The 55,859-nt window shown below is 71.9% G+C and carries 54 protein-coding genes (1 of these 54 running past the window's edge); 28 read left to right on the top strand and 26 right to left on the bottom strand.

Annotated features, from left to right (window positions below; translation table 11 throughout):
- Positions 1-2,000, top strand: the 3' portion of a protein-coding gene (locus ACWDLG_RS25315) for a hypothetical protein (RefSeq protein WP_449924064.1). Its footprint begins 10 nt before the window's first position; the window shows 2,000 of its 2,010 coding nt (coding positions 11-2,010); the start codon falls outside the window, past its left edge; its stop codon occupies positions 1,998-2,000.
- Between the two features lie 69 nt (positions 2,001-2,069).
- Here the strand turns inward: ACWDLG_RS25315 and ACWDLG_RS25310 are convergent, their stop codons facing one another.
- Positions 2,070-4,043 carry a hypothetical protein gene (locus ACWDLG_RS25310; RefSeq protein ID WP_449924061.1) on the bottom strand — a complete coding sequence of 658 codons (1,974 nt, stop codon included), beginning with the start codon at positions 4,041-4,043 and terminating at the stop codon, positions 2,070-2,072.
- 81 nt (positions 4,044-4,124) lie between these two features.
- Entirely contained in the window at positions 4,125-4,640 is a 516-nt protein-coding gene (locus tag ACWDLG_RS25305) for a uridine kinase family protein (protein ID WP_449924058.1), read from the bottom strand.
- A gap of 119 nt (positions 4,641-4,759) precedes the next feature.
- On the opposite strand from ACWDLG_RS25305, the gene ACWDLG_RS25300 reads away from it, so the two are divergent.
- Together ACWDLG_RS25300 and ACWDLG_RS25295 are read left to right on the top strand one after the other, a co-directional pair.
- Positions 4,760-5,917 carry a CaiB/BaiF CoA transferase family protein gene (locus ACWDLG_RS25300; protein WP_449924055.1) on the top strand — a complete coding sequence of 386 codons (1,158 nt, stop codon included), beginning with the start codon at positions 4,760-4,762 and terminating at the stop codon, positions 5,915-5,917.
- Positions 5,918-5,960: 43 nt separating this feature from the next.
- Complete coding sequence (locus ACWDLG_RS25295) at positions 5,961-7,451, top strand: carboxyl transferase domain-containing protein (RefSeq protein WP_354907489.1); 1,491 nt, start codon at positions 5,961-5,963, stop codon at positions 7,449-7,451.
- Here the strand turns inward: ACWDLG_RS25295 and ACWDLG_RS25290 are convergent.
- The 8 genes from ACWDLG_RS25290 to ACWDLG_RS25255 form a co-directional block, all read right to left on the bottom strand.
- Complete coding sequence (locus tag ACWDLG_RS25290) at positions 7,448-9,292, bottom strand: hypothetical protein (RefSeq protein WP_449924052.1); 1,845 nt, start codon at positions 9,290-9,292, stop codon at positions 7,448-7,450. The two genes, ACWDLG_RS25295 and ACWDLG_RS25290, sit on opposite strands and share 4 nt — an antisense overlap.
- Complete coding sequence (locus ACWDLG_RS25285; RefSeq protein ID WP_449924050.1) at positions 9,289-9,759, bottom strand: sigma-70 family RNA polymerase sigma factor; 471 nt, start codon at positions 9,757-9,759, stop codon at positions 9,289-9,291. Before ACWDLG_RS25285 ends, ACWDLG_RS25290 begins: the two co-directional genes overlap by 4 nt.
- A gap of 14 nt (positions 9,760-9,773) precedes the next feature.
- The gene (locus tag ACWDLG_RS25280; protein ID WP_449924048.1) at positions 9,774-10,241 is read right to left on the bottom strand and encodes a hypothetical protein; all 468 of its coding nucleotides are present in this window, start codon (positions 10,239-10,241) and stop codon (positions 9,774-9,776) included.
- 40 nt (positions 10,242-10,281) lie between these two features.
- A complete protein-coding gene (locus tag ACWDLG_RS25275) occupies positions 10,282-10,677 on the bottom strand; it encodes a hypothetical protein (RefSeq protein ID WP_354907485.1) in 396 nt (131 codons plus the stop codon).
- Positions 10,674-11,126: a hypothetical protein gene (locus ACWDLG_RS25270; RefSeq protein WP_449924044.1), complete on the bottom strand. Its 453-nt coding sequence runs from the start codon at positions 11,124-11,126 to the stop codon at positions 10,674-10,676. The genes ACWDLG_RS25275 and ACWDLG_RS25270 overlap by 4 nt, the downstream gene beginning before the upstream one ends.
- A gap of 65 nt (positions 11,127-11,191) precedes the next feature.
- Positions 11,192-11,986 carry a carbon-nitrogen hydrolase family protein gene (locus ACWDLG_RS25265; protein ID WP_449924041.1) on the bottom strand — a complete coding sequence of 265 codons (795 nt, stop codon included), beginning with the start codon at positions 11,984-11,986 and terminating at the stop codon, positions 11,192-11,194.
- A gap of 9 nt (positions 11,987-11,995) precedes the next feature.
- Complete coding sequence (locus ACWDLG_RS25260; protein WP_449924038.1) at positions 11,996-12,472, bottom strand: hypothetical protein; 477 nt, start codon at positions 12,470-12,472, stop codon at positions 11,996-11,998.
- Positions 12,469-14,103, bottom strand: a complete 1,635-nt coding sequence (locus tag ACWDLG_RS25255) for a RyR domain-containing protein (RefSeq protein WP_449924035.1) — start codon at positions 14,101-14,103, stop codon at positions 12,469-12,471. The genes ACWDLG_RS25260 and ACWDLG_RS25255 overlap by 4 nt, the downstream gene beginning before the upstream one ends.
- Positions 14,104-14,165: 62 nt before the next feature.
- Between ACWDLG_RS25255 and ACWDLG_RS25250 the strand changes: the two genes are divergently transcribed.
- On the top strand, positions 14,166-16,100 hold the full coding sequence (locus tag ACWDLG_RS25250; RefSeq protein ID WP_449924032.1) for a hypothetical protein: 1,935 nt from the start codon (positions 14,166-14,168) through the stop codon (positions 16,098-16,100).
- Here the strand turns inward: ACWDLG_RS25250 and ACWDLG_RS25245 are convergent.
- Both ACWDLG_RS25245 and ACWDLG_RS25240 read right to left on the bottom strand, forming a co-directional pair.
- Positions 16,036-17,244, bottom strand: a complete 1,209-nt coding sequence (locus tag ACWDLG_RS25245) for a M20 metallopeptidase family protein (protein WP_449924030.1) — start codon at positions 17,242-17,244, stop codon at positions 16,036-16,038. The two genes, ACWDLG_RS25250 and ACWDLG_RS25245, sit on opposite strands and share 65 nt — an antisense overlap.
- Positions 17,241-18,086 (bottom strand): DUF418 domain-containing protein, encoded by an 846-nt coding sequence (locus ACWDLG_RS25240; protein ID WP_449924027.1) that lies wholly within the window; start codon positions 18,084-18,086, stop codon positions 17,241-17,243. The genes ACWDLG_RS25245 and ACWDLG_RS25240 overlap by 4 nt, the downstream gene beginning before the upstream one ends.
- Before the next feature lie 145 nt (positions 18,087-18,231).
- On the opposite strand from ACWDLG_RS25240, the gene ACWDLG_RS25235 reads away from it, so the two are divergent.
- A complete protein-coding gene (locus ACWDLG_RS25235; RefSeq protein ID WP_449924024.1) occupies positions 18,232-19,398 on the top strand; it encodes a pyridoxal phosphate-dependent aminotransferase in 1,167 nt (388 codons plus the stop codon).
- Positions 19,399-19,404: 6 nt separating this feature from the next.
- On the opposite strand, the gene ACWDLG_RS25230 is transcribed toward ACWDLG_RS25235, so the two are convergent.
- Positions 19,405-20,349 (bottom strand): LysR substrate-binding domain-containing protein, encoded by a 945-nt coding sequence (locus ACWDLG_RS25230; RefSeq protein ID WP_449924021.1) that lies wholly within the window; start codon positions 20,347-20,349, stop codon positions 19,405-19,407.
- 95 nt (positions 20,350-20,444) lie between these two features.
- Between ACWDLG_RS25230 and ACWDLG_RS25225 the strand changes: the two genes are divergently transcribed.
- On the top strand, positions 20,445-20,996 hold the full coding sequence (locus ACWDLG_RS25225; RefSeq protein ID WP_354907475.1) for a peroxiredoxin: 552 nt from the start codon (positions 20,445-20,447) through the stop codon (positions 20,994-20,996).
- A complete protein-coding gene (locus ACWDLG_RS25220) occupies positions 20,993-21,529 on the top strand; it encodes a carboxymuconolactone decarboxylase family protein (protein ID WP_449924018.1) in 537 nt (178 codons plus the stop codon). The genes ACWDLG_RS25225 and ACWDLG_RS25220 overlap by 4 nt, the downstream gene beginning before the upstream one ends.
- A gap of 62 nt (positions 21,530-21,591) precedes the next feature.
- On the opposite strand, the gene ACWDLG_RS25215 is transcribed toward ACWDLG_RS25220, so the two are convergent.
- The gene (locus ACWDLG_RS25215) at positions 21,592-22,239 is read right to left on the bottom strand and encodes an alpha/beta fold hydrolase (protein WP_449924015.1); all 648 of its coding nucleotides are present in this window, start codon (positions 22,237-22,239) and stop codon (positions 21,592-21,594) included.
- Positions 22,240-22,381: 142 nt separating this feature from the next.
- On the opposite strand from ACWDLG_RS25215, the gene ACWDLG_RS25210 reads away from it, so the two are divergent.
- Complete coding sequence (locus ACWDLG_RS25210) at positions 22,382-23,281, top strand: carbamate kinase (RefSeq protein WP_449924013.1); 900 nt, start codon at positions 22,382-22,384, stop codon at positions 23,279-23,281.
- On the top strand, positions 23,282-24,373 hold the full coding sequence (locus ACWDLG_RS25205) for a barbiturase (protein ID WP_354907471.1): 1,092 nt from the start codon (positions 23,282-23,284) through the stop codon (positions 24,371-24,373).
- A 59-nt stretch (positions 24,374-24,432) separates the two neighbouring features.
- Here ACWDLG_RS25205 and ACWDLG_RS25200 read toward each other — a convergent pair whose 3' ends face one another.
- Together ACWDLG_RS25200 and ACWDLG_RS25195 are read right to left on the bottom strand one after the other, a co-directional pair.
- A complete protein-coding gene (locus tag ACWDLG_RS25200) occupies positions 24,433-24,867 on the bottom strand; it encodes an RpiB/LacA/LacB family sugar-phosphate isomerase (protein WP_449924010.1) in 435 nt (144 codons plus the stop codon).
- A gap of 3 nt (positions 24,868-24,870) precedes the next feature.
- The gene (locus ACWDLG_RS25195; protein ID WP_354907469.1) at positions 24,871-25,734 is read right to left on the bottom strand and encodes an NAD(+)/NADH kinase; all 864 of its coding nucleotides are present in this window, start codon (positions 25,732-25,734) and stop codon (positions 24,871-24,873) included.
- 76 nt (positions 25,735-25,810) lie between these two features.
- Here ACWDLG_RS25195 and ACWDLG_RS25190 point away from each other — a divergent pair, with 76 nt between their 5' ends.
- The 8 genes from ACWDLG_RS25190 (at position 25,811) to ACWDLG_RS25155 (ending at position 31,591) form a co-directional block, all read left to right on the top strand.
- On the top strand, positions 25,811-26,356 hold the full coding sequence (locus tag ACWDLG_RS25190; RefSeq protein ID WP_449924006.1) for an SseB family protein: 546 nt from the start codon (positions 25,811-25,813) through the stop codon (positions 26,354-26,356).
- Positions 26,357-26,529: 173 nt separating this feature from the next.
- Positions 26,530-27,162: a prepilin peptidase gene (locus ACWDLG_RS25185; RefSeq protein ID WP_449924003.1), complete on the top strand. Its 633-nt coding sequence runs from the start codon at positions 26,530-26,532 to the stop codon at positions 27,160-27,162.
- A 43-nt stretch (positions 27,163-27,205) separates the two neighbouring features.
- Complete coding sequence (gene aroC, locus ACWDLG_RS25180; RefSeq protein ID WP_449924000.1) at positions 27,206-28,387, top strand: chorismate synthase; 1,182 nt, start codon at positions 27,206-27,208, stop codon at positions 28,385-28,387.
- Positions 28,384-28,884, top strand: coding sequence for a shikimate kinase (locus ACWDLG_RS25175; protein WP_449923997.1), 501 nt, complete (start codon positions 28,384-28,386; stop codon positions 28,882-28,884). The genes aroC and ACWDLG_RS25175 overlap by 4 nt, the downstream gene beginning before the upstream one ends.
- Positions 28,881-29,951: a 3-dehydroquinate synthase gene (gene aroB / locus ACWDLG_RS25170; RefSeq protein ID WP_449923994.1), complete on the top strand. Its 1,071-nt coding sequence runs from the start codon at positions 28,881-28,883 to the stop codon at positions 29,949-29,951. Before ACWDLG_RS25175 ends, aroB begins: the two co-directional genes overlap by 4 nt.
- A complete protein-coding gene (gene aroQ / locus ACWDLG_RS25165; protein WP_449923992.1) occupies positions 29,948-30,376 on the top strand; it encodes a type II 3-dehydroquinate dehydratase in 429 nt (142 codons plus the stop codon). The genes aroB and aroQ overlap by 4 nt, the downstream gene beginning before the upstream one ends.
- Entirely contained in the window at positions 30,373-31,137 is a 765-nt protein-coding gene (locus tag ACWDLG_RS25160; protein WP_449923989.1) for an SGNH/GDSL hydrolase family protein, read from the top strand. The genes aroQ and ACWDLG_RS25160 overlap by 4 nt, the downstream gene beginning before the upstream one ends.
- A 154-nt stretch (positions 31,138-31,291) precedes the next feature.
- Positions 31,292-31,591 carry a hypothetical protein gene (locus tag ACWDLG_RS25155; RefSeq protein ID WP_449923986.1) on the top strand — a complete coding sequence of 100 codons (300 nt, stop codon included), beginning with the start codon at positions 31,292-31,294 and terminating at the stop codon, positions 31,589-31,591.
- A 7-nt stretch (positions 31,592-31,598) separates the two neighbouring features.
- Here the strand turns inward: ACWDLG_RS25155 and ACWDLG_RS25150 are convergent, their stop codons facing one another.
- A complete protein-coding gene (locus tag ACWDLG_RS25150; RefSeq protein WP_449924914.1) occupies positions 31,599-32,492 on the bottom strand; it encodes an NADP-dependent oxidoreductase in 894 nt (297 codons plus the stop codon).
- Between the two features lie 70 nt (positions 32,493-32,562).
- Between ACWDLG_RS25150 and ACWDLG_RS25145 the strand changes: the two genes are divergently transcribed.
- The 4 genes from ACWDLG_RS25145 (at position 32,563) to ACWDLG_RS25130 (ending at position 36,208) form a co-directional block, all read left to right on the top strand.
- Entirely contained in the window at positions 32,563-33,168 is a 606-nt protein-coding gene (locus ACWDLG_RS25145; RefSeq protein ID WP_449923983.1) for a TetR/AcrR family transcriptional regulator, read from the top strand.
- A 534-nt stretch (positions 33,169-33,702) separates the two neighbouring features.
- Positions 33,703-34,278: an NADPH-dependent FMN reductase gene (locus tag ACWDLG_RS25140; protein WP_449923980.1), complete on the top strand. Its 576-nt coding sequence runs from the start codon at positions 33,703-33,705 to the stop codon at positions 34,276-34,278.
- Between the two features lie 24 nt (positions 34,279-34,302).
- Complete coding sequence (locus tag ACWDLG_RS25135; RefSeq protein ID WP_449923977.1) at positions 34,303-35,283, top strand: ATP-binding cassette domain-containing protein; 981 nt, start codon at positions 34,303-34,305, stop codon at positions 35,281-35,283.
- Between the two features lie 79 nt (positions 35,284-35,362).
- Positions 35,363-36,208 carry an ABC transporter permease gene (locus ACWDLG_RS25130; RefSeq protein ID WP_354907456.1) on the top strand — a complete coding sequence of 282 codons (846 nt, stop codon included), beginning with the start codon at positions 35,363-35,365 and terminating at the stop codon, positions 36,206-36,208.
- 516 nt (positions 36,209-36,724) lie between these two features.
- On the opposite strand, the gene ACWDLG_RS25125 is transcribed toward ACWDLG_RS25130, so the two are convergent.
- The 3 genes from ACWDLG_RS25125 to ACWDLG_RS25115 form a co-directional block, all read right to left on the bottom strand.
- Complete coding sequence (locus tag ACWDLG_RS25125) at positions 36,725-37,240, bottom strand: GNAT family N-acetyltransferase (RefSeq protein WP_449923973.1); 516 nt, start codon at positions 37,238-37,240, stop codon at positions 36,725-36,727.
- A 422-nt stretch (positions 37,241-37,662) separates the two neighbouring features.
- Complete coding sequence (locus tag ACWDLG_RS25120) at positions 37,663-38,304, bottom strand: hypothetical protein (protein WP_449923970.1); 642 nt, start codon at positions 38,302-38,304, stop codon at positions 37,663-37,665.
- 91 nt (positions 38,305-38,395) lie between these two features.
- Complete coding sequence (locus tag ACWDLG_RS25115; protein WP_449923967.1) at positions 38,396-41,998, bottom strand: AAA family ATPase; 3,603 nt, start codon at positions 41,996-41,998, stop codon at positions 38,396-38,398.
- A gap of 22 nt (positions 41,999-42,020) precedes the next feature.
- On the opposite strand from ACWDLG_RS25115, the gene ACWDLG_RS25110 reads away from it, so the two are divergent.
- The gene (locus tag ACWDLG_RS25110) at positions 42,021-42,929 is read left to right on the top strand and encodes an MOSC domain-containing protein (RefSeq protein WP_449923964.1); all 909 of its coding nucleotides are present in this window, start codon (positions 42,021-42,023) and stop codon (positions 42,927-42,929) included.
- Positions 42,930-43,080: 151 nt separating this feature from the next.
- Here ACWDLG_RS25110 and ACWDLG_RS25105 read toward each other — a convergent pair whose 3' ends face one another.
- On the bottom strand, positions 43,081-45,042 hold the full coding sequence (locus tag ACWDLG_RS25105; RefSeq protein WP_354907452.1) for an ATP-dependent DNA helicase: 1,962 nt from the start codon (positions 45,040-45,042) through the stop codon (positions 43,081-43,083).
- Between the two features lie 755 nt (positions 45,043-45,797).
- Here ACWDLG_RS25105 and ACWDLG_RS25100 point away from each other — a divergent pair.
- Positions 45,798-46,991, top strand: coding sequence for a hypothetical protein (locus tag ACWDLG_RS25100; RefSeq protein WP_449923961.1), 1,194 nt, complete (start codon positions 45,798-45,800; stop codon positions 46,989-46,991).
- A 99-nt stretch (positions 46,992-47,090) separates the two neighbouring features.
- Positions 47,091-48,659 carry a Na+/H+ antiporter gene (locus ACWDLG_RS25095; protein ID WP_449923959.1) on the top strand — a complete coding sequence of 523 codons (1,569 nt, stop codon included), beginning with the start codon at positions 47,091-47,093 and terminating at the stop codon, positions 48,657-48,659.
- Here ACWDLG_RS25095 and ACWDLG_RS25090 read toward each other — a convergent pair.
- Positions 48,656-48,913: a ubiquitin carboxyl-terminal hydrolase 14 gene (locus tag ACWDLG_RS25090; protein ID WP_449923956.1), complete on the bottom strand. Its 258-nt coding sequence runs from the start codon at positions 48,911-48,913 to the stop codon at positions 48,656-48,658. The genes ACWDLG_RS25095 and ACWDLG_RS25090 overlap by 4 nt on opposite strands.
- 207 nt (positions 48,914-49,120) lie before the next feature.
- Between ACWDLG_RS25090 and ACWDLG_RS25085 the strand changes: the two genes are divergently transcribed.
- Positions 49,121-49,507 carry a hypothetical protein gene (locus ACWDLG_RS25085; RefSeq protein WP_449923954.1) on the top strand — a complete coding sequence of 129 codons (387 nt, stop codon included), beginning with the start codon at positions 49,121-49,123 and terminating at the stop codon, positions 49,505-49,507.
- Here ACWDLG_RS25085 and ACWDLG_RS25080 read toward each other — a convergent pair.
- Positions 49,504-50,412, bottom strand: coding sequence for a DUF3500 domain-containing protein (locus tag ACWDLG_RS25080; protein ID WP_449923951.1), 909 nt, complete (start codon positions 50,410-50,412; stop codon positions 49,504-49,506). The two genes, ACWDLG_RS25085 and ACWDLG_RS25080, sit on opposite strands and share 4 nt — an antisense overlap.
- Positions 50,413-50,473: 61 nt before the next feature.
- On the opposite strand from ACWDLG_RS25080, the gene ACWDLG_RS25075 reads away from it, so the two are divergent.
- From ACWDLG_RS25075 to ACWDLG_RS25065, 3 genes are all read left to right on the top strand, one after another.
- The gene (locus ACWDLG_RS25075) at positions 50,474-50,806 is read left to right on the top strand and encodes a YidH family protein (RefSeq protein ID WP_354907446.1); all 333 of its coding nucleotides are present in this window, start codon (positions 50,474-50,476) and stop codon (positions 50,804-50,806) included.
- 2 nt (positions 50,807-50,808) lie between these two features.
- Positions 50,809-51,150, top strand: coding sequence for a DUF202 domain-containing protein (locus tag ACWDLG_RS25070; RefSeq protein WP_449923948.1), 342 nt, complete (start codon positions 50,809-50,811; stop codon positions 51,148-51,150).
- Positions 51,151-51,301: 151 nt separating this feature from the next.
- Complete coding sequence (locus ACWDLG_RS25065) at positions 51,302-51,613, top strand: hypothetical protein (protein WP_449923946.1); 312 nt, start codon at positions 51,302-51,304, stop codon at positions 51,611-51,613.
- 49 nt (positions 51,614-51,662) lie between these two features.
- Here the strand turns inward: ACWDLG_RS25065 and ACWDLG_RS25060 are convergent, their stop codons facing one another.
- From ACWDLG_RS25060 to ACWDLG_RS25050, 3 genes are read right to left on the bottom strand one after another with little or no spacing between them, the layout of a single operon-like run.
- Complete coding sequence (locus ACWDLG_RS25060) at positions 51,663-53,483, bottom strand: ABC transporter ATP-binding protein (protein WP_449923943.1); 1,821 nt, start codon at positions 53,481-53,483, stop codon at positions 51,663-51,665.
- Positions 53,480-55,246 (bottom strand): ABC transporter ATP-binding protein, encoded by a 1,767-nt coding sequence (locus ACWDLG_RS25055; protein WP_449923941.1) that lies wholly within the window; start codon positions 55,244-55,246, stop codon positions 53,480-53,482. The genes ACWDLG_RS25060 and ACWDLG_RS25055 overlap by 4 nt, the downstream gene beginning before the upstream one ends.
- Before the next feature lie 23 nt (positions 55,247-55,269).
- The gene (locus ACWDLG_RS25050) at positions 55,270-55,728 is read right to left on the bottom strand and encodes an anthrone oxygenase family protein (RefSeq protein WP_449923939.1); all 459 of its coding nucleotides are present in this window, start codon (positions 55,726-55,728) and stop codon (positions 55,270-55,272) included.
- Between the last annotated feature and the right edge of the window lie 131 nt (positions 55,729-55,859).

Genomic DNA, 55,859 nt, shown 5'->3' with positions numbered 1-55,859 from the left:
TCCATAAACTGGTCGCCGCGGGACTGGCGCTGACCACCGCGCTGAGCGCCGCCCCGGCCGGCGCGGACGATCGCGTTCAGGACCTGGGCGTCCCGCTCCAGGACGTCCTGCTCATCGGCGGCACCGTCGCCCCCGGGCCCGGCGGCGGGACCGTGCTCTGGGGCGCCTCCTCCGGCGCGCCCGCCCACCTCAACGCCGTCGACCCCGCCACCGGCGCGGAGGTCGCCCGCCTCGACCTGCCGGGCGCGGCGGGCTCGTGGGCGGTCGACGCCACCCCCGACGGCAGCCTCTACGTCGGCACGTACGGCGACGGCCGGCTCTACCGCTGGACCGAGCGGGGCGGCGTGAAGGACCTCGGCCGCCCGGTGCCCGCCGACGACTTCGTCTGGTCGGTGGCCGCCGGCGAGGGCGCGACCGTCTACGGCGGCACCTCTCCCGGCGGGCGGCTGTTCGGCTACGACCCCGCCACCGGCTTCCGCGACTACGGCAAGCTGTCGGCCGCCCACGCCTACGTCCGCAGCGTCTCCTACGCCGGCGGGAAGATCTACGCCGGCACCGAGGCGCCCGCCGCCGTCTTCGAGGTCGACGCCGCCACCGGGGCGCCCACCCGGCTGCCCACCCCGCCCGGGCTCGACCCGGCGGGCAGGTGGGCCTACGACGTCAACGTCGCCGGCGGATATCTCTACGTCCGCTACGGCGGCGCCGGCCCCGGCCCCCTGCACGTCTGGGACATCGCCGCCAGGACCTGGACCGACGCGCTCGACCAGGCCCACGGCCTCGACGTGTCCCCTCCCGACGGCGAAGGCCGGATCTACTTTGTAAAGGCGGGCGAGCTGGTCCGCTACGATCCCCGCACGAAGACCCTCACGCCGACCGGCATGCCGTTCCTCGGCAGGGTCGCCAACACCCGCGGCATCGGCTGGGCGGAGCTCGGCCTGCCCGACTACCCGGGCAAGAGCGTGGTCGGCCTGCTGTGGCGCGGCCTGATGTTCCGCTACAACCCGCAGACCGGCGCGCGCTCGTTCGTACAGACCGGCGTGCGCGGCGAGCCGATCGACATCACCGCGATCTCCGAGGGCCCCGACGGCCGCGTCTACACCGGCGGGTTCCTCAACGGCGGCTTCGCCGCGCTCGACCCCGTGACGGGGCGGCGGGAGGAGTTCCACACCTTCTCGCAGAGCGAGGACATGACCACGCACGCCGGCAAGCTGTACGTCGGCGCCTACCCCGAGGCCAGGGTCTATTCCTACGACCCGAGGCTGCCGTGGAACAGCACCGAGTACTCCCCGAGCCCCGAGCCGGGACCCGCGCCCAACCCCGCCAGGCTCTTCGACTTCGCCGCCGACAAGCAGATCCGCCCGCGCGCCATGGTCTCGGCCGGCCGCTACCTCGCCGTCGGCACCATGCCCGACCTCGGCCACCTCGGCGGCGTGCTGGCCATCTGGGACCCGGTCGAGGGCAGGCTGAAGCACGCCCGGCGCAACGTGATCACCGACCAGTCGATCGTCTCGCTGGCCTACCGCGACGGCGTCGTCTACGGCGGCACCTCCATCTACGGCGGCCAGTCGGCGACCCCGCCGACCCAGCCCGAGGCCAGGCTGTTCGCCTGGTCGGTGGCCGACGACAGGCTGCTGTGGCAGATCACGCCCGCGCCCGGCAAGCCGGCCATCCCCGCGCTGACCTTCGACGACCGCGGCAGGCTGTGGGGCATCGCGGGCGGCACCGTGTTCGGCGTGGACACCGCCGAGCGCAAGGTCGTCAAGACCGTCACCCTGTCCGGCAGCAGGAGCGCCGGCGGGCAGCTCGCCTTCAACCCCGCCGACCGGCTGCTGTACGGCGCGCACGCCGGGGCCGAGGTGTTCTGGCTGGACCCGCGCACGCGGGCGCACGACGTGCTGAAGCAGGGCGCCGTGCACCAGCTGGCCGTCCACCGGTCGGGCGAGGTGTACTTCGCCGAGGGGTCGCGGCTGTTCAGGCTCAAGGCGCAGCGGGACCGCTGACGCTCGCACCCCGGACGCGCCGACGCCTCCTCTCCGGTCACGCTGGAGAGGAGGCGTCGGCGCAGGAGGTCAGCAGAGGCGGTAGGTGTAGAAGTTCTCGTTCCTGGACAGGTACATGTGCCCGTCCGGTCCCTTCAGCAGGATCGAGATGGGCCGCGTGATGAGCGTCAGCCCCATCGTCGCCCGGTCGATCTTGTACACCTTGCCCTGGACCTTGCCGTAGAGCTTGCCGTCCGAGCCGAGCTCGATGTTGGTGTCGAGCCAGACCTGGGTGGCGGTGGACCACGGGTAGGTCTGGTGCTTGGTGACGCGCAGGGTCCGGCCGGTGGCCGGGTCGAGCTCGTACAGCGCGTCGGGGCTCAGCCCCCACAGCTTGCCCTCGTCGTCGAAGGTGATCGAGCCGAGCGCCAGGTCGCCGGCGACGGGCTTGGTCCGCCACTTGAGCGTGTCGGTCGCCATGTCGTAGGCGAAGGCCACGGCCGCGTCGTCCTGCGGGGTGCTGATGCCGCCGAAGGCGCTGGTGGCGCCGTAGATGACGCCGTCGCGGTAGGCCAGGCCGATGATGCTGTGGCCGGGGATGAGGTTACGCTTGACGATCGTCTCGCCGGTCGCGGGGTCGAGGAGGCCGAGGGCGCCGCCGACGGTGCCGACCTTGGGGACGGTGCCGAAGGCCAGCCGGTCGCCGGCCGAGATCATCGCGAACGGCCGGTCCTGCTCCTGGTCGGCCAGGTTGAGCAGGAGCCTGGGCTCGCTGCCCGTCCACTCGTAGATCCGGGCCCACGGGTAGACGCCCAGGTAGAGCTTGCCCTTGTGGGTGACCATGCCTTCGCTCTGCCCGACGTTGGGCCAGAACCGGGTCTCGCCGGTGGCGGGGTCGAAGGCGGCCAGGCCACCGGTGAAGAAGCCGCCGCCGTAGACGCGGCCGTCGGGGCCGACGCCCATCGAGCGGATGCTGACCGGCTGGCCCGTGAGGGTGCCGTCGAGCAGCCGGCCCTGGCCGGTCTTGCGGTCGAAGTGCCAGATACGGCCGGTCGAGCCGGTGCCGACCAGGGTGTGGCCGACCCAGCCGAGCGGCCTGGCCGCGCCGCCGCCGAAGTCCGTGAAACCGGTCTTGGTGATCTTCTCGGTGTCGAGGTCGTAGGTGACCAGCTCGTCGCCCTGGAAGACGTAGAGCCGGTTGCCGTGCCTGCCGCCGCCGACGGTCAGGCTGTCGACGTCCTCGACGACGTCCTTCCAGGCGCGGCGTTCGAGGTCGTAGACGCCCATGGGGTTGCCGTTGGTGGAGGTGGCGAACCTGACCAGCAGGTAGCGGCCGGCCACGTCGATGTCGTAGGCGTAGCCGTGGCCCTCGATGGGCGGCTCGATGACCTCCTTGGTCACCCCGTCGCCGCCGACGACCGCGACCTTCATGCTCTGCGCGCCGACGCCCGCGTAGATCGTGCCGTCCTCGGCGACGGCCAGGTCCCTGACGAACTGCTCGCCGGGGACGGGGCTGCCGAGGTCGGTGATCTGCCCGCCGGCGGTGTCGTAGCGGACGAGCTTGCCGTGCGGGGAGGTTCCGCCGTAGACGGAGGCGCCGTCGGGGCTGGCGGCGACGGTCCACACGAAGGTCTCGGTGGGCGCGGCGATGCCCAGCTCGGTCACCTTGTCGGTGGCCGGCTCGTAGCGGAACAGCCTGCCCATGGCGCCCGGGGCGGCGTTGTAGCCGCCGACGTAGACGGAGTGGTCGGGGGCGACCGTGACCGCCCAGGAGCCGAGCGCGAGCGGCAGCGGGCGTTCGGCGACGAGCGTGCCGTCCTTGGCGTTCCTGATGCCGAGGATGGCGGGGCCCGAGGCGCTGGAGGTGACGGAGTAGACGCGGGGGCCGTCGGGATGGGAGGCGTCCATGGCGGTGCCCGCGGTGGTGGCGCCGGTCAGGGGGAGTGCGCCCAGGTTCTTGAACCCGCACCCGCTCGGGGGTGCCACGGATTCGGCCTGGACCGGAGATGCGGTGGGAAGGGCAAGGAGGAGGGCCATCGCCAGCGCCCGCCAAGATACGGTCATGGCCGTAATTTTGCAGGTTCGCTTGCCCCAACGGAAGGGACCAGGCGGAGGGCCGTGGCCGCGGGGGCGTCGAGCCGGGAACTAGGAGAGGTCGAGGACGGCGTCGGCGCGCCGCCTGGTGCCGTCCTCGGCGAACCACCGTTCCTCGGCCGCGAACCACTCCACCCACCGCTGTTCGAGGCCGGGACCGTCGCGCTTCAACACCCTGGCCATGCGCACCTCCCGCGGCGCCTCCACCCACACCGTGAAGGACACCGGAGCGCCGCGGCGGGCCGTACCGACGCCCTCGATGACCAGCACGGGCGCGGCGGGCACGATCACCTCCTCGGCGTGGACGCCGCGGACCCAGTCGTAGCGGCGGAAGGAGCCCGGCCGTCCCTCGCTCAGCGGGCGCAGCACCCGCTCCTCCAGCGCGGCGAACCACGGCCCGGGCCCCTCCTCCCACGGCACGGGGAAGTCGTCGCTGTGCACCACCTGCGCACCGAGGGCGGGCCCCAGCCGGTCGGCGAACGTCGTCTTGCCCGAGCCGGCCGGTCCGTCGACCGCGACGACACGGGTGCGACCGCAGGACGGCGGCCTTGCCATGATGCGTCTCACCAGGTGATCCATCCGACCGATCCTGCCATGGTGGAACAGGGACCTGACTGTCGAGCGCTGCCTCTCGCCTGCGAGGCTGGTAAGGCCGTAAGCTCGGCGACCACCACTGGAGGTTGATCTTGCGCGGACTCCTCGGCGACATCGTCGTCCTCGATCTGTCGCGGGCCCTGGCGGGCCCGCACGCCGCCCAGATGCTCGGTGACCTCGGCGCCAAGGTGATCAAGGTCGAGCATCCCCGGGGCGGCGACGAGTCACGCGGCTGGGGGCCGCCCTTCGTCGGCCCCGAGCACGACATCTCCACCTACTTCCTGTCCGCCAACCGCAACAAGCAGTCCATCGCGGTCGACCTGAAGTCGGAGGAGGGCAGGCGGCTCATCGAGCGCCTGGTACGGCACAGCGACGTGCTGATCGAGAACTTCCGCACCGGAGTGCTCGACCGCCTCGGCTTCCCCGTCGAGCGCCTGCACGAGCTCAACCCCCGCCTGGTGGTGCTGTCCATCACCGGCTTCGGCCACGACGGCCCCGAAGGCGGCAGGCCAGGCTACGACCAGATCGCCCAGGGCGAGGCCGGCCTGATGTCGCTGACCGGGCCCTCGCCGGACGAGCCGTACCGGGTGGGCGCCTCCATCGCCGACCTGCTGGCGGGCATCCACGGCGCCTACGGCGTCGTCGCCGCCCTCTACGCGCGCGAGCGCACCGGCAGGGGCGAGGTGGTGCGCACCTCGCTGCTGGCCGCGGTGACCGGCGTGCACGCCTACCACGGCACCGCCTGGACGGTCGGCGGCCAGGTGCCCGTCGCGGGCGGCAACCACCACGCCTCCATCGCCCCCTACGGCGCCTTCCACTGCGCCGACGGGATGCTGCAGATCGCCGTCGCCAACGACGTGCAGTGGCGCAAGGTGGCCGCCTTGCTGGACATCGACCCCGATGACGCGAAGTATGCGACGAACAGGCAGAGGTTCGCGCACAGGGATGAGCTGATCGTCGAGATGGAGAAGGCCCTGGCCCGTCACGACCGGGCGCACTGGCTGGCCGCGCTCGCCGAGCTCGGCGTGCCCGCGGGCGCCATCCGCACGCTGGACGAGGTCTACGCGTGGGACCAGACCCGCTCCCAGGGGCTGGTCGTCGAGGTGGACCATCCCGTGCTGGGCCGCATCGAGCTGCCGGGGCCGCCGCTGCGTTTCGACGGCGCCGAGCCGGTCGAGCACACCGCGCCGCCGGCGCTCGATCAGGACGGCGAGAACGTACTTTCCTGGTTGGCGGAACGGGAACGGTGACCGGCGCGTCAATTCTGCAGCACTCGACGACAGCAGGGGAGCAGTGGTGAGCCGGCCGGACGCGCGCACTCTCATCGAGACGGTCCTGGACAAGGGATCGTGGAAGTCATGGGACACGCCGCCCGCCGACCCCTCACAGCCGGGCTCCTCCTATGCCGAAGAGCTGGCCGCCGCCCGCGCGAAGAGCGGCTACGACGAGTCGGTGATCACCGGTGAGGGGTTCCTCGGCGGGCACCGGGTGGCCGTCATGGCCTGCGAGTTCTCGTTCATGGCCGGCTCGATCGGCGTGGCGGCGGCCGAGCGGCTGGTGCTGGCGGTCGAGCGGGCCACCAGGGAGGGGCTGCCGCTGCTGGCCTCGCCCGCCTCCGGCGGCACCCGCATGCAGGAGGGCGCGCTCGCCTTCACCCAGATGATCAAGATCGCGGCGGCGGTGCAGCGGCACCGCGACGCGGGCCTGCCGTACATCGTCTACCTGCGGCATCCGACCACCGGTGGCGTCTTCGCCAGCTGGGGCTCGCTCGGGCACGTGACGGCGGCCGAGCCGGGGGCGCTCATCGGGTTCCTCGGCCCGCGCGTGTTCGAGTCGCTGCACGGCTACGCCTTCCCCGAGGGCGTCCAGGTGGCCGAGAACCTGTTCACGCACGGCCTGGTGGACGCGGTCGTCTCGGCCGAGGACGCCCGCGCCATGGCCATCAGCGCGCTGACCGTGCTGACGGCCGGCAGGAGCGGGCTCGAGGCCGGGGCCGCCCCCGAGGAGGACCTGCGTCCGGTGGAGGCGTGGGAGGCCATCACCCGCTCGCGCCGCGACGACCGGCCGGGCATCCGCACGCTGCTGAAGCTCGCCGCCACCGACGTCACCCCGCTGAACGGCACCGGCGAGGGCGAGGCCGATCCGGGGCTGCTGCTGGCCCTGGCCAGGTTCGGCACGGCGCCGGCCGTCGTGCTCGGCCAGGACCGGCGCACGCAGCGGGCGACGGGACCGTTCGGGCCCGCCGGGCTGCGCGTGGCCAGGCGCGGCATGCGACTGGCCGCCGAGCTCGGCCTGCCCCTGGTCACCGTGATCGACACGGCGGGCGCCGCCCTGTCGAAGTCGGCAGAGGAGGGCGGCCTGGCCGCCGAGATCGCCCGCTCGCTGGCCGACCTGGTCATGCTCGACGCGCCGACGGTCTGCCTGCTGCTCGGTGAGGGGGCGGGCGGCGGTGCGCTGGCCCTGCTGCCCGCCGACAGGGTGCTGGCCGCCCAGCACGCCTGGCTGTCGCCGCTGCCGCCCGAGGGCGCCTCGGCCATCCTCTACCGCAGCGTCGACTTCGCCCCCGAGATCGCCCAGGCGCAGGGCGTGCGCGCCACCGACCTGCGCCGCGACGGGATCGTGGACCGCGTCATCCCCGAGCGGCCCGACGCCGCCTACGAGCCGCAGGCCTTCTGCGAGCGGGTGGCGCGGGCGCTGGAGTACGAGATCGCGCGGTTGCTGGCGACGCCGAAGGCGGACAGGTTGCCTGCCCGCCTGGCGCGTTACCGCTCGCTCGGGATCTAGCGCCGCCAGATCTCCTTGCCTGCCTGGTCGTAGCCGACCACGTGCACGTCCAGGTTGTCCTTCGTCGTGCGGGCGGAGAACAGGGTGAAACCGAGACCCCAGGGGTCGGACCGCAGCGTCGCGGTCAGGCGGGCGCCGTCCGGGTAGACGAGCTCGACCTTGGCCGTCGTCTTGACCGTCCATCCGGCGAGGACGTTCTGGCCGTGGCTGTAGGTGGCGTCCTCGATCCTTTGCGGTTCGACGGCGAAGCGCCCCCCGGCCCCCCAGATGATCATGCAGCCGTTCTGGTGGGTGATGCTCGCGCCGCCCTCCAGGACGGCGGCCGGGCCGACGGGCGGGGAGACCGTGCACGCGTCGGGCGCGTCGCCGCCGACCGAGGCCACCGTGTTTCCCCTGGCGTCGCTCAGCACGAACTGCTCGCTGCCGCCGGGGTAGGGGACGGCCCAGATCTTCAGCGGCGCGCCGGCGGGCGCGTACATGGTGCCGCGAACACCGGACTTCACCGCCTCGACCTGGGCGGCCTCGGATCCGGCCACCCCGATCGCGCTCTTGCCGAGGTCGAGCAGGCGGCGGGCGTCACCCGGCCCGACCGGCTCGAAGGCGTCGCACGTGGTCTTGGTCCCCGGGGTGGAGCGGCACAGGCCGTCCCAGGTCCTGCCGTCGGCGAGCGTCACCTTGCTGAACCACACCTTCGCCTCGCCGATGGTGACCACCTCGCCGATCGGCGGGTGCGGGTCCCAGGCGGGCTTGTCGGCGGGATGGTCGTCGCGCCACAGCTGCCTGCCCGCCGCGTCGTAGCCCACCAGGGTGAAGCCTTCGAGGTAGAGGTCGCCGGTGACGGCCCGCTCACCCGCGAACAGGCTCACCCCCACCTTCCACGGGTCCGGCTTCACCGCCGCCGTCAGCGCCTTGCCGTCCTTGCGGACCAGCTCCACCTTCGCGGTGCCCCGGCGGGCGATGCCGAACCAGTGGCCGCTGTTGACCCGCAGCTGGACCGCCATGGGCTTGCCGCCCAGGTCGTCGAGCGTCAGGTTGTCGACCCTGACCAGGTGGAGCCCCACCTCGCGGCCCTCCAGGGTCCAGATGAGATTGCGGTCGGGGGTGTCGTAGGGCCGCACGCTGAGGTCGCCGAGCTTCACGGCGGCGCCCGCGGGCTTGCCCTGCGCGGACTCGGGGAGCATCGTGATGCCCCGCAGCCGCTGGGAGAGGACGCGGCCGCCGGCGTCGGCGAACTCGTAGGAGGTGACCTGATCCGTGCTGGGGTAGGCGACCGTCCAGATCTTCATCGGGGCCCCCGAGGGCTGGTGGAGGGTGCCGGTGAAACGGGCCCCCTTCGCGGTGACCGCCGTCACCGTCGCCACCTCCTGGCGCGCGCCACCGTAGTCGAGGATGGTCTCACGCAGCGGCACGGACTGGGTCGTCCCCTCGAACCAGCCGGCGTTCCGCAACGCCTTGGCGCCGGCGTTCTCGCCGCACATGCTCGAGGAGGCGCTCCCCGCGTACTGCACGTCCCGGCAGAGCGCGAGCAGGCCCGCGTCGTTCTTGCCGTACCACAGGCGCATCGGGCGGTCCTCGGTCGGGTTGTCGATGACGAGCGCCTCGCCCACCGGCTTCGGGTCCTTCGGCGGGCCCATGGTCGTCTGCCTGTCCTGGCCCCCGTTGAGCAGGAAAGGCACGAGCAGGGCCACCAGCGCGACCGGCAGGGCGGCCAGCAGGACCGGCCAGACCCACCGGCCCCGCCGGGCCCGCCGCTGCACCTCGATCCAGGCCGTCGGGCCGGCCTCGAAGGTCATGGCGCGGGCGTCGAGCGCGGCACGCAGCCGCTCTTCCAGGTCGTTCACAGCTTCCCCCTCAGTGCCGCCAGGCCCCGGCTGGCGTGTGTCTTGACCGAACCGGGCGACACGCCCATGGCGTCGGCGATCTCTCGCTCGGACAGGTCGAGCCAGTAGCGCAGGATCAGCGCCTCCCGCTGGCGGCGCGGCAGCGTGTCGAGGGCGGCCAGCAGTTCCCAGTGCTCCTCGGCCACGATGACGGCGTGCTCGCTGCTGCGGGCCGGCTCGGGGGGTTCGGGACGGCGCAGCCGGCTGAGGCGCAGGTGCCGCAGCCGGTTACGGGTCAGGTTGCAGACGGTCGCGCGCAGGTATCCGAGTGCCGCCGCGTCGTCGCGCAGGCGGCGGCCGTGCAGCCTGGCGAACGCCTCCTGGGCGATGTCCTCGGGGTCGTCGGCGCCCAGCAGTCCCGCCAGCCGTACCAGGGACTGGTACTGCGCGGCGAACAGCTCCGCGAAGGTGGGGGCCGCGGGCGCCATGGTGGGTGTTTCCATCACGTACCAGAGACACCCGCCGTGGCGACCGGTTGACCGGAGGAGTCGAGGAAATCGAAACCGCGTACCCGCGCGCCGGGGACGGTCACCGTCCAGATGGAAAGCGGCGCCCCCGCGGGCCGGTGGACGGTGCCGCTGACCGTGGCGCCTTCCACGGTGCGCGCGCGCACGCCGGCCACGCCGGGCCGGGCGGCGCCGTAGTAGAGGTCGCCCTCGCGGTCCTCCGCCCACGCCGGCTCCGGCCGGTCGGACACGTCGTGGCCGCAGGAGCGGGGCCCGCACAGCCGCAGGTCGCCGTCCTCGTCGGTGGTGCGGGCGAACCACAGCCGCACCGGCGGGTCCGAGACGGTCAGCACCTGGCCGACCGGCGCCTTGCCCTGCATGACCCGCTGGTAGATCTCCGACGTCTCCGGAGCCTCGCCGCACCCCACCAGGACGAAGGGCACGAGGGCGCATAACCATCGCATGCCAGGAGAGACGCTCGACCGGGCGACCGGTTGACCGGGGTCAGCCGACCGGCAGGCGTTCCACCCTGATCGAGAAGACCTCCTCGCGGGGCACGACCACCTCATAGGCCCCATGGTCGACCATCCAGTAGCCGAGCGCCTCCGCTTTCATGCCACTGTGGCCGGTGTAGGCGATGTGGAGGCCGTCGTCGTCCTCGTCGAGGACCACGCACGGCTCGCCGCCGAACGCGCCGACCGTGCGCACGAGCACCAGCCACTCCAGCTCGGAGCGGTCCACGGTGCGCCGCCAGTAGCCGGAGGCCGCCTCGAAGCCGTCCAGCTCCTCCTCGCTGAACAGCACGACCTCGTCGCTGTCGGGCCCGATCGCCGCCGGGTGGGTGCGGCCCCGGTGGCGGGCGACGAAACCCGACGCCACGGGCACGATCTCGTCGCTCATGACGACGGCCGCCAGGTGAGCCCGTCGTAGGCGGCGAACGGCCGCTCGCCCGCGCCGGTGACGTGCACGATCTCCGCTCCCGCCGGGATGGGCATGGGCGTGGTGTGGAACTGGGGCACCACGTGCTCGCGCGAGGTGGTGAACCCGTTGCCCGCGAACGGCGGCGCGTCGCTCCAGTCGCCGCCCATGTGCGGCCCGTACGGCACCGCGTAGGTGTCCACGTCGCGCGCGTACCACCGCATCAGGTAAAGCTCGGGCACGTGGGCGCTCAGCTCCGATCCCTCGAAGGACAGGTCGAGCCCCAGGAATAACGCCCGGGGCGTGGTCAGCCGCACGCAGTCCTGCACGCGGTAGACGTAGCCGGAGATGACCGTGCGCTTGCCCGAGAGGTAGGGCACGAGCAGCCGGGGCGGCACCACCTTCTGCATCTGCGTCCTACGCTCGTTCACGACACCACTTTACGATCTCTTGGCCGTCACGATCCAAGAACCCCGCCAATCGCGGCGGCCCCTGGTCAGGGCAGCCGGCCCACACCCAGCACCCGGTGCTCGAGGCACGGCAGCGTGGCGCGGGCGGAGGCGGTCAGCTCGGCGTCGAGCTCGACCACCTGCACGCCCGGTGCGCTACCCAGATCGGCGCGCACCACGCCCAGCGGGTCGACCAGCATGCTGCGCCCGACGCCGAACCCGTCGCTCGCCTCGGCGGGATTGGGCGCCTGGTCGACGGCGGCGGTCCACATCGTGTTCTCCAGCGCCCTCGCCCGCACGAGCGTGATCCAGTGGTCCTCCTTGAGGGGGCCCGAGCTCCAGGCCGCGATGACGGCGAACATGTCGGCGCCCCTGTCGACCAGCGCCCTGGCCAGCTCGGGGAAGCGCAGGTCGTAGCAGGTGATGAGCCCGATGCGCAGCCCGGCCAGCTCGACCACCGTGGGCTCGGAGCCGGGGGCCACCAGCTCCGACTCGCGCGAGCCGAAGGAGTCGAACAGGTGGATCTTCCGGTAGGTGGCCCTGACGGCGCCCGAGGCGTCGATCGCGACCGCGGTGTTGTGGACGCGGCCCTCTCCCGGCTCGAAGACGCCGGCGATCACCGCGACGCCGTGGTCGCGGGCCGCCTCGGCCAGGCCGGTCACGAAGGGGCCGTCCAGCGGCTCGGCCAGCTCGGCGATGCGCCTGCCGTACCTGGTCAGGGTGGCCTCGGGGAAGATCGCGAGGTCGGCGCCCTCGGCCCTGGCGATGGCCTCGGTGGCCCGCTTGAGGTTGGTGGCGGGGTCGGGGGAGACGGGCAGCTGGCAGAGGGCGATTCTGGTCACGTCTCGAGACTATGCCCGGCTGGAACCCGGCGGCCAGATCACCCGCACCGGCATCCCGGCCTGTCTGGCCATGGCCACCACGTCGGCGGTGCCGCCCGGGCCGCGCGGCGCGGTGCCGTCCCATACGGCGACCAGCTCGTCGGCCTCGGACAGCATGGCCTGCGCCGCGGCCAGGTAGGCGGGCACCCCCGCCTCCTCGAAGGGCAGTTCGAGGACGTGGGTGGCCTTGCCGAGCAGCATGTCGTAGGTGTGGCGGGCGTCGGCGGGCAGGCTCTCCCGGTAAAGGCGGGCGGGCAGGACGGCGTGCAGTTCGCCGCCCGCCGCGATGGTCTCGGCCGCGAAGATCTGGTCGGACCCTTCCGCCAGGCACGACACGCCGACCAGGCCGGGGCCCGCGCTCGCCAGCTCGTCACGCAGGGCCTGGCCGACCAGCTCGACCGTGTGCGGCGTGAGCTCGCGGTGTCCCGTCACGGCGAACCTCGTCATCGCGTCCTCACCACCTGGAAGCCCGCCAGGGCCAGGATGCCCGGCAGGTTCCTGATCGTGTCGCGGTCCTTTTCCTTCGCCGATGCTGACAAAGTGGACCAGTCTCCTATATCGGGATGTGTCTTGTTCTCATCATCCCGCAAGGGGCCGTGGGACCAACCGCGGGTCACCATCATGCGTACCCAGCGCACGTGCTCCATCTCCGCCAGGAGCTCGATCTCCTCCTCGGCGAAGGCGAAGCCGAGGTCCGGGTCGACGCGCGGGCCGAGCGCGCACCCGACCTCCTTCAGCTTCCTGCCGATGTCCTCGGCCAGCAGCCGGTTGGACTCCCGCTTGTCCTCCTCGAGCTCCTCCCACGGCACCAGCGAGGAGTTGACCGCGAACCTGCCGCCCCTGCCGCGCTGGTCGGCCAGGTAGTGGCTGTGCGTCGCCTTGGCCAGGGTCTCCACCAGGTCCTCGGCGATCAGCCGCGGGTCGCCCGCCGCGTCGGTCACCGGGAAGACCCTGAGCGCGCCGTCCAGGCCCTCCAGCAGCGTGGAGTCGAAGGCCGCCGCGTGGTCGACGCGGACGACCAGCGAGCCGGGGCCGCCGCCCCACAGCCGCAGCGACGTGAGCGCGACCTTCAGCGCGAGGTCCTGGTCGGGGTAGCAGACGTAGACGCGGCGCGAGGCGTGCGGCAGCACCTCGGGCAGGCTCACCTGCTCCGGCTCCAGGTCGATCGCCTCGAGGTCGCAGGCGGTCAGCAGCAGGTCGTGCCGGGCGCACAGGGCCGCCGTCGCGCCGGTCGCGTCCGCGTCGACGACGGTGACCGGCAGCGGCCCGGCCTCCCGCGCCCGCGGGCGCCAGTGCCTGGCCAGCTCCAGCAGCAGCGTCCGGCCGAACGTGCCGAGGCCGATGACCATGACCGGGTCCGGTGTGGTGATCGGGTCGTTGTCCAGCAGCACGCGGGCCGCGAGCGTGTCGGGGTTGAAGAAGTCCAGGTGCAGTCCCGTCGGCCGGGTGAGCCCGAGCCGCCGGGCGCGCAGCGCGGCGCACATGTCGGGGTCGGAGATGAGCCCGTAGGCGGCCAGCGGGCGGGCCTTCGGCCGCGGCAGGGCGTGCGCGGCCAGCGCGATCGCGGTGTTGGTCGCGCTGTCGGCCTCGCAGGCGTACAGGACGGCGGCGCGTTCGATGCCCGCCGCGCGCAGCACGGCGGGATCGCGCGGGTCGCCCTCCACGTGCAGCACCCCGCGGTCGGCGTGGGGCGTGGGGGAGATCCGCACCACGCCGCGGCTGGCCGCGCGCAGGCGCGTGGTCAGCACGCCCGCGATCGGCCCGGTGCCGCAGATGACCGCGTGGCCGCGCGAGCCGCGGGCGCGCAGGCGGCGGATCTCGGTGGAGAACAGCAGCAGCAGACCGGCGACCAGGGCGTAGATCGTCGCGGCGGGGGCGGTGAAGCGGGCCACCTCCAGCGCCCATCCCAGCGGCTTGTGATCGACGTCGAACGGAGCCGGATCGAGGACGAACAGCTGCAGCGAGTAATAGACCAGATCGAAGGCCGAGGCCCCGGGCTCGAGATACGCGGCGAATCCCACCAGGCCGAGAACGAAAGACGCGAGCACCAGTACGGCGAATGACAGCCGCAAAGCCATTACGTCACGATATTTTGTGTCGCCTTTGAAAGTCCAGTTGCTCGTCGTGTATTCATGTCTGCATGGACCCCGTCAATGCGTTTCTCGCCTGGTCCACCGAGGCTGAGGGCTCCGAGTCGGTCATCAGGGCGGTCCAGTCGGTGAAGAGCCAGCTGGCCGAACGTCATTTCGACGTCTACGACTGGAGCGAGCAACCCCATAGCCGCAACATCGGCATCGAGATCCAGGAGCAGATCCGCAGGTCGGACATTCTCATCCTGGAAGGAAGTACGGTTCGCCCCAATTTGGCATTTGAAGTCGGTTTTGCGCGAGCGTTGGATTTGCCTGTCGTCGTCATCAAGCAGGAGGGCACCAGCGAGCTGCCCGAAGACTTCGGCGCGCCGCGATACCTCAACTATCCGAGTGCCAGCAACGACGCCGGGTTCAGCAAATTCGAGACCGATTTCGGCAGGTTGCTCGACCGTCTGGAGCTGGAGTCGCTCAGCCCCGGCCACCGGGCGCTGCGCCGCAAGCTGACCCAGCTGCACGGCGGCCTGCAGTCGGTGCTCAGCAACCACGACAGCGACCACCCGCAGCTGCACCTGCGCAGCGGCTGGCTGGAGGCGCTCGCCTCCGAGGTGCGCAACTCCGGCCCGTCCAACCTCGTCACCGACGCCGACTACTACTCCCACTGCTTCGCCGAGCTGCGCGACTGGAACGACGGCCCGATCAGGGCCATCGCCGACCTGACCGACAACACCGAGACCTTCTGGCAGACCGACCTCGAGCACCCCGAGCTGATGAGCTCCCAGGTCACCGAGCGGATCTTCCTCATCGACTGGAAGCTGTTCTTCCAGGGCGAGGCGGAGCTTTCACGGCACATGTCCATGTGGCGCGACCACATCGGCAGCCTGGCCGACAGCAGCTACGAGATCTACGTGGCCGCCGTCGACGACGTGGGGCTCGGCGTGCGCCACCCCTTCGGCGACACCGCCGTCGGCGCCCACCTGCTGCTGCTCAACCCCGACTGCATCGGCGGCTACCGGAGCAGGCTCGACAGCGACTTCGGCGAGCGGCGCATGCTCCACATCGAGCGCGACCGCCACCGTTTCAACCTGGCCAACCGCTACTACGACGCGGTCAAGGCGCGGGCGGTGCGGTTCGACCCCAACCACGACTTCCACACCCTCAAGCGCGAGTGGCTGCGCAAGCTGGAGATCGGCAGGTGGGACGAGCACTGGACGCTGCGCACCGAGCACCGCTCCCCGGCCTACTTCGACCGCTACGACCAGCACATCCGCACCTGGATCCCGATGTACGACGACCTGATCCAGGACTGCTCGGCCACCGTCGCCAGCGAGATCCTGCGCATCTTCCAGGAGATCGACATGTCGGTCTCGGTCCTGGAGATCGGGTACGGCACCGGCAGCCTCACCTCCGCGATCGTCCCGTGGATCCGCACCCTGTGCGAGCCGTTCGAGCAGCTCGGCCAGCTCTACCCGGTCGACCGGTACCGCGCGATGGACCGCGCAGTGCAGATGCGCAAGCTCGCCCACAAGAAGATCGGCGACGACCTGAACCGCTGGGTGCGCCTGCTCAACAAGACCGCGTGGGACGACGTCGAGGACAACATCACCTACAACGTCATCTTCGGCTCGCTCGTCACCCACTTCCTGTTCGGCCAGAACCCCACCGACGAGTCGATCGACTCCTTCTTCGCCGAGTGCGCCAGGCGCCTCGAACCCGGCGGCAGCCTGGTCTTCTCCGACTGCTTCGCCCCCGACGACGACCACGAGCGCACGTCGGCGGTGGCCGCCTGGCGGACCTGGATGATCGACAACGGTCTCTCGGAGGACTACGCGGAGGCCTACCTGGCCGGCAACCAGGACATGGTCAACGCCGTGTCCGTGCCCCGCGTCGCGGCGGGCGCCGAGCGTCACGGCCTGCGCCTGGTCAAGGAGAAGCTGGTCGGCTCCACGCAGATGTTCCGCCTGCTGGTGTTCCGCTCCGCGCGCTGAGCGCCGCGGCGTAGGCCAGCGCCTGCGCCCGCGCGCAGGCGCCCACGGCCTCGTCGGGCGGCAGGAACCGCGGATCGTGCAGGCCGGCGTGGACGAACCCGGGCGCGCCGCCCAGCCCGACGAAGGCCATCAGCGTCGGCCACGCGGTGCCGTAGTGGGCGAAGTCGTCGCCGCCGCACGAGTGCCAGGCCGGGGCCGGCGCGAACCCGGCCGTCGCCGCCCCGCGCCTGGCCGCCTCGGCCAGCGCGGGGTCGTTGACCAGCGGCGGCTCGCTCTTGGTGACGGTCAGCCTCGCGGCGCACCCGTGGGCGGCGGCCACGTGCTCGGCGCACTCCCTGACGGCCGACAGCAGCGCGCGCTGGTCGGCGGTGTCCAGCGCGCGGAGCGTGACCAGCGCGTGGCCGGCGCCGGGGATCACGTTCTCCGCGGTGCCCGCGTGGACGGCCCCCACGGTGAGCGTGGCGCCGTGGACCGGGTCGATCCGCCGCCCCACCAGCCCGTGCAGCGCCACCACCAGGTGCGAGAGCGCCAGCACCGGGTCTCTCGTGCGGTGCGGGTAGGCGGCGTGCCCGCCGAGCCCCTCGACGTCGATCCTGATCGCGTCGGCCGCCGCGTTGACCGTGCCGGGGTCGGCGCCTATCGTGCCCCACGGCAGGTCGGGGTGGACGTGCACGGCGACCACCGACTCCACCCTCTCCGCCGCCAGCTCGCCCTCGCGCAGCAGCGCCACGGCGCCCGACGGGTGCCGCTCCTCGCACGGCTGGAAGACGGCCACCAGCGGCGCGGGCAGTTCCGTCCTGCTCGCCGCCCGCACCAGCGCGACCAGCGCGGCCAGGTGCACGTCGTGGCCGCAGGCGTGCATGTGCCCGTTGGCCGAGGCGAAGGCCGCGCCGGTCAGCTCGGCCAGCGGCAGCCCGTCGAGCTCGGCGCGGACGCCGATCGCGGGCTCGCCCTCCGGCCCCACCCTGACGATCATCCCGGTGCCCGCCACGACCCGGTGGGGCAGCGGCAGGTGCTCGGCGATGACGCCGCAGGTCTCCACCTCCGCGCCCCCCGGTTCGGGTACGGCATGCAGCCGGTGACGCAGGCGGATCGCGTCAGGCAACTCGTCGTCCAGCAGGCGAAGGAGAGCGCTCAGCGTCACGAACGGAGTATGAGCCGGTTCGGCACCGGTTTCCACCAGGTGAGCATCCGCCACATCCATTCGAGCGGACCGTATCTGAACACCGACAGCCACCACCAGCTGAACAGCAGCTGCGCGAGCACCGTCACGCCCGCCACGGCGAGCACCGGCCAGCGCATCGGGGCGGTCAGCACGATGACCACAGTGCCCGAGACGTAGTTGGTCAGCGCCATCCTGCCCATCGGCTCCAGCCAGCGTGGCCGCAGGAACAGCACGAGCGTGGAGTAGGCGGCGGCGCCCGCGAGCGCCGCCGTCACGTAGACCCACCACTCGTCGGTCCGCAGGTAGAGCGAGCCGAGCGCCGCCGAGACGACCGCCGACACGCCGAACCCCGGCAGCAGCCATCCGCGGCCCGGCCGCAGGTCCATCAGCGCCATGCCGATCAGGAACAGCCCGGGGATGATCAGGATGCCGCCGCCCACCCACACGCCCCACGCGGTGGCCGCCACCCCGAGCACCAGGACGGGCCAGCCGCCCGACAGGAACGAGGCCGGCAGCAGCACGCCGATGCCGAACAGCGCGTAGTCGGTCAGCACCTCACCCTCGTACCAGGTGTGCTGGACCAGCCCGAACACCAGCAGCCACAGCAGCCTGCGCAGCAGCACCCACCGTCCGGCGCCGCGCAGCACCAGCGCGAAGCTGACGCCGAACAGCAGCGAGAAGATCGGGTAGAAGCGGCCCTGGAGGAACGTCTCGACCCACCACTCGCTGTCCGGCGCCTGGGCGTGCTGCCAGGTGTTGACCAGCATGATGCCGCACACCGCGAAGCCGCGGAGCGCGTCGAGCTCTCTGATGCGCGTCACAGGAACCAGGACCACCACCATACGGGGAAACCGGCCGCGATCACGGGGGCGGGATGTTCGGAAGTGTACGAGCCTCGGGGCGGACACGCGCGGTCGATCGAGGGCGACCCGGGTGATCACGCCTCGAGACCAATAGTGTGGTCTCGTGAGCGATCCCCTTGTTTCCCGCATGCGACGGTTCGGCACCACGATCTTCGCCGAGATGAGCGCGCTGGCCGTACGGACCGGGGCGATCAACCTGGGGCAGGGATTCCCCGACACCGACGGCCCGCCCGCGATGCTCGACCGCGCGGTGGAGGCGATCAGGTCGGGTGCCAACCAGTACCCGCCGGGTCCGGGCCTGCCCGAGCTGCGGCAGGCGGTGGCCGAGCACCGGCGGCGGCACTACGACCTGGCCTACGATCCCGACGGCGAGGTGCTGGTCACCGTGGGCGCCACCGAGGCGATCGCCGCCGCCGTGCTGGCGCTGTGCGAGCCGGGCGACGAGGTCATCGCCTTCGAGCCCTACTACGACTCCTACGCCGCGTCCATCGCGCTGGCCGGGGCCCGGCTGGTCGCCGTCACCCTGCGCCCGGTGGCGGGGCGCTTCACCTTCGACCCGGACGAGCTGCGCGCCGCCGTGACGCCGCGCACCAGGGCGATCCTGGTCAACTCACCGCACAATCCGACGGGCACCGTGTTCGATCGCGAGGAGCTGGCGGTCATCGCCGAGCTGTGCGCCGAACGCGACCTGCTGGCGATCACCGACGAGGTGTACGAGCACCTGACCTTCGACGGCGTCGAGCACGTGCCCATGGCCACGCTGCCCGGCATGCGCGAGCGCACCGTGATGATCTCCTCGGCGGGCAAGACGTTCTCGGTGACCGGGTGGAAGACCGGCTGGGTGTGCGCGCCGCCCGAGCTGGTGCGGGCCGTCCAGACCGTCAAGCAGTTCCTGACCTTCACCGCCAACGGGCCCTGGCAGCTCGCCGTGGCCCACGGCCTGCGCGAGGAGCTCGACTGGGTCGCCGGGCTGCGCGCCGGCCTGGAGGGCAAGCGTGACCGGCTGCTGAGCGGGCTGGCGGCGGCCGGGTTCGAGGTGCTCAGACCGGCCGGCACCTACTTCGTGCAGACCGACATCAGGCCGCTCGGCTTCACCGACGGCCTGGAGCTGACCAGGCGGCTGCCCGAGCTGGCGGGGGTGGTGGCGATCCCCACCCAGGTCTTCTACGACCACCCCGACCGGGGCCGCCACTTCGTCAGGTTCGCCTTCTGCAAGAAGGACGAGGTCATCGACGAGGCGGTGACCAGGCTCAAGCGGCTCGGCGGGTAGGGGCGGTCAGGAGATCACCTTCACCGGCAGCTTGCGCTGCCTGACCGCGCCGCGCACCGCCTTGGCCAGCTGCGCGTACTCCGCGGCCCTGGCCGAGCTCGCCCGGTAGGCCATGCCGATCGTCCTGCCGGGCGCCGGAGGGGCGAACCTGCGCAGCGCCAGCCGTACCCGCTTGCCGGTCTCCACCGGCACCGCCGACTCCGGCAGCAGGGTCACCCCGAGGCCGCCCGCCACCAGCTGGACCAGGGTCGGCAGGCTGGTGGCGTAGGTGGTCGCGGTGGCCCGCGCGCCTACCTCCCTGCACACGTCGATCGCCTGCTCGCGCAGGCAGTGGCCCTGGTTGAGCAGCACGATGTCGAGCCCCTTCAGCGCCGACCTGCGCAGCGGCCCCTCCTCGGCGGCCAGCGGATGGCCCTCCGGTACGGCCAGCAGGAAGTCCTCGTCGTAGAGCGGCTCCTCCACCAGCCCGCTCGTCTCGGTCGGCAGCGCCAGCAGCACCAGGTCGAGCCTGCCCTCCCGGACCTCCTCGACGATCGTCTCGGTCTTGGCCTCGTGGACGGTCAGCTTCAGCAGCGGGAAGCGCTTGGCGAACATCGGCAGCAGGGCGGGCAGCACGTACGGTGCGACCGTCGGGATCACGCCCAGGTGCGCGGGACCGCTGAACGGCTCGCGGTTCCTGGCCACCTCCCCGACCAGGTCGTCGACCGCGGCCAGCACCCGCGTCGCGTGCACCGCCACCCGCTCGCCGGCCGGGGTCAGCAGCACCTTGCGGGTGGTCCGCTCCAGCAGCTGGGTGTCGAGGATCTCCTCCAGCGCGGACACCGACCCCGACAGCGCGGGCTGGCTCATCCTGAGCGCGGTGGCGGCCTCCCGGAAGTGCAGATGGTCGGCCACGGCAAGGAACGCCCGCAGCTGAGCGAGGGTGGGTATGGGCTCACTGATAGGAATCACCTCTCAGATTGGTCCGACTGCTCGATTTCTCGGATCAATGCTAGATGCGGCAACCTGGAGGCACTGACAACGACGTCCTGCAAGGAGACATAGACGTGCTCACCGTTGGTGACAAGTTCCCCGAGTACGAGCTCACCGCCTGCGTCGACCTCGACCCCGAGAAGGCGTTCGCGGAGATCAACCACAAGACCTACGAGGGCAAGTGGCGCGTGGTGTTCTTCTGGCCCAAGGACTTCACCTTCGTGTGCCCCACCGAGATCGCCGAGTTCGGCCGGCTCAACGAGGACTTCGCCGACCGCGACGCCCAGGTGCTCGGCGTCTCCGTCGACTCGGAGTTCGTCCACCACGCCTGGCGCAAGGACCACGAGGACCTGCGCGACCTGCCCTTCCCGATGCTGAGCGACATCAAGCGCGAGCTGTCGTCGGCGCTCGGCGTCCTCGGCGAGGACGGCGTCGCCCAGCGCGCCACCTTCATCGTCGACCCCAACAACGAGATCCAGTTCTCGATGGTGACCGCGGGCTCGGTCGGCCGCAACGTCAAGGAGGTCCTGCGGGTCCTCGACGCCCTGCAGTCCGACGAGCTGTGCCCCTGTAACTGGAACAAGGGCGACAAGGGCCTCGACGCCAAGGCGCTGCTCGGCGCATGAGTATCGACAACCTGAAGTCGGCGCTGCCCGACTACGCCAAGGACACCAAGCTCAACCTGGGCTCGGTCACGACGACGTCGTCGCTGACCGACCAGCAGCTGTGGGGCGCGGTCCTGGCGTGCGCGCTGGCCACCAGGTCCGCGCGGGTCATCGCCGAGGTCGCCGAGGAGGCGTCGGCCATCCTGTCGGCCGAGGCGTTCAAGGCGGCCAAGGCCGCCGCCTCGATCATGGCGATGAACAACGTCTACTACCGCGCCACCCACCTGATCGGCGACGAGCAGTACAGCACCATGCCGGCCAAGCTGCGCATGACCGTCATCGGCAACCCCGGCGTCGACAAGGTCGACTTCGAGCTGTGGTGCCTGGCGGTCTCCGCGGTCAACGGCTGCGGGCGCTGCCTGGAGTCGCACGAGCAGGTGCTGCGCGGCTCGGGCATGCCGCGCGAGCAGATCCAGGAGGCGCTGCGGATCGCCGCCGTCGTCAACGCGACGGCCGCGACCCTGGAGGCCGAGGCCGCCCTCGTGACGGTCTGACCCGCCTGGACGAAGGGCGTCCCCCATTCCGGGGGGCGCCCTTCGTGCTGTCCTGAGGCCGGTCAGCTGTCCAGGAACTCCTCCACGGCCGCCGCGAACTCCCCGGGCGCCGCCGAGTGGATCAGGTGCCCCACGTCGATGGTGACGAGCTTGGCGCCCGGGATGAGGCCGGCCAGCGGCGTGGCGTCGACATGGCTGGACGGCCCGCCCGACAGCACCAGCGTGGGAGCGGTGATGCGGGCCAGCCCCTCGGCCCACGCCGGGTCGGGCGAGACGAACTGGCGCTCGGTCTCGACCATCATGGGGGAGTCGTCCTCCAGCGGCGGCCGGTCCAGCGGCAGCGGCGCCGGCGGGTCCTCCAGCACCAGGACCGAGACCAGGTCGGGGTACCTCATGGCCAGGTGGTAGGCGACCGCGCCGCCCAGCGAGTGCCCGATCAGCGCCGCCCGCTCCACGCCGAGCATCCTGAGCAGCGCCGCCACGTCCTCGGCCATCTCGGGCAGCGCGTAGCCGTCCGGCCGCTCGCTGGCGCCGTGGCCGCGCAGGTCGGGCGCGATCACGTGGAAGCGCTCGGCGAAGCGGCGGGTGTGCGGGTTCCAGTGGTTGTGGTCGGCGGTACGGCCGTGCAGCAGGACCAGGGCGGGCGCGGCCGGATCGCCTTCCTCCCGGTAGGCGAGCTCGACGCCGTTGACGTGTGCGGTGCGAATCACGTCCGTGAGGCTACCTTCGTGAGAAACGACCGTGAGGCGGCGCCTCCGGTCCTCCTGCCGGGCGCGTCCGCCATGCCACCCGCCCCATCATGGGCAAAGGTTGCCAATGAACGCCCTCCCCGGCGTGGGTAGCGTCGCGACCGTGGGTGAACGGGTACTCGTCGCGCTCGGCGGCAACGCCATGACCGGCCCGGACGGCAGCGCCGCGCCGGGCGAGCAGCGGGCCGCGGTCGAGGCGGCCATGCTCCAGGTCAGGGCGCTCATCGACGCGGGACACCAGGTGGTGCTGACCCACGGCAACGGCCCGCAGGTCGGCAACCTGCTGCTGAAGAACCAGCTGGCCGCCTCCGTCGTGCCGCCCGTGCCGCTCGACTGGTGCGGCGCCCAGACCCAGGCCACCATCGGCACGCTCATCATGAACGCGCTCGGCGGCCGCAGCGCCACCGTCGTCACCCGCACCCTGGTCGACGCGCGCGACCCCGCCTTCGAGGAGCCGGTCAAACCGATCGGGCGCTATTTCAGCGAGGCGGAGGCGCGCAGGTTCGAGAAGCTCGGCCAGAGCTGGCGGCGCTTCGAGCGCGGCTGGCGGCGCGTGGTCGCCTCGCCCGAGCCGCTGGAGATCCTCGACGCGGGCGCCGCGATCGCGCTGATCGCCGCGGGGTTCACCGTCGTGGCCGCCGGCGGCGGGGGAGTGCCCGTCGTGCGGCAGGCCGACGGGCGGCTGACCGGCGTGGAGGCCGTCGTCGACAAGGATCTGGCGGCCGCGCTGCTGGCGCGTGCCGTACAGGCCGAGGTGCTGATCATCGCGACCGACGTGCCGAACGCCGTCGTCGGGTACGGCGGGCCTGACCCGCGGCCCGTCGGCCGGATCTCCGCCGGCGAGCTGCGTGTCCTGCACGCCGCCGGGCACTTCGCCGGAGGGAGCATGGGACCGAAGGTGGAGGCGGCCCTGCGTTTCGTCGCAGGCGGGGGCAGGCAGGCCGTGATCACCTCCTTGGAGCACATCGCGAACGCCGATGTCGGTACGAGAGTGGAGAGATAGATGCCGGAACCGATCGAAGTGCGCAAGGTCGCCATCGAGAGCGTGACCGACGCCTCAGGGCTGGAGAAGCTCATCGACGACGGGGTCATCGAGGCGCACAGGGTGCTCGCGGTGATCGGCAAGACCGAGGGCAACGGCGGCGTGAACGACTACACCCGCATCCTGGCCGACACGGCCTTCCGCGAGGTGCTGGCCAGGAAGGGGCATCCCGCGCCCGAGAGCGTGCCGCTGGTCTGGTCGGGCGGCACCGACGGGGTGCTGAGCCCGCACGCCACCATCTTCGCCACCACCGCGAACGCGCCCGCCACCGACGAGCCCAGGGTGTCGGTCGGCGTCGCGATGAGCGAGGTCATCCTGCCGGAGGACATCGGCCGCCCGGCCATGGTGGAGAAGGTCGCCGCGGGCGTGCGCGAGGCCATGAAGGTGGCCGGCATCGACGACCCGCGCGACGTCCACTACGTCCAGACCAAGACGCCGCTGCTCACGCTGGCCACCATCACCGACGCCAAGAACCGCGGCAAGGACACCGCCATCGAGGAGACGGGGCCGTCCATGGACCTGTCGAACTCCACCACCGCGCTCGGCATCGCCGTCGCGCTCGGCGAGATCGAGATGCCCGGCGCCGACCAGATCCACCGCGACCTTTCGCTCTACAGCAGCGTCGCCTCCTGCTCCAGCGGCGTCGAGCTGGACCGGGCGCAGATCGTCGTCGTCGGCAACGTGCGCGGGATCGGCGGCCGCTACCGCATCGGGCACAGCGTCATGAAGGACGCCCTCGACGCCGACGGCATCTGGGCGGCCATCCGCGACTCCGGCATCCCGCTGCCCGAGCGGCCGCACCCCTCCGACCTGGGCGGCCGTCTCGTCAACGTGTTCATGAAGTGCGAGGCCGACCCGTCGGGCCGGGTGCGCGGGCGGCGCAACATCATGCTCGACGACTCCGACGTGCACTGGCACCGCCAGATCAAGGCCACGGTCGGCGGCGTCGCCGCCTCGGTCACCGGCGATCCGGCGGTGTTCGTCTCCGTCGCCGCCGTCCACCAGGGACCCTCGGGCGGCGGCCCGGTCGCCGCGATCGCCGACCTGTCCTGACCCCGTACGGCGCGGCGGCCGACGCCCTCCACCACCGGCAGGGCGCGGTGGCCGCGCCGCTATCGCGCCTCGAGGTGCTCGACGTTGGCCCTGTCGGCGGGATCGGCGCTGGGCTCGCCCGCGAACCACGCGTCGAGGATCTCCGCCAGCAGCGGCTCGGAGACCGCGCGCAGGCTCAGCGCCAGCACGTTGGCGTCGTTCCACCTGCGCGCGCCGTCGGCGGTGTAGGCGTCGGCGCACAGCGCAGCCCGCACCCCGCGCACCTTGTTGGCCGCGATCGAGGCGCCGGTGCCCGTCCAGCAGCACACCACCGCCTGGTCGGCCCTTCCCTCGGCCACGTCGCGCGCCGCCGCCTCGCTGGCCCACGCCCAGTCGTCACGCTCGGCGGGGTCGAGCGCCCCGTGGGCGATCACCTCGTGGCCCCGCTCGCGCAGCTCCCGCACCAGCTTCGCGGCCACTCCGTCGAGGCTGTCGGCCGCCACCGCGATCCGCATGGCTCAGTCCACTTCCGCGCTGCCGTTGACCCGGAGCTTACGGCGGGCGCGCTCGTAGAAGGTCGTCGTGCCCAGCCGTACCACCCGGGCGGCGCCCGAGACGGCGGTCGCGGTCACGCGGTCGCCGGGGGACAGCCGGCCCATCACCATGCCGTCGACCTCCACGGCCAGCGTGCCGCTGGAGGGCAGCAGCTCCAGGGTGACCCGCTCGTTGGCCGACAGCATCACCGCCCTGTTGAACGTCGAGTGCGCCGCGGCGGGCACCACGAGGAACCCTTCGACCAGCGGCGAGACGATCGGCCCTCCCGCCGAGAAGCTGTAGGCGGTCGAGCCGGTCGAGGTGGCGAGGATGACCGCGTCGGCCGCGTAGCGCACGAACGGGTGCCCCTGCACGGCGACGGCGACCGCGGCGATCCCGTCGCCAGGCACCCGCACCAGCGCGATGTCGTTGAAGGCGGTGACCTCGTGCCCGTCGGTCAGCGTCGTCCGCACCGCCATGCGCGGCTCCACCGTGTAGCGGTGCTCGTCGATGGCCGACAGCGCCTCGGGCAGCTCGTCGACGTCGATCTCGGCGAGGAAGCCGAGCTTGCCGAGGTTCACGCCGAGGACGGGCGTCTCCAGGCCCGCGATCAGCCGCATCGTGCGCAGCATCGTGCCGTCGCCGCCCAGGCTGACCAGCAGGTCGGCGCGCTTGCACAGCTCCTCGGGTTCGACCGCGATCGCGCTGCAGTGGATGCGGTCCACCTCGTCGGGCAGGCCGAGCACCGTGACGCCCCTGGAGACCGCCCACGAGATGATCGTCTGGATCGCCGTCTCGGAGTCACGCCTGGGGTGCAGGACCAGGCCAACCGTTCCGATCATGCCCATGTGCTTCACTGTACGCGGCGCCGCCCGGTGACCGTCCACCGCGACCACACGTGATGCGCCGGTAGTCTGGTCGTTTGTGCCGAGCATTCCGCAACCCCTGGTGCCCAGCGACGACGGCGGCGCCGACGCCTCCGTCGCCGCCGCGCTGACCGCCTTCTCCTCCGGCACGGCCGACGCCACCGCCGTCCTGTCGGCCCTCAGCGGCACCAGGCTGCTGGTGCCCGTCGTGGCGCTGCTGACCTCGTCCGAGGTCGGCGAGCACGGGCTCAAGCAGGAGAAGGAGAGCGAGATGGCGCTCCCCAAGCTGATCGGCAAGGACGGCAGGGAGGCGGTGCTCGCCTTCACCGGCGTCGAGGCGCTCACCAGGTGGCGGCCCGACGCGCGGCCCATCCAGGCCACGACGCCGCAGGTCTGCCAGGCGGCCGTCCACGAGGGGGCGGCGGCCGTGGTGGTCGACGTGGCGGGGCCGGTGCCGTTCGTCATCGAGGGCGGCGTGCTGGAGGCGATGGCCGCGGTCGAGTCCGGCAGGCTCGACGACGTGGGCCCGTCGGTGACGGTGGCCCGCTTCGCCCCCGCGCCCGCTCCCAGGCGCCGCCGCTTTCCCTGGTCCCGCCGGTCCTGACCGGACGCGCGGGGACAGCAGGGGTGACCGCGGCCGGCGTTCCGCGCGACGGCCGTGACCGCGGGCGTCCGCGACGGGCGAGTCCAACGCCATCGTGACAGCGGGGGGCGTTCCGCGCGACGGCCGTGACGGAAGGACCTGACAGCCGCCGCCGCACCCGCGAGGATGAGCGGGTGGTGGTCTGGGCGGCGGTGGCCGGCTTCGTCGTGGGGTACGTCGTGCGCGCGCTGGCCGAGGGCTTCGAGGCCGACCCCGTGGACACCCGCGCCGAGGCGCGGCGGGTGCTGCGCGGCCTGCGCCGCCGGCCGTCCCTGCGGTTCCCGACCGTCGAACTGGCCACGGCGGCGGTGTTCGCGCTGCTCACCTGGCGGATGCCGGCGGCGTACCTGCCCGCGCTGCTCTACGCGGCAGCGGCGGGTGTCCTGCTCGCCGTGATCGACTGGCGCACCCAGCGGCTGCCCGACCTGATCACCCTGCCGTCCTACCCGATCCTCGCCCTCCTCCTGCTGCCCACCGGGCGGCTCCCCGAGGCGCTGCTCGGCGGCCTCGCCCTGCTGGTCCTGTACGGCGTGCTGTGGTTCGTCCGGCCCACCGCCATGGGCCTCGGCGACGTGAAGCTGGCCGGCCTCATCGGCATGGCCGCCGGCGCGGTGGGCTGGAACGCCTGGGTCGCCGCGGCGCTCGCGGGCCAGTTGCTGGGCGCGCTCTACGCCCTCACCCTCCTTGTCACGAAAAAGGCGGATAAGTCGACCGAATTTCCATTCGGGCCCTTCATGATCGTCGGGGCGCTCTGTCTCGCCTGGTGAGCCATGGCGATCCCACCGCTCCGTACATGGAAGACTTGTCAGCATGTTGCGCTGGTTGACCGCCGGAGAGTCCCACGGCCCCGAACTCGTCGCCATCCTCGAAGGCCTGCCCGCGGGCGTGGAGGTGACCACGGCCGCCATCGACGAGGCGCTGCGCCGGCGCCGTCTCGGCTACGGCCGCGGTGCGCGGATGAAGTTCGAGGAGGACAAGGTCTCCATCGTCGGCGGCCTGCGCCACGGTCGCACGCTCGGCAGCCCCGTCGCCGTCCGCGTCGGCAACACCGAGTGGCCCAAGTGGGAGAAGGTCATGGCGGCCGACCCCGTCGACCCCGCCGAGCTGGAGGGCCTGGCCCGCAACGCGCCCCGCTCGCGCCCCAGGCCCGGCCACGCCGACCTGGCCGGCATGCAGAAGTACGGCTTCGACGACGCCCGCCCGGTGCTCGACAGGGCCAGCGCCCGCGAGACCGCGGCCAGGGTGGCGCTCGGCGAGGTCGCCAGGCGCTTCCTCAAGCAGGCGCTCGGCGTCGAGATCCTCAGCCACGTGGTCTCGATCGGCGCCGCCCAGTCGCCAGGCAACATCTTCCCGGTCCCCGGCGACCTCGAGGCCATCGACGGCGACCCGGTGCGCTGCATCGACCCCGAGGGCAGCGCCGCCATGGTCGCCGAGATCGACAAGGCGCACAAGGACGGCGACACCCTAGGCGGCGTCGTCGAGGTCCTCGCCTACGGCCTGCCGCCGGGCCTCGGCAGCTACACCCACTGGGACCGCCGCCTCGACTCCCGCCTGGCCGCCGCGCTCATGGGCATCCAGGCCATCAAGGGCGTGGCGGTCGGCGACGGCTTCGAGACCGCCAGGCGTCCCGGCTCGCAGGCCCACGACGAGATCGAGTACACCACCGACGACGGCGTCAGGCGCATCACCAACCGGGCCGGCGGCGTCGAGGGCGGCATGACCAACGGCGAGGTGCTGCGGGTCAGCGCCGCGATGAAGCCGATCTCCACCGTCCCGAGGGCGCTGGCCACCATCGACGTCAAGACCGGCGAGGCGGCCAAGGCCCACCACGAACGCTCCGACGTGTGCGCGGTGCCCGCCGCGGGCATCGTGGCCGAGGCCATGGTGGCGCTGGTGCTGGCCGACGCGGCCCTGGAGAAGTTCGGCGGCGACTCCGTCGAGGAAGTCGCCCGCAACCTGTCCGGCTACCTCTCATCCATGGTGATCAAATGACCAAGGCCGTGCTGATCGGCCCTCCCGGGTCGGGCAAGACGACGGTCGGCCGCCTGCTGGCGGAGCGGCTCGGCGTCGCCTTCCGTGACACCGACGCCGACGTCGAGTCGGTCGCGGGCAAGCCCGTCAGCGACATCTTCATCGAGGACGGCGAGGCGCGCTTCCGCGAGCTCGAGCACGAGGCCGTCCGCACGGCCCTGGCCGAGCACGACGGCGTCCTCGCCCTCGGCGGCGGCGCGATCCTGCACGAAGGCACCCAGGCGTTGCTCGACGGGCACACCGTCGTCTACCTCCAGGTGGGGCTCGCCGACGCGGTCCAGCGGGTCGGCCTCGGCTCGGCCCGTCCGCTGCTGGTGCTCAACCCGCGCAGCCAGCTGAAGAAGCTGATGGACGAGCGCCGTCCTGTCTACGAACGGCTCGCCGTGCTCACCGTGGCCACCGACAAGCGCGATCCGGGCGACCTGGTCGAGGAGATCGTGAAGGGGCTGCCCGCATGAGCGCCACGCGCATCACCGTGCGCGGCGACAGCCCCTACGACGTCGTCGTCGGCACCGGCGTGCTGGGCGAGCTGCCCGGCCTGCTCGGCGAGGGCGTGCGCACCGTCGCCGTCGTCCACCCCGCCACGCTGCCCGAGATCTCCCGTCCCGTGTGCGGGGCCCTGGAGGCGGCCGGCTACGACGTGGTCGCGCTGCCCGTCCCCGACGGCGAGTCGGCCAAGACCGTCGAGGTCGCCGCCCAGCTGTGGTCGGCTTTCGGCCGCTACGGCATCAGCCGCTCCGACGCCGTCGTCGGCGTGGGCGGCGGCGCCACCACCGACCTGGCGGGCTTCGTCGCCGGCACCTGGCTGCGCGGCGTCAAGGTCGTCATGGTCCCCACCACGCTCCTGGCCATGGTCGACGCCGCCGTCGGCGGCAAGAACGGCATCGACACCCCCGAGGGCAAGAACCTGGTCGGCACCTTCCTGCCGCCGGCCGGCGTGCTGTGCGACCTGGCGACGCTGCCCTCGATGCCGCGCGCCGACTACGTCGCCGGCCTCGCCGAGATCATCAAGGGCGGCTTCATCGCCGACCCGACGATCCTCATGCTGGTCGAGGACGACCCCGAAGGGGCCACCAAGCCGGAGGGCGAGCACACCCGCCAGCTCATCGAGCGCAAGATCCAGGTCAAGGCCGACGTCGTCGGCGCCGACCTGCGCGAGGCAGGCCTGCGCGAGATCCTCAACTACGGCCACACCCTCGCCCACGCCATCGAGCGTGCCGAGCACTACCAGATCCGCCACGGCGAGGCCGTCGCGATCGGCATGGTCTACGCCGCCGAGCTGTCCCGCCTGGCGGGCCGCGCCGACCTGGTGGAGCGCACCCGCTCCATCCTCACCTCGGTGGGCCTGCCCACCGCCTACCGCAAGGACGCCTGGCCCGAGCTGCGCGACCACATGCGGCTCGACAAGAAGAACCGCGGCGCCAAGCAGCGCTTCGTCGTCCTCGACGGCCTGGCCAGGCCCGGCCGGCTCGAGGACCCGCCGGAGGAGCTGCTGGAGGCCGCCTACCGCGAGGTGGCTCGATGATCTACGTGCTCAACGGCCCCAACCTGTCGCGCCTCGGCACCCGCGAGCCCGACGTCTACGGCGCCGCCACCTTCGAGGACCTGCGCGCGCTGTGCGTCGCGACCGGACGCGAGCTCGGCCTCCACGTCGAGGTGCGGCAGACCGACGACGAGGCCGAGCTGATCGGCTGGATCCACGAGGCGGCCGACGGCAAGATCCCCGTCGTCCTCAACCCCGCTGCCTTCACCCACTACTCCTACGCCCTGCGCGACGCCATCGCCCAGCGCACCGCGCCGCTGATCGAGGTGCACATCTCCAACCCCGCCGCGCGTGAGGAGTTCCGCCACACCTCGGTCGTGGCGGCCGTCGCCACCGGCACCATCGCCGGCTTCGGGCTCCAGTCCTACGTGCTGGCCCTGCGGGCCATCGCGGACCTGGTGCGATGACCCGCTACCGCTCCTTCGTCGCGCTGGGCGACAGCTTCACCGAGGGGCTGAACGACCCCGGCGCGAACGGCCGCTTCCGCGGCTGGGCCGACCGGGTCGCCGAACGGCTGGCACAACTCGAGCCCGACTTCCACTACGCGAACCTCGCCGTGCGGGGCAAGCTCCTCGACCAGATCGTCGCCGAGCAGGTCCCGGCGGCCGTCGCGATGCGGCCCGACCTGGTCAGCTTCTGCGCGGGCGGCAACGACCTGCTCCGGCCCGGCAGCGACCCCGACAGGATGGCCAAGAAGCTCGCCGGCGCCGTCGCCGAGCTGCGCGCGACGGGCGCCGAGGTGCTGTTGTTCACCGGCGTCGACCCGCGCGACACGCCGCTCATGCGGCGCATGCGCGGCAAGTTCGCCGTCTTCTACCTGCACGTGCGCTCCATCGCCGACCGGTACGGCTGCCGCGTCGTCGACCAGTGGTCCCTGCAGTCGATCCGCGACTGGCGGGCGTGGAGCGACGACCGGCTCCACATGAACGAGGAGGGCCACCGCCTGGTCGCCGCCAGGGTGCTCGACGTGCTCGAGGTACCGTGCGACGACTCCTGGCTCAGGCAGTGGCCGGCCCGCACCGTCGACCCCAGGGTCAAGCGGCGGGAGGACGCCCGCTGGGTGCGGGAGTTCCTGGTGCCGTGGATGAGCCGGCGCCTGCGCGGCACCTCCTCGGGCGACGGCCTCGACCCCAAGCGCCCCACCCTGGAGCGGTGGAAGCTCCCCTAGTGCCGTTGTCGGTGTGGTGGGTCCCGCCGACGGGGCGGATATATCAGACTTGAGCGATGGCGGAACGGGTCCAGGTTCGGCAGATCGATGACGACGAGGGTCGTCGGCTGCTGCGGATGGTGCGGCGGGCACGGGGTCGGGGTGACCACGCTACGTGCGGATCGCGATCGTCTGCGACGACTACTCCCCGCATCTGACCATCAAGCGATGCCGCCGGGTGGCGGACTGGGCCGAGGCCGACAACGTCGAGATCGCCTACACCCCGACCGACTCCTCGTGGCTCAACCGCATCCAGGCGCAGTTCACCGCCTTGCGCTACTTCGCGCTGGACGGGACCGGCCATGCCAGCCATAAGGAGCAGGGCAGCATGATCCGCCGCCACATCACCTGGCGGAACCGGCATGCAGACCACGTCTGCCTCCGTCAGATCGTCACCAGGGCGAACGTCGCCTGAGGCGGCACTAGACGAGGATGACGCGGCGGCCGCGTGTGTGGCCGGCGCGGCTGTCGATGTGCGCCTTTGCGGCTTCGGCCAACGTGTAGGTCTTGTCGACCGGGATGTGGAGCTTCCCCCGCGCGATGAGCGCGGTGGCCTCGGCGAGTGCTTCCGGCACGCTTCCGGCCTCGCCGGAGAACCGGACGCCGAACTGCGGCGCGCTGAGGTCGGCGATGGAGACGACCTTCCGCGGGTCCCGGGCCAGCTCCACGAGTTCGGGAATCACGCCGGAGCCGGCCAGATCGAGGGCTGCGTCGACGGGACCGAGCCGGCGCACTCTGTCGACCCAGCCGGGGCCGTATGTCGTGGCGAGGGCACCGAGGTTGCGCAGATAGTCCTGGTTCGCCGCACCGGCCGTGCCGATCACCGTGATGCCACGGTCGCGGGCGATCTGCAGCACCGCGGACCCGACTCCGCCGGAGGCGCCACTGACAAGGAGCGTCTGCCCGGGCTGGACGCCGACCTGGCCGATGATGCGCAGCGCGGTCTCGACCACGGAGGGATACCCGGCCGCCTCCGCGAAGGACAGGCCGTCGGGCATCCGAGCCCAGGCCGAGAGCACGGCGAACTCGGCGTAGGTGTCAGCGCCTTCGCCGAACACGCGGTCGCCGATGTCGAACCCTTCGACGCCCTCCCCGATCTCGTCGACCACTCCTGAGGCGTCCAGTCCGACTCCGGCGGGCAGCCGGATCGGATGGGCCTTCAGGATCTGGCCTTCACGGATTCTCCAGTCGACGGGGTTCACGCCTGCTGCCCGCACCGCTATGCGTACCTGGCCGGGGCCCGCGTGGGGTTCCTCAGCCTCAATGATGTGCAGGACGTCCGGACCGCCGAACTCGGTGAAGTTCACTTTCTTCATGCGGCAGACCGTAGCACTAACGGTTAGCTTTTTGAAACGGTTGTGTTTTCGCATCTGGTAGTGTTACCGCATGACCGAGCAGCCAGGACGCCGCGAGCGAAAGAAGGCCGCGACCCGCCAGAAGATCGCCGACACCGCCCTGCGCCTGTTTGCCGAGCGCGGCTACGACGCGGTGGGCATCCGCGAGGTGGCCGCCGCGGCCGACGTGGCCGTGACCACGCTCTTCTCCCACTTCAGCTCGAAGGAAGCCCTGGTCTTCGAGCAGGACGAGGAATTCGAGCAGCGTCTCGTGCGGGCGGTCACCGACCGTCGGCCGCACGAGGCGCTCATCCCCGCCCTGCGCCGCGAGATCCACGCCATGGTGCAGCACTGCACGGCGGAGGGCGCCGCCCCGCTGTGGCGCATGATCGAGGAATCACCGGCGCTGCGGCAGTACGAGGAGTCGATGAGACAGCGCCACGCCCGGTCGCTGGCGACGGCCATCGCCGCCGACCTGGACTTGCCGCAGACCACGCCGACCTGCAGCGCGATCGCACGCTTCGTGGTCGACGCCTTCTCGGTCGCCCGCGAAACGGACGACCCGCGAACCGCGGTGGACGAGATCTTCCGCATGATCGAGGCGGCGTGGGCGGTCGCTGGTGCCACTCCACCTACGCGGGAGAGCGTTGCGGTGTGAGGAGCGGGGGATGGAGAACGCGCCAGCCGGGAACGGATCCCGACCGGCGCGTCGCAAGCTACCGGGCAATCGGTGCCTGATAAGGCACTAGCTCGCGACCGGCGGCAACGCACCTCCTACCGCCGCGCTCGTACCGCCTCACCCCGCGCCCGATGCGCCCGGCTGGCAACCCGGATCCGACAGACCCCGCATACCCCGCCGGCCTCGCGCGCTCGCGTGCGTCGCATGCCTCCCTCGCCCTGCCGTCGCCCCGATCACCCGGCGCCCCGGTCGGCCTGCTCCGTCGGGTCGGCCGTCGCCCGTGCCCTGGTTCGCCCGCTCCAACGGTTCGGCCGTCGCCGCGCCCCGGCCCCTGTTGGCCTGCTCCAACGGTTCGGCCGTCGCCCGTGCCCTGGTTCACCCCCTCCAGCGGGTCGGCCATCGCCGCGCCCCGGCCCGCCCTGCTCCGCGGGATGACCCGCGGCCTGGCCAGGCGGCTCCGCTAGATCCCATCTAGCGACGATCTAGCGCCTCCTTCCTGAAGGGAGGTGCGGGATGAAGGCGACGGACCCGCTACGGCTGGCAGTGATCATCGGCAGCACACGCGAGGGCAGAGTCGGTGACGGCATCGGCCGCTGGTTCGCCGCCCGCGCCGCGCTCCGCGACGACCTCGAGGTCTCGCTCCTCGACCTGGCCGGCTACGCCTTCCCCTCAGCCTTCCCCGCCGTGCCGACCCCCGCCATGCGGGCCTTCTCGGCCGCGGTGGCTGCGGCGGAGGCGTTCGCCGTGGTCACGCCCGAGTACAACCGCAGCTTCCCCGCCTCGCTCAAGCAGGCGATCGACTTCGCCTACGACGAGTGGCAGGCCAAACCGGTCGGGTTCGTCTCCTACGGCTCGGGGTCCTGCGGGCTGTACGCCATGGAGCAGCTCCGGACCGTCTTCATCGGCCTGCACGCCGTCACCGTGCGTGACGGCGTGGGGATCGACCTGCTCGGCGACGGCGTGGACGACCGCGGCAGGCCGTACGGCAGCGACGCACGCGAGCAGGCCGTCGCCACCTTGCTCGACCAGCTCCTGTGGTGGGGGCTCGCGTTGCGCGAGGCCCGCGCCATCCGGCCCTTCGCCTCCTGAACTCCCGACAGAAAGCGACACATCATGACACAGCTAGCCATCGAAACCTCCGGTCTGGTCAAGACCTTCGGCGACAACCGCGCCGTCGACGGTCTCGACCTGGCCGTGCCCGCGGGCATCGTGTACGGCGTGCTCGGCCCCAACGGAGCCGGCAAGACCACCGCCGTTCGCATGCTCGCCACGCTGCTGCGTCCCGACGGCGGCCAGGCCAGGGTCTTCGGCCACGACGTCAGGCGCGAGGCCGACGCCGTCCGCGCCAGGGTGAGCCTGACCGGCCAGTACGCCTCCGTCGACGAGGACCTCACCGGCATGGAGAACCTCGTCCTGCTCGCCCGGCTGCTCGGCCACCGCAAGCCCGCCGCCGGCGACCGGGCGCGCGAGCTGCTGGAGGCGTTCGGCCTCACCGAGGCCGCCGACCGCCTGGTCAAGAACTACTCGGGCGGCATGCGCCGCAGGCTCGACATCGCCGCCAGCATCCTCAACACTCCCGACCTGCTCTTCCTCGACGAGCCCACGACCGGGCTCGACCCGCGCAGCCGCAACCAGGTCTGGGACATCATCCGCGTCGTCGTCGCCCACGGCACCACGGTGCTGCTGACCACCCAGTACCTCGAGGAGGCCGACAGGCTCGCCGGCCGCATCGCGGTGATCGACCACGGCAAGGTCATCGCCGAGGGCACCCCCGGCCGGCTGAAGTCCTCCGTCGGCGCAGGCGCGATCCACGTACGGCTGCGCGACGCCGCCCAGCGCGCCGAGGCCGAGCGGCTGCTGTCGGCGGCGCTCGCCACGCACGTCTATCGCGAGGCCGACCCCGTGGCGCTGACCGCGCGGGTCGCCGGCGACGACAGCGAGCGTGCGGCCGCCGAGCAGGCCTCGCTGGCGCTGGGCGAGCTGGCGCGCGCCGGCATCGTCGTCGACGACTTCTCCCTCGGCCAGCCCAGCCTGGACGAGGTCTTCCTCGCCCTCACCGACCGCCCCGCCACCGAGAAGGAGACCGCCGCGTGACCACCGACACCCCCTGTCACCGGCAAGGGGACTGCGGCGTGACCACCGACACCTCCATCACCGACAAGGAGATCGCAGCGTGACCACCGACACCTCCACCAGCACCACCTACGTCCCCGTGGCCGAGACGCTCAGGGCCGTGCTCGCCCCGGCCGCCCGCCCCGACCGGCCGAGCGCGCTGTCGGCGTCGATGACGTTCGGCTGGCGGTCGCTGCTGAAGATCAAGCACGTGCCCGAGCAGCTCTTCGACGTCACCGCGTTCCCGATCATGATGACGTTGATGTTCACGTTCCTGTTCGGTGGCGCGCTCGCCGGCTCGCCAGGGGAGTACCTGCAGTTCCTGCTGCCCGGCATCATGGTGCAGAGCGTGGTGATGATCACGATGTACACCGGCGTCGAGGTCAACAAGGACATCGAGCGAGGCGTTTTCGACCGCTTCAGAACTCTGCCCATGTGGCGGCCCGCCCCCATGGTCGGCTACCTCATGGGCGACATGCTCCGCTACGTACTGGCCTCGACCGTCATCCTCGTCGTCGGCCTGATCCTCGGGTTCCGGCCGGATGGCGGCGTGGCCGGCACCGTCGCGGCGATAGCGGTGCTGGTCGGTTTCTCGTTCGCGTTCTCGTGGTTGTGGACGATGCTCGGCCTGCTCCTACGCAGCGAGAAGTCGGTGATGGGGTGGAGCATGCTGGTCCTGTTCCCGCTCACCTTCCTCAGCAACGTCTTCGTCGACCCTGCCACGATGCCGGGCTGGCTGCAGGTGTTCGTCGTCCACATCAACCCGATCAGCCACCTGGTGGCGGCGGTCCGCTCCCTGATGGACGGCTCGGCGAACGTCTCCGAGCTGGGCTGGGTGCTGGTGGCGAGCATCCTGCTCGTCGCCGTGTTCGGCACGCTCACCATGCGCCTGTACAACCGCAAGTAGCGGACCTTCCATCACGGCGCAACCCTGTCCCGCACGCGGATCGGACGGGGGAAGGCAGCGACCGCCTTCCCCCGCCCGGTCCACCCACATGCCACCGGCCGCGACAAAGGCGCCCACTGCCCTCTCGCATCCGGTCCGCTTCCGTGCCGGGTCAGCCGCCCTCCCGCATCCGGCCCACTACCGCACCCGGTCCACCGGCCCGCCTCGCGATCGGTCAGCGCGTGGTCTTCCGCGCCACTCGAGTGCTGCGTGCACGACGTGGACCCGTTGTGTCTCGTTGATCACGGCGGGGCGCTTGTCTCCGTGAGCTTGACGGCGCGCCGGCCCGAACGACACGTGCGACGGCATCGATCCCATCCGGTCTGGCGCGGCGAGGTGGACGGCAACCAACCGTCTCACAGAGCTCTCGGCCGATGATCGTGGAATGCCTGCTGCCAGGTGGCTCGGATCGCATACGCGAGGTCCATCGCGCTGATCTGGCGGGTCAGCATCAGCGACCACGCATGAGTGCCCCGCTCAACGACGGCTCGTGGGCGCGTTCGAGGATGCCGTTTCGGACGGCAGGCCGCTGCTCGGCGGATCGAGCGGGGAGCCGACCGGCGGGCTCACGTAGTGGTGAAGCAGGGCCGGCTCACCGGCCGCGTTGAGCCAGGCGGCACGGGTGCTGCCCACCCTGCGCCAACCCGACCGTTCGTAGAACCTGATGGCGGCTGTGCCCTCGGAAGAAACCTGCAGCGTGAGTGGAGCCCGGACGGCGGTGCGCACGAAGTCGAGCAGCTGGGCGGCCACGCCACGGCCGCGGGCGGTCGGGGCGACGAACAGCCGGGTGACCTCCATGTCCCTGCTGAGAGCGACATGGCCGAGCACCGCTTCCGCCTCGACCGCTATCCATGCTCTGAGCAGGCGTTCTGGCGTCAACCAGGCGCCAGGATCGGTGGGCCAGTCCACCGGGTAGCGATCTGCGGCCTGGACCTCGGAGAGGGTCTGTATGCAGGCGTCCATATCTGCGGCGGTTCGGTCGCGGATCTCCACGCGTACAAGAGTAGGAGGTCACGACCTCCCTGAAGCCCGCGCAAGTTCCCGTGAGATCGGACAGCGCCGACCGCCGCCGGTGCCCGGCCCGTAACTGCCTGCACCGTTCGCGATGAAGCTCGCCGCCGTCTTCCCCGCCGGTCCGCCGCGTGGGTGGACCGTTCGTGATGAAGCCGGCTACCCGTCTTTCCTGCTGGTCGGCGGCGTGGGTGGACCGTTCGTGATGAAGCCGGCTACCCGTCTTTCCTGCTGGTCGGCGGCGTGGGTGGACCGTTCCTGATGAAGCTCGCCGCCGCCTTTCCCGCTGGTCGGCGTGGGTGCATCGTTCGCGATGAAGCTCGCCGCCGTCTTCCCCGCCGTTCCGCCGCGTGGGGGCAAGGCCTGACGAAGCCGCGCACGGCCGGCTGCGTGCGCGTGCCGGGTCACCCGATCCACCGTGGGGTGTACTCGACGTGGAGCTCACGCGCTCTGCCCAGCACGCCGTCCCCTATGAGCTCGGTGCAGTAATGCGCGTCCCACGGCGCCGCACTGCGATGTCCCGGGCCGTGGCGGACGAGGTCGAAGAAGAGGTCCGCGGTCCCACGGAACGCCTTCGCGCTGCCGACCATGAACAGCGTTTCGGCCTGCACACGCTGGTGGAACACATCGCGGTACTCCCGGTGACGCCGGGCGGCGGCATCGATCCCATCGTCGTCCGCCGGGTCCGGCGGGAGGACGCCCACCCTGCCGACCGCGCCTCGCCCGAGACGTGCGCGCAGCCGTTTCCAAAGGTGCGGCTTGAACCGCAGCGAATGGTGGAGCAGCACCAGGTCCAGTGGGCCCTCCCCGGTCAACGGCCCGCCCGAAGGAATCGCGCCGCCGCGGAGTGGCAGGTAGACGATCGAACGTCGCGAGCGCGCGGCCAGCAGCCACAGCATGCCGACGTACCGGGCGGCGCCCGCGTCCATGTTCATCTGCAGATAGTGGTCCTGGTCGACCAGCAGTGCGCGGGTGAGCGGATCGGCCGCGCGGACGATCCGGAACTCCGCGGCTCCCAGCCGGACGTGATGGATGCTGATCCTCATACCGGGATTCTCTGCGACCCTTGACGACCGTCGGGCGACCGCGACACCTCACAACCGCCACACCTCACAACCGCCAGGCGACCGCGACACTTCACAGCCGCCAGGGGATGTCGCCGCTCGGATCGTAACGGCAGAGGGTTCCCGTGGAGACGGCGGCGCGCAGGTGGGCGGCGAGCTCCGGATGGAGCGTGTCGAGCTTCCGCAGCACGTCGCGGATCCTGGCGCTGACGGTCTTGCGCGCCCGTTCCGCCTCGTCCCCGAGCCTGCGCGAACGCCCGCCGAGCCCCACCGCGGCCCGTAGCTCGGCCAGCAGCCCCTCGCGTTCCCTGTCGAGGTCCGCCGCCCGCGCGTCGTCGCCCATCCGCAGGGCACGCTCGGTCTCCTCGTCGAGCCTGGACAGATGGCGTCGGTAGCGAGCCTTGGCTTCCTCGTCGAGGATCGCGTCGCCGCCCATCCGGCGCGCGGCCACCACCGCCTCGCCGGCCTCAGGGGCGAGCAGCTGTACGGCGGGCAGGTCCGTGCCCGGTCGGCTCAGCAGGTGGTGGAGATCCCGAAGGCCCTTCGCGTCAGGAACGTGCACCCTGCGCCCGCCGAACGACAGGGACCACACCGACCCCTGCCTCCGGAACTCGTACCCGGAATCGGCCTGACCCGCCCTCGCGGACACCCCTGGCCCGTCCGCCGAGGGAGCCGCCGCCCGTGACGGCATTCTGGATGCCTCGTCGCCATCCGGCCCGATCGGCCGGGAAGCCTGCGGGTCGCCTGGCCGAGCCACCCGCGTCTCGGCCACCTGTGCCACCCCGGCGGCTGGGGCGGGGGCGCGCGTGTTGTGCGCCTGCCGTATGCGTTCGACCTCGGCCGGGATGTGGCGCATGCCCAGCGTGGCCGCCTCGGCTGTCACCTCGCCGAGCAGCCGCTCGGCGGTCTCCGCGTCGCCGGGGCCGGCGCGGCCGAGCAGTGCGGCGCCGAGCCGCAGGCCGGCCTCCACCGACCAGGGGCGTGCGCGCAGCAGCTCGGCCGCGCTCCGGGCGGCGGTGAAGGCGGCGATCGCCTCGTCCCAGCGCTGTTCGGCCGCCTCCACCAGGCCGTGCCACAGGGTCATGGGCCCGCTGACGTCCCAGCCGTAGAGGGAGACCGCCCACTCGCCCAGATGCGGCCGCAGGAGTCGCCTGGCCCTGGCGCACAGGTAGGGATCACGGGAGGCAGCCGCCACCTCTGCCAGGTGGCGCAGCCACAGCGGGCGGATGAACCCGTCGGCAGGCTCGTCGCCAACCTGTGGCGACGGCGTATGGGCTCGCCCGCGCCGCAGGTCGGTGAGCGTCTCCAGCATGGCCGCGTGGTGGTGATGGTGGCCGGAGCGCAGCCGTTCGAGCACGGGCGCCAGTTCCTCGAACCGGCCCTGGGCCAGCAGCAACGCCCAGCGATGGTGGTCGATCATGTAGCCGTAGTGGGTGTGACCGTGGTCGTCGCCTATCGCGACGACTTCCTCCAGCAGCGACTCGGCCTCGGCGAAGTCGCCGAAGAGGAGCTTGATGATGCTCATGTCGATCGATGTGGACAGGTCGACGTGGGCGTGCTGGCTACGTCTGCCCATCGTGACGTAGCGATCGAACTCGTCGAGGAAGCGGGGATCGCCGAGCTCCAGCAGCGCCACCCAGTGGAGGGAGGAGGTGAAGTGCTCCATGTCGGCGTCGCCGCCGCGGCGGGCGAGCTCGCGCAGCTCGGCGGTCAGCTCCACCCGCTGGCCGGCGGTGCCAGGGCCCCAGATCGTGTCGTGCAGCGCCCACAGACCGAACGTCAGCGCCTCGTCGTCGTCGCTGTTTCTCGCCAGGAAGGTGATGCGCACCGCCAGATCCTGCGCGAGCCGATCGGCCGAGCGCGGATCCACGGGGAGCGGACCGCCCGACGGCGCGGCACCGGATGGCGGCGAGGGCGGTTCCGGCCAGGACGCGTCGCCGCTCGACGGCGCGGCGGACGGCAGAAGGGGGGAGGGCAGCTCTGGAGCGGACAGATCACGGGACGGCGCATCGGCTGACGGCGGACGGGAGACGGGCCGGCCGGCAGCGGGCCCTCCTGCGGAGGGTCGGGTTGCCGAGAACCGATCCGAGGAGGGCTCGGCTGCCGAGGACAGCCCGGCGGCGGCGTCGGCGGCGACGAAAGCGGGGTCGGTGGTGGTGGGCGCGGCGGCGTCGGGCATGAGTTTGCGGTGGGCGTCGCGCAGCAGTTCCACGCTCGTGCGGAGGTCGTGGGGACCGCAGGTGCCGTGGTAGGCCAGCGCGGTGCGGGCCAGCAGGCCGGGATCGTCGAGCCGGCGGGCGGCGGTGATCGTCCGGTCGAAGACCCTCGCGGCCTCCTCCTGCTCGCCGTTGTGGTGAAGGTGGCGGCCGTACTCCAGCCCTGTCTTGATCAGCGACTCGGGCGGCCCCGCCTCGGCCCGCTCCATGGCCCTGCGCCAGTGGGTCATCGACTCGTCCCTGGCCAGGCGGTGCAGCGCCTGCCTGGCCGCGGACACCAGCAGCTCGCACGCCGCCACCGGGTCGAGGGCGTCGCCCGCGAGGTAGGCGTGGCGGGCCAGGTCGCCCGGCAGTGCCTCGTGCGCGTCGCGCAGCGCGTGGACGGTGGCGGCATGCCTGGCCCGCAGGTCCGCCTCGTCGAGCGAGTCGTAGAGCGTCTCCCTGACCAGGTCGTGGGCGAAGGCGAACATGCCGCCCCCCTGCGAGACCACCAGCCGGGCGGCGGCGGCCTGGGTGAGCAGCCGGTCGACGTGGGCGACGGGCTCGGCGGCGACGGCCGCGAGCACCCGCCGGTGGAACGCCCGCCCGAGCACCGCCGCGTCGGTCAGCAACCTGACCACGGTGGCGGGTAGCAACGACAGGCGGCGCCACAGCGTGTCGCGCACGCCCGGCGGGATCGCCGTCACCGAGCCGTTGGTGCGCCACAGCCGGGCGGTCTGCTCGACGAAGAACGGATTGCCGCCCGTGCGCAGGTGGATCTCCTCCACCACGTCGGCGCCGGGCGCGCTGCCGATCGTGCGGGCGACGAGCGCGGCCACCTGCGCCCGGTCGAGGCCGGTGAGCGTGATCACCGTGGCGCGTGACGACAGCGAGCTCAGCTGCGGCCGCAGTGGGTGCTCACCCTGCTCGACCTCGACGTCGCGATAGGTGCCGACCAGCAGGAGCCGTTCGAACCAGGTGTGCTGCGCGGCGAACTCCAGCAGCCGCAACGACGCCCCGTCGGCCCAGTGGAGATCGTCGAGCACGACCACGACGGGACGCGTCTGCGACACCGCGACCAGCGCGGTGGTCACCGCGTCGTAGACCCGGAACGCGTCGCCGCCCTCGCTCGCGCCGCCGTCGCTCGCGCCGCCGTCGCCGAGCAGCGCCGCCAGGCTCCCGTCCGCCGCCTCCTCGACGACGGGCCATTCCGTGGTACGGCGCAGCCCGCGGATGACCTGCACCCACGGCCAGTAGCCGGGCGCGGCCTCGGAGTCCCAGCAGGAACCGCTCAGCACCAGCGCGCCATCATGCCTGGCGCGCTCGGCCGCGCTGGTCACCAGCGTGGTCTTGCCGATGCCCGCCTCGCCCGTCACCAGCACGAGCCCGCCGTGGCTGGCGGTCGTCCTGCTGATCTCGGCACGCAGCAACGCGGCAGGGTGCTCCCTGCCGATGAGTGCCTGGGCGTCGTGCGTTCGCATGGTGTTCAGACGGTAGCGGTTGGTGCCGACAAAACCGCGTCGCGGACCGGCGGAGCGCCAGCTGAGAGAGCGCTCTCTCGCGAGCTACGGTGAGGTGGTGCTGATCACGCAGATCTGTGTATATCCCGTCAAATCCATCACGGGGCGGGCGGTTGACGCGGCGTATGTCCACCCGTGGGGACTGGACGGCGATCGCCGATGGGCTGTGGTCGACCACCAGGGCGACAACCTGTGGCTCGGCGAGTACCCGCGCATGCTGGCCGTCACCGCGCAGGAGCGACCCGGCGGCGGCCTGCTGCTGTCCGCGGACGGCATGCCCGACCTGGCGGTACCGCCCGCGTCCGGGCCGAGTGTCCGCGTGGGCTTCTCGGGGCTCGACAGCGCCGTGCTCGCCGCCGACGCCGCCCACTCCTGGCTCACCGATCTGCTCGGCGTGCCCGCCAGGCTGGTGTGGCTCGACGACCCCGCCCGCCGTTCCGTCGACCCCGCCCACGGCGGGCTGCCCGGCGAGGTGGTGAGCTTCGCGTGGGACGCGCCGCTCCTGCTCACGTCCGCCGCCTCCGCGCGCAGGCTGGACGAATGGATCGAGGACGGCGCGCGCGTGCGGGGCGAGCCGCCACCGGGCCCGCTGTCGCCGCTGCGCTTCAGGCCGAGTGTGATCATCGACGGCGGGGAGCCGTTCGAGGAGGGCGGCTGGCGCGAGGTGCGGATCGGCGCGGTCGACTTCCGGGTATCGGAGCTGTGCGACCGGTGCGCGGTGACGGTCATCGATCCGGTCACCCGCGTCAAGGGCAAGGAGCCGCTGCGGACGCTCGCCCGGCACCGCCGGTGGGACGGCAAGACCTGGTTCGGCATCCGCCTGGTCCCGCGCACCAGGGGCGAGATCCACGTCGGCGACCCGGTGACGGCGACCCGCGCCGGAGCCACGTGACGGCGGCCCGGGCCCCGGGAGCTCACGTGCCGTCCAGGGGGTCGACATCCCGGTGACCTGCCTCGGTCCAGGCATACCTGGACCGAGGCCGTACGTCGCCACGTAGCGACCGAATCGGCGCCCCGCGCGCCGGAACTCCGGGGGGCGGGCCTCAGCCGGTCAGCCGCTTGAGGGCGGTCCGCACCACCGCCGGGTCGCTGGTCCGCCAGAACGGCGGCAGCGAGTTGAGCAGGAACCCGCTGTAGCGCGCCGTCGCCAGCCGCGGGTCGAGGACCGCCACCACGCCCTTGTCGTCCTGCGCCCGCAGCAACCGCCCCGCCCCCTGCGCCAGCAGCAGCGCCGCGTGGGTGGCCGCCACCGCCATGAACCCGTTGCCGCCCTTGGCCATCACGTGCCGCTGCCGCGCCGACGTCAGCGGATCGTCGGGCCGGGGGAACGGCACCCTGTCGATGATCACCAGCCGCAGCGAGGGGCCGGGCACGTCGACGCCCTGCCACAGCGACAGCGTGCCGAACAGGCACGTCGCCTCGTCCTCGGCGAACTGCTTGACCAGCAGCATCGTCGAGTCGTCACCCTGGCACAGCAGCGGCACGTCGAGCCGGTCGCGCAGCGCCTCGGTCGCCGCCTTCGCCGCCCGCATCGAGGAGAACAGCCCGAGCGTGCGCCCACCCGCCGCCTCGATCAGCTCGGCGATCTCGTCGACGTAGGCCTGGGGCAGCCCGTCACGCCCCGGCTGGGGCAGGTGCTTGGCGACGTAGAGGATGCCGGAACGCGGATGGTCGAACGGCGAGCCGACGTCGATGCCCGTCCACCCCTTGTCGCCGAGCCCCCACTGCGCGGCCAGCCCGTCGAAGGTGCCGCCGAGCGCCAGCGTGGCCGAGGTCAGCACCACCGTCCGCTCGCCGAACAGTTTCTCGCGCAGCATCCCGCCCACGCTCAGCGGCGCCACGCGCAGGGTCGCCGGACGCCGGTCGGTGGCGCCGTCGAGCCACACCACCTCGGCCCTGTCGACCTCCGAGGCGTGCCCGTAGGCCTCCAGCATGCGCACGGCGGTGTCGTGCACCTCGTCGAGCGCGGTGAAGGCGGCCTTGCGCTGGCCCGCCTTGTCCGGGTCGTCCTTGTCGGCCCCGCGCGGCCCCAACGCCGTGATGCACCTGGCCGCGCTGTCGCGCACCAGCGCGAGCGTCAGCCCCAGCACCTCGGGCAGGTCGTCGACACGGCCCGGCGGCGCGGCCTCCAGCAGCGCCTTGAGGTCCTCGCCCGCCTCCATCAGCTGGTCGGCGATCGGCTGCTCGATGAGCCGCCCCACCCGTCGTACGGCCAGCGACACCGAGGCCTCCGACAGCTCGTCGGTCACCACCGACGTCACCCTGTCGACCAGCTCGTGCGCCTCGTCGACGACGACGACCTCGTGCTCGGGCAGGATCGACATGCTCTCCATCGCGTCGATGGCCAGCAGCGCGTGGTTGGTCACGACCACGTCGACCTCGCCGGCGCGCGCCTTGGCCAGCTCGGCGAAGCACTCGGCGCCGCTCGGGCAGCGCTGTGCGCCCAGGCACTCCTTGGCGCTGACCGAGAACTGCCGCCACGCCTGCTCGTTCACGCCGGGCACCAGCTCGTCGCGGTCGCCGGTCGTGGTCTCCTCGGCCCACTCCTGGATGCGCTGGACCATGCGCCCCGTCGCGCTCACCTCGCGCGGGTCGAACAGCTGGTCCTGCTCCTCCTCCGGCCAGCCCGCCGTCGCCTTGTAGCGGCACAGGTAGTTGCGCCGGCCCTTGAGGATGGCGAACGTCGGCTCGTGCGGCAGCTCCTTGCCGAGCGTCTCGGCCAGGCGGGGCAGGTCGCGGTCGACCAGCTGCCGCTGGAGGGCGATCGTGGCGGTGGAGACGACGACGGGGGAGTCGGACTCCATGGCGTGCCTGATCGACGGCACCAGGTAGGCCAGGGACTTGCCGGTGCCCGTGCCGGCCTGGACGGCGAGGTGCTCCTCGTTGTCGACGGCCTGCTGCACGGCCTTGACCATGGTGATCTGCCCTGGCCTGTCGCTCCCTCCCAGGGCGCCTACGGCGATCGAGAGCAGCTCTTCGACGGGTGGGAGTGTGGAGTCCGGCACGGCAGAAACCGTACCTGGTCGCGGCGACAGAAATGGCAGCCTTCCGGCGGGGGCACGCCGCGCCACCCCGAAGCCGCGCCCCGGGGCCGCGCCGCCCGAAGCCGGTCCCGCCGGCCCGCTCGGTGCCGCTCGGTGCCGCTCGCGCGCTCGTACTGCCCGCCCGTCGCGCCGTTGCCCGACCCGTCGCCACGCCGCCCGAAGCCGGTCCCGCCGGCCCGCTCGGTGCCGCTCGCGCGCCCGTACCGCCCGCCCGTCGCGCCGCTGCCCGACCCGTCGCCACGCCGCCCGAAGTCCCGTCTCGCAGCCGCGTCGGCAGGCCGTGCCGCCGGGCCGTTCCGGGGATCACGGCCAGGCGCACGGCCCCGCCGGAGATCGTCTGATGATCCGCTCAAGCGCCACCTGATCCGCGGCAAAAGGATGGTCACCTCTCCGTACGGAGGTGAACACATCCCGGCGTTCCAGACGCCCGTCCCCTTCGGGCGTGGCACACTTGCGGGCGTAACCCGCCAGGTCAAAGAAGATCTTCTCGCTGTGGCGCCCGGGCTTCACGGCGGGCTGTGGAAAGCCCGGTTCGCTAGGGTTTCGCAAGGTTGAGTGGACGAATAAAGGCTGGTTAAAGCAGTATGTCTGCCATGTCGGAAGTTGTCCCGTTGCCGTCATTCGGTGAAGTCTTCTTCGATGCCCGAGGTCAGGAGCGGTGTCTCCGGGTCACGTGGCACGAGGGCACCCTGGTGCTCAGCCTGTGGCGAGGAGAGATGTGCACCGGCAGTTTCCGGATGCCGATGGACGACGTCGGGCGGCTGCTCGACACCCTCGACGACGGCTACGCCGAGGCCACGGGCGAGCAGCCCGCCGCGGTCGCCCAGCCCGTCGACGAGCCCGCCGAGTACCCGGGGACGGGCCAGTACCACCGCCCGCCGCCGTTCGAGCACGAGCCGCAGCGCCCCCACGACGACCGGCCGACGGCGACCCTGTCGCCCAACGACGTCCTCGTGGCCCGCGGCGCGCCCGCCCAGCCGGACAAGCTCGTCGCCTCCTACGCCGACCACCGCGAGCCCTCCCAGACCCCCCTCCCCTCCGACGGCAGGCCCCGCCTGGCCGAGCAGCCCCCGGTGAGCGCCGAACCGATGGCCGCGCAGGGCGGCTACCCGCTGCCCGACTACCAGATGCCCGCCGAGCGCGAAGGCGCCAGGAGTCCGCACTCCACCGACCCGCTGGGTTTCCCGAGGCAGCAGGGCTCGCCGTACTCCACGCACTCCGAGCCGTTCGCGGCGCAGACCACGCAGCCGGACCCCTTCGGCGCCCGCGGAGCGGCGCACAGCACCCAGCAGGACCCGTACGGTGCCCAGGCGGCGGCGCCGCAGCCGGACCCGTACGGTTCCCAGGGAGCGGCGCCGCAGCCGGACCCGTACGGTGCGCAGGGTGCGGGGCCGGGCTCCCAGCAGGACCCGTTCGGCGCCCCGGCGGCGCAGGGCGGCCAGGCGTACGCGTCCGACCCCTACGCGCCGGACCCGTACGCGCAGGCCGCGCGCCAGCCCGCCCAGCCGTCCTACACCGACCCCTTCGCGCCGCCGCCGCGGCGGACGCAGAACACGCCGGGCGCGGTCGGCCTCGGCACGCCCATGCACGGCATCCCCGGCGCGGGCCGCAGCCGGCCCGCCCCCGCCCCCGAGCCCTACCCGCAGCCCGAGCAGCAGTACGGCCAGCAGGACCAGTACGGCCAGCAGGACCAGTACGGCCAGCCCGACCAGTACGGCCAGCCGACCTACCAGCAGGGCCCGATGGACCCCGCCGACCCGCTGGGCCTCGGCCCCGACGCCTACCAGAACCAGCAGCCCGACCCGGCCATCCACCGCCCGTACGTGAACGACCCGATGTACGTCACGGGCGAACGGCTCCGCCCCGAGCAGCAGTACCGCGACGACAGGACCGATCACAGGGAGTGGTGACCGGCGGCTCCCGATGTCCCCGGGCTCCGGACGTGTGAGAAACTAGCGGGCGGGTCAGACCCGGTCTGATACGCCCGTTTCTCGGCAACAGGGGGGCTCGTGGACGCGTCAACGGGTCTGTACTGGCTGCTGTTGGCCAGCGGCTCGATCATGGTCGCGTGGGTGGCCAGGCGGCGCGGCTGGCCGGCGCCGCTGCTACTGGTGCTGGTGGGCCTGGCGGTCTCCCCGCTGGTGCCCTCCTACGGGCTGGACGCCAATCTCATCCTCTACGTGTTCCTGCCGCCGCTGCTCTACTCGGCCGCGCTGGACAGCTCGTATCTCAGCCTGCGCGAGAACACGCGGGCGATCGGCCTGCTGTCGGTCGGCCTGGTGCTGTTCACCACGCTGGCCGTCGGCGGTGTCGTCCATCTGATGCTGCCCGACCTGCCGCTGGCCGCCGCCTTCGCGCTGGGGGCGATCGTGGCGCCGCCCGACGCCGTCGCCGCGGTCGCGGTGGGACGGCGGCTCGGCCTGCCGCGCCGGGCCCTGACGATCCTCATCGGCGAGAGCCTGTTCAACGACGCCACCGCGCTGACGGTCTACCGGGTGGCGATCGGCGCCGCGGTGGGTCACGGCCTCAGCCTGCTGGAGGGCTTCGGCGAGTTCCTCTACACGGCGGTCGGCGGCGTGCTGATCGGTCTGGCCGTCGCCGTGGTGTCCGGATGGTTCCTGGAACGGGCGCGCGACCCGCTGGTCGAGAACACGGTGATGCTGCTGATCCCGTTCGGCATCTACCTGGGCGCGGAGTCGGTGCACACGTCGGGCGTGATCGCGGTGGTGATCGTCGGCCTCTACCTCGGCCACCGGATGCACCGCACGGGCGCGGGTACCCGCCTGGTGCTCGACGCGGTGTGGAAGGTCGTCGACTTCATGCTGGAGTCGATCGTCTTCGCGCTGATCGGCCTGCAGCTGGTGCCGGTGCTGAGCGGTCTGGCCGGACGCGGAGTCTGGGAGGTCGCCGGCTACGTCGTGGCCGTCTTCGCGGTGACCGTGCTGGCCAGGTTCGTCTGGGTGTTCCCGGCCACCTATCTGCCGTTGCTGCGGAGCAGGAGCACGCCCAAACCGCCGTGGCAGAACCTCACGGTGGTCGGCTGGGCGGGCATGCGCGGCGTGGTGTCGCTGGCCGCGGCCTTCGCCATACCCGCCGACTTCCCCGAGCGCGACCTGCTGCTGTTCCTCACTTTCAGCACGGTGATCCTCACCCTGCTCGTGCAGGGGCTGACCTTCCCCGCGCTGATCAAGAAGCTGCGCGTCTCCAGCGAGCGCGAGGCGTACGAGGACAACCTGTCGGAGGCCGCGGCCCAGCAGGCTGCGGTCGAGGCGGGCCTGGCCAGGCTGGAGGAGATCCTCGAGGAGGAGGAGACCAACGAGATCCACACCGAGGTCATCGACATGTTGCGCGCCAAGTCCGAGCGCCGGGCGCTCAACGCGTGGGAGCGGCTGGGCGGCGGCACCGGCTACGGCGGCAGCGAGACGCCGAGCCGCCTCTACCGGCGGCTGCGCAGGGAGATGCTCGCCGCGGAGCGAGAGGTGTTCGTACGGCTCCGCGACGAGCGGCGGCTCGACGACGAGGTGCTCCGGCGCGTGACGGCCGAGCTCGACTTCGAAGAGGCGATTCTGGAGCGCTAGCCCATCTTGTTGTCGAGGAAGCACCACCGCCAGTCCTCGCCCGGCTCGAAGGACTGCATCACCGGGTGACCGGACTGCCGGAAGTGGGCGCTGGCGTGCTTGTTGGGCGAGGAGTCGCAGCAGCCGATGTGGCCGCACTCCAGGCAGCGCCGCAGGTGCACCCACGGTGATCCGATGGTCAGGCACTCCTCGCAGCCCTCCGGGGTGCGCGGCTGCGGGTCGTCGGCGCTGAGAAGATGGTCGCAAGTTGCCATGGCAAGAAGCTTATGACCAGTGCATGCGGCCAATTCGGCCGCACCTGTTGATCGCGGGTGGCGGTCGTCGCCGGGCAGGCCGTTCGGCGCCGACACCCCGGTGGCCAGGCCATGCGGGACGCGCTGCCGGACCACGTGACGGACGGCCTCTGCTTCGACACTGTCGTGATCACCGCAAGGGGCACGACCGTTGGCTAGGGTCGAGGTATGCGACTCGTGTCCAGCAGGTTCCTGCCCCTTGCCGCTTTCGCCGCGGTCGTCTTCGCCAGCGGGTGCAGCGAGATCAACGCGACGGTCGACAAGGCCCAGGCCTGCCTGGAGGCCCCCAAGATCGTCTCCGAGACCGTCGCCAAGATCAGCGGCCTGGTCAACGATCCCGCCGCGATGGAGAAGGAGCTCGACAACGCCGCGCAGAAGCTCGGCGACGTGGCCGACAAGGCCGCCAACACCACCCTCAAGCAGGCCACCGACGACCTGGCCGCCTCCCTGCGCCGGCTCGACGTCAACAACGTCAACGAGGCGGTCGACGCCGTCCAGAAGGTCGGCAACGACACCGCCGCCTACCTCACCAAGCTGAAGGAAGCCTGCAGTTAGTGCTCGCCGGCCAGGTGGGCGGCCAGCAGTTCGGCGCCGAAGTCGGCGCCGGGCCGCCGGATGACGGTGTGCGCGTGGTTGGCGGCGTTCTGCGTGTTGTCGTACTCGATCAGCAGGCCAGGACCCTGCAGCCGGTAGTAGTGGCCGCCACCCGGCGACAGCGGTCCCGCCCAGGCGAAGGAGAAGGCGGCCGGATCGTGCGTGCCGCGCAGCGAGGGCGCCAGGCGGTCCAGGTAGACGTCGAGCAGGCGGGCCAGCAGGTCGCGGGGGGCGGTGGCGAGCGCGCCGCCCGGCACGCCCAGCGGCTCCAGCGCCGAGGTCACCGCCGACGTGCCGGTCAGGATGTCGGACGGCGCGACGTCCGCGACGACCGCCTGCTCGCGCAACGCGGCGGGCAGCGCCGTCACCAACGCCCTGGCCAGGTCCTCCTCCAGCGGCAGCGGCCGGAGCACGGCCGCGTCGCCGTACCGGACGGCATGGGGGTTGGCGCCGAGGAACAGCGGCGCGACCTCCACCCGGCAGCCCGCGACCGTCGCCGTGACCGACACGTGGTGCCCCTCGAAGCGCCAGCCCCAGTGGTCGGCGCCGGGGCTGCCGAAGACGGCCAGATGGTAGTCGTCGCTGTGGCGGCCCCGCCGTCCCTGCTCGTCGAGGTCGAGCACCTCCTCCAGCGCCATGATCGTCACGGCCTGCGCGAAGGCGTGCCGCGACAGCGCCGTGGCCAGCAGCCGGTGCGCCGCCTTGCGCGCCTCGCCGTTCAACCCGAGCAGCGAGACCCCTGGCCTGGGCGCGGGCACGTAGGTCCAGCGCAGGCGTAGCGGGTCGCCGAACGCGTAGGTGGCCGCCTGCCACTGCTCGGTGGTGAGGCAGCCGAGGAACCGGGTCGCGATCTCCGCCATGAGCATGACAACAGGATCGCCTATCCCGGCTTGTCGAGGGGAAATGGGGCCGATTTAGCGTGGTCCCATGAACGGCACCGAGCCCGACCCCCGCTTCACCCTCGCCAACGAGAGGACCTTCCTGACCTGGCTGAGCACGTCGCTCGCGCTGTGCGCGGGCGGCGTGGCGATGGCCGCGGTCTCCGACGACGTCTTCGTGCCGTGGGCGCGTACCGCGCTGTCCGTCCTGCTGGTCCTGCTGGCGGCGCTGGCCGCCGGCATGGCCTACCCGCGCTGGCGCAACATCCAGCGCGCGCTGCGCAACCAGTCGCCGCTGCCGCCGCCCGCCCTGGCCGCCGTCTTCGGGTACGGCGTGGCCGCGGTCGCCGTCGTCGCGCTCGTCCTCATCCTGATGGCCTGAGCATGTCGGCCGAGATCTGGGATCCCGGGCTGCAGAGCGAGCGGACCCGCCTGGCCTGGGTGCGCACCGCCGTCGCCCTGTCCACGGGAGGTCTCGGCGCGGCTGGCCTGGCCGCCCGCGTCGGGCTCGGGCCGCTGTTCGTGGCGGGCTTCGCGCTGGCCGCGCTGTGCGGCGGCATCCTGCTGGCGCGCACCGGCGCCCGCTTCCGCCAGGTCCAGCGCGCCCTGCACAACGGCGACCCGCTCGACGGCCGCGCCGACGCGCTGGTCGCCTGGATCGGCACCCTCTGCGTGGTGGCCGGCTCGGTGTGCTTCGTCGTCACCATGGGCATGGCCCACCTCTAGATCGCCCAGCGCGGCGTAGGCGGGCACGGCCGGCTCGTCGACGTCCTCCTCGCCTCGGAACCCTTCGGGGCCCTGCCGGCCTCGTCAACGGGTTGCGAGGACGGCAGGAGGAGGCGGACACTCGAAGAAGACCAGCTCGGAGGTGATCCGCGTGCGCGAAGACTATGACGCGCGGGAGACGTGGCCGTTCGAGTGCCAGTGCTGCTGGCATGTCTGGCAGGAGGAGTACACCGTCAGACACGTCACCGACGACCACGGCAACGAAGTCGAGGTGTGGCTGCGAGCGGGCGTGCCCGTCCAGCCCGCCAACTCCGACAAGAGCTGCCCCAAGTGCGGGGCGGTGCAGATCACGACCTTCCCCGCCGGGTACCTGGCCAGACACCCGGAAGCGCCGGTGCCCACCCCGCGTGAGGGCGCCGCGGAGACGCCGCTGAAGTTCACCTGGCGCGCGGCGATCATGTAGGACCCGCTCCCCGGGCGCGGCGCCGGCGGGCGCCGCGCCCGGGGAGGTCTCAGGCCAGGCTGTCGAGCCAGGCCTGGTGCAGGCCGGCGAAACGGCCCGCGGAGGCGATGAGCGCCTCGGGCGGGCCGTCCTCGACGATCCTGCCGCGCTCCATCACCAGCACCCTGTCGGCGATCTCCACCGTCGACAGGCGGTGCGCGATGATGAGCGCGGTCCGGTCGGCCAGGATGGTGCGCAGGGCCCGCTGCACCATCCGCTCGCTGGGCACGTCCAGCGACGAGGTGGCCTCGTCGAGGATGAGCACCGCCGGGTCGGCGAGGAAGGCACGGGCGAAGGCCACCAGCTGGCGCTGGCCCGCCGACATCCGGCCGCCGCGCTTGCCGACCTCGGTGTCGTAGCCGTCGGGCAGCCCCGAGACGAACTCGTGCGCGCCGATGGCCTTGGCCGCGTCGACGACCTCCTTGATGGAGGCCTCGGGCCGGCCGAACCGGATGTTGTCCGCGACCGTGCCGGAGAACAGGAAGTTCTCCTGCGTCACCATCACCACGGCCTTGCGCAGGGTGGTCTCGTCCAGCTCGCGCAGGTCGACCCCGTCCAGCAGCACCCGCCCCGCCGTCGGGTCGTAGAAGCGGGAGATCAGCTTGGCCAGGGTCGTCTTGCCCGCGCCCGTCGCGCCGACCAGCGCCACGGTCTGACCGGCGGAAACCGTCAGATCGAGGGACGGCATGACGGGCATCTCCGGCACGTACGAGAACGCGGCGGCCTCGAAGCGGACCTGCCCGCGCGCCGCCGCCAGCGGTGCGCCCTTCGGCGGCTCGGGAACCGACGGTTCCTCCTCCAGCACGCCCGACAGCTTCTCCAGCGCCGCGCCCGCCGACTGCAGGGTGTTGTAGAACTGGCTGATCTCCTGCATGGGCTCGTAGAACTGGCGCAGGTAGAGCAGGAAGGCGGCCAGCACGCCGACGGTGACCTCCTCGTGGAACGCCAGCCAGCCGCCGTAGATCAGCACACCGGCGATCGTGAGGTTGCCGATGAGCTTGATGCCCGGCATGAACACCGCGATCAGCTGCATCGCACGGGCGTTGGCGTCACGGTAGTCGGCGTTGAGCCGGCCGAAGATCTCCTGGTTGCGCGGCTCGCGGCGGAAGGCCTGGACGGCCTTGATGCCGGTCATCGACTCCACGAAGTGCACGATGACCAGCGCCACCGTCTCCCTGGTGCGCCGGTAGGTGATCGCCGACTGGCGGCGGAACCACCGGGTGAACAGCAGCAGGAGCGGCAGCGGCACCAGCGCCACCAGGCCCAGGTGCACGTCGAGGATCAGCAGCAGCGCCGCCGTGCCGAACATCGTCAGCACCGCGGTGACCAGGCCGTCGAAGCCGGACTGCAGCAGCTCGGCGATCGCCTCGATGTCGGAGGTGAGCCGGGAGATGACTCGGCCGGAGGTGTACTTCTCGTGGAAGGAGAGCGACAGCCGCTGGAAGTGGTCGAAGACCCTGCGGCGCAGCTCCAGCAGGATGTCCTGGCCGATCCGGCCGGACAGGTTGAGGAAGACCTGCCTGGTCAGCGCCTGGGTGACGGCGGCGGCCAGGATGACCCCGACCACCGTCAGCAGCGTGACCGGACCCTCTCCGCGCAGCATCGGCGGGATGCCCGAGTCGATGCCGACCTTCACCAGGTAGGGGATGGCCAGGCCCGCGCCGCTGGAGCAGATGATGATCGCGGTCAGCAGCGCGATCGCCCTGCGGTGCGGCCTCAGCAGGTCGCCCAGCAGGGCGCGCGAGCGGGTGCGCAGCAGCAGGGAGACCTTCTCCGGCAGGTCGTCCTTGTTCTCCGAGGCGACGCCCCGCCAGTCGGTGGTGGCCGTCAACGCAGGGCTCCTTCCTCGGACAGGTCGGCGTCCTGGGCCAGCAGCGAGCGGTACTCGGGCACCTCGGCCAGCAGGTCCTGGTGCCTGCCGACGTGGGTGATCGTGCCGTCACGCAGCAGCGCCACCTTGTCGGCCAGCAGCACCGTCGAGGCGCGGTGCGCGATCACGATGCCGGTCGCCTCGCGCAGCACGTGACGCAGCGCCTCCTCCACCAGCGCCTCGGTCTCCACGTCGAGCGCCGACAGCGTGTCGTCGAGGACGAGGATCTTCGGCTTGGACAGCACGGCTCTGGCCAGGGCCAGGCGCTGCCGCTGCCCGCCCGACAGCGACATGCCCTGCTCGCCGATACGGGTGTCGAGGCCCCACGGCAGGTCGTGGACGAACGTCGCCTGCGCCACCTCGAGCGCCTCGCGCACCTCCTCGTCGGAGGCGTCGCGGTTGCCGAGCGTGAGGTTCTCGCGCACGCTCATCGAGAACAGCGTGGGCTCCTCGAACGCGGTGGCCACCACCTCCCTCAGCGAGCTCAGCTTCAGGTCGCGCACGTCGTGGCCGTCGATGGTGACCCGTCCCGAGGTGACGTCGATCAGCCGGGGGACCAGCGCGGTGAGCGTCGTCTTGCCCGAACCCGTGGCGCCCACGACTGCCACCGTCTCGCCCGGCCGTACGTCGAGCCGGACGTCGTGGAGCACCGGGCGGTCGGCGCCGGGGAAGCGGAAGCCGACGCCCTCCAGCCGCAGGTGGCCGCGCGGGTGCTCGATCGTCTCGGTGCCGTCCTGGATCGCGGGGACGGTGTCCATGACCTCAAGGACGCGGTCGGCCGAGGTCATCGACTCCTGCGCCATCGCCAGGATGTAGCCGAGGCTCGCGATCGGCCAGACCAGCTGCAGCACCAGCGTGGTGAACGCCACCAGCGAGCCCTGCGAGAGCGAGCCGGACCCCACCGCGAGCGCGCCCAATAACAGGACCAGGGCCAGCGTGAGGTTGGGGATCACCTCGAGGAAGGTGAAGAAGCGCGCCGACAGGCCGACCTTCTCGAGCGAGGTCGCGTGGACCTTGCGCGCGGACTCGTCGAAGGTGTCGAAGACGTGGTGGCGGCGGCCGAATGCCTTGATCGTGCGGATTCCGATCGCCGACTCCTCGACGAGCGTGGCGAGGTCGCCCTGCTCGTCCTGGACCTGGCGGGAGATCGTGATGTACTTCTTCTCGAAGCGCAGCGACACCCAGACGATGGGCACGGCCGAGGCGGCCACCAGCAGCCCGAGCGGCCAGTACATGTTCAGCAGCACGATCGTCACCGTGGTGAGCTGGATGACGTTCATGACCAGGAAGAGCATGCCGAAGCCGAGGAAGCGGCGGATGGTCGACAGGTCCGTCGTAGCGCGCGAGAGCAGCTGGCCCGACTGCCACTCGTTGTGGAAGGCCATCGGCAGGCGCTGCAGATGCTGGTAGAGGTCGTCGCGGATCCTGGTCTCGAGGCCGAGCACGGGACCGGTCTGCGTCCAGCGGCGCAGGAAGATCATCAGAGCCTCGGCGACGCCGACGCCGACCGCCAGCAGGCCCAGCGGGAGCAGGTCCGCGGTCTGCCCGGCGTCGATCACCTCCTTGCCCACCAGGGGGAAGGTGATGCTGGCGGCTATGCCGAGGATGGCGACGAGCCAGATGAAGACCAGCTTGCCGACGTAGGGGCGCAGGTAGGACCGCATGCGCCACAGGGAGTTGGAAGAGAGCAGGGGACGGCTGGGAATCTTCGTATCGGGAGGCATCTCCTCTAGGTTAAGCCCCGGGATCAAGCCGTTTTCGTGAGTTGGGGCTCCAGCATCGCGCGCACGAGGCAGGCCGTCGCGGCGGTCGACAGGACGGCCCTGACCAGGTTCCACGCCACCCACGGGCCCTCGAACTGCGCTCTCGTGAGGGTTCCGGCGGCGAGGCCGTCGTTGAGCGGGACGTTGACGGCCGAGGTCGTCACGAAACCGACCAGGTAGAGGACCAGCCCCGCCAGTATCCAGAGCGCGGCAGGTCTGGCGCGGCGGTGACGGATCAGTGCCCAGATGGGCAGGACCAGGCTGGCCAGGAAGGGCACGAGGAAGGCGGGGTTGATGATGGCGGCGTTGATGTGGTTCATGACGGCGACGAAGGTACGGTCGCCGGCGGCCGCGAGGCCGGGCATGACCGCGATCGAGAAACCGTAGTACGTGCCGGCGACCAGGCCGGTCGCCAGCGCGGAGAGACCCAGGACGATTCGCATGCCGGTATTCAAGCGGGCCGCCCGTCCGTCTCTCCATCGCTGAGACTCTCACCCGCATGCGCGCCCGTATCACCCGGTGGCCACCCGGGGCGCGGCGACGCCCGCGGCCCTCCAGGTGGTGCCTGGAGGGC

It is taken from the genome of Nonomuraea sp. NPDC003727 (assembly GCF_053586935.1).
This window is presented reverse-complemented; position numbering and strand designations above follow the sequence as displayed.

Coding starts and splice junctions, on each gene's coding strand:
- ACWDLG_RS25310 (WP_449924061.1), bottom strand. CDS start 4,043: ATGACCGTATCTTGGCGGGCGCTGGCGATGGCCCTCCTCCTTGCCCTT.
- ACWDLG_RS25285 (WP_449924050.1), bottom strand. CDS start 9,759: ATGGCGCCCGCGGCCCCCACCTTCGCGGAGCTGTTCGCCGCGCAGTAC.
- ACWDLG_RS25280 (WP_449924048.1), bottom strand. CDS start 10,241: ATGCGATGGTTATGCGCCCTCGTGCCCTTCGTCCTGGTGGGGTGCGGC.
- ACWDLG_RS25275 (WP_354907485.1), bottom strand. CDS start 10,677: ATGAGCGACGAGATCGTGCCCGTGGCGTCGGGTTTCGTCGCCCGCCAC.
- ACWDLG_RS25260 (WP_449924038.1), bottom strand. CDS start 12,472: ATGACGAGGTTCGCCGTGACGGGACACCGCGAGCTCACGCCGCACACG.
- ACWDLG_RS25255 (WP_449924035.1), bottom strand. CDS start 14,103: ATGGCTTTGCGGCTGTCATTCGCCGTACTGGTGCTCGCGTCTTTCGTT.
- ACWDLG_RS25250 (WP_449924032.1), top strand. CDS start 14,166: ATGGACCCCGTCAATGCGTTTCTCGCCTGGTCCACCGAGGCTGAGGGC.
- ACWDLG_RS25220 (WP_449924018.1), top strand. CDS start 20,993: ATGAGTATCGACAACCTGAAGTCGGCGCTGCCCGACTACGCCAAGGAC.
- ACWDLG_RS25205 (WP_354907471.1), top strand. CDS start 23,282: ATGCCGGAACCGATCGAAGTGCGCAAGGTCGCCATCGAGAGCGTGACC.
- ACWDLG_RS25200 (WP_449924010.1), bottom strand. CDS start 24,867: ATGCGGATCGCGGTGGCGGCCGACAGCCTCGACGGAGTGGCCGCGAAG.
- ACWDLG_RS25195 (WP_354907469.1), bottom strand. CDS start 25,734: ATGGGCATGATCGGAACGGTTGGCCTGGTCCTGCACCCCAGGCGTGAC.
- aroC (WP_449924000.1), top strand. CDS start 27,206: ATGTTGCGCTGGTTGACCGCCGGAGAGTCCCACGGCCCCGAACTCGTC.
- ACWDLG_RS25175 (WP_449923997.1), top strand. CDS start 28,384: ATGACCAAGGCCGTGCTGATCGGCCCTCCCGGGTCGGGCAAGACGACG.
- aroB (WP_449923994.1), top strand. CDS start 28,881: ATGAGCGCCACGCGCATCACCGTGCGCGGCGACAGCCCCTACGACGTC.
- aroQ (WP_449923992.1), top strand. CDS start 29,948: ATGATCTACGTGCTCAACGGCCCCAACCTGTCGCGCCTCGGCACCCGC.
- ACWDLG_RS25160 (WP_449923989.1), top strand. CDS start 30,373: ATGACCCGCTACCGCTCCTTCGTCGCGCTGGGCGACAGCTTCACCGAG.
- ACWDLG_RS25150 (WP_449924914.1), bottom strand. CDS start 32,492: ATGAAGAAAGTGAACTTCACCGAGTTCGGCGGTCCGGACGTCCTGCAC.
- ACWDLG_RS25145 (WP_449923983.1), top strand. CDS start 32,563: ATGACCGAGCAGCCAGGACGCCGCGAGCGAAAGAAGGCCGCGACCCGC.
- ACWDLG_RS25140 (WP_449923980.1), top strand. CDS start 33,703: ATGAAGGCGACGGACCCGCTACGGCTGGCAGTGATCATCGGCAGCACA.
- ACWDLG_RS25135 (WP_449923977.1), top strand. CDS start 34,303: ATGACACAGCTAGCCATCGAAACCTCCGGTCTGGTCAAGACCTTCGGC.
- ACWDLG_RS25120 (WP_449923970.1), bottom strand. CDS start 38,304: ATGAGGATCAGCATCCATCACGTCCGGCTGGGAGCCGCGGAGTTCCGG.
- ACWDLG_RS25115 (WP_449923967.1), bottom strand. CDS start 41,998: ATGCGAACGCACGACGCCCAGGCACTCATCGGCAGGGAGCACCCTGCC.
- ACWDLG_RS25100 (WP_449923961.1), top strand. CDS start 45,798: ATGTGCACCGGCAGTTTCCGGATGCCGATGGACGACGTCGGGCGGCTG.
- ACWDLG_RS25090 (WP_449923956.1), bottom strand. CDS start 48,913: ATGGCAACTTGCGACCATCTTCTCAGCGCCGACGACCCGCAGCCGCGC.
- ACWDLG_RS25085 (WP_449923954.1), top strand. CDS start 49,121: ATGCGACTCGTGTCCAGCAGGTTCCTGCCCCTTGCCGCTTTCGCCGCG.
- ACWDLG_RS25080 (WP_449923951.1), bottom strand. CDS start 50,412: ATGCTCATGGCGGAGATCGCGACCCGGTTCCTCGGCTGCCTCACCACC.
- ACWDLG_RS25075 (WP_354907446.1), top strand. CDS start 50,474: ATGAACGGCACCGAGCCCGACCCCCGCTTCACCCTCGCCAACGAGAGG.
- ACWDLG_RS25070 (WP_449923948.1), top strand. CDS start 50,809: ATGTCGGCCGAGATCTGGGATCCCGGGCTGCAGAGCGAGCGGACCCGC.
- ACWDLG_RS25055 (WP_449923941.1), bottom strand. CDS start 55,246: ATGCCTCCCGATACGAAGATTCCCAGCCGTCCCCTGCTCTCTTCCAAC.
- ACWDLG_RS25050 (WP_449923939.1), bottom strand. CDS start 55,728: ATGCGAATCGTCCTGGGTCTCTCCGCGCTGGCGACCGGCCTGGTCGCC.